The sequence below is a fragment of the Acidovorax sp. NO-1 genome, from assembly GCF_000238595.1.
Classification (GTDB): Bacteria; Pseudomonadota; Gammaproteobacteria; order Burkholderiales; family Burkholderiaceae_C; genus Acidovorax.
The window spans coordinates 1-55,337 of record NZ_AGTS01000046.1 but is presented as its reverse complement, the minus strand read 5'-3'; the positions used below and the strand labels follow the sequence as shown (position 1 = coordinate 55,337).

Sequence of the window (55,337 nt, the reverse complement as noted above, 5' to 3'; positions counted from 1 at the left end):
CTGGTGCTGCAGCCGCCGGGAGCCCCCGATGCGCCCCAGGGGGCTGTAGAGCTGACCCGAGAGGCGTTGTCTGCACGCATCCGCAACTTGCCAAGGGCGTCCCTCACCCACCAGGCCCCCAAGCGCATGTCGCTGGCCGGGGCTCAGCACAAGATGGTGGTGGTTTTTGACCCGGGCACCGGCCAGCTGATGGAGCCCCTGAAAGGCAGCCCATCCACCCACATCCTCAAGCCCAACTCCACCGCCGATGGATTCCCCCATTCCGTGGTGAATGAGCTTTTTACGATGCACCTGGCAGGTGCCTTGGGGCTCAAGGTGCCGAAGGTATCGCGCCTGTATGTCCCGGAGCCGGTTTACATCATTGAGCGCTTCGACCGTAAGACGACATCAGGCGGGGAGATACAGCGTGTTCACGCGCTTGATGGCTGTCAGTCCCTCAACGAAATGGCTTACGCCAAGTACCGTAGCGCTACCTTCGACAAGCTGCTGCAGCTGATTGAACTGTGCCGCAACAGGGCCGCTGCGCGCCTGGACGTGTTTCGCTGGATCATGTTCAACACGCTCGTTGGCAACTCCGACTGCCACCTCAAAAACATCTCGTTCTTGATCGACGACGAGGGCACGCGCGTTGCGCCCTTCTACGACCTGCTGTGCACTGCCGTGTACCACACCAAATCCATGGCCAATGAGCAGGCTGTGTGGCCTGACGAAAAGCTGGCCATGCCCATCGTGGGGGCCCATTTCTTCAGCGGCGTGACCCGCCCCAGGCTGATCGAAACAGGCGTCGCCCTGAAGCTCGGCAAGAAAACCGCTGAGCGGGAGATCAATACCATGGCGGGCAAGCTCGCCCAGGCCGCTGACAGCGTCATCCAGGCCATGGAGGCCGAACACGACAACTCGCCGCAAATGGGGCAAGCCCCGGCGGCCACGCGAGGCGCTGAAGCGCACCTGCTGAGGGCCATTCGGCATGTGGTCATCAAGGACATGCTCGCCTTGGTGCGCTGATCGGCAGGCAGTCGCTCTGCACAGCGAACTCCATCTGCTACGGAAAATTTAGGCAGAACTGATGCTTACGCCCGCACGGCAGGCCCGATAGCATAGCGCCAAGTTTTCAGATCATTTGCCCAATGTGTCGATGTGAGATTCGACGATGGCTTGAACACGATGAAGCTGCCGACGCAGCGTTTTGAGGCCGCGCACTTCACCCGCGATAGTGCCAACCAACAGCCAGGAAAATCTCAAAGATGGATTGGGTCCCGATAGTCTTCATTGTGTTCAAGGCGGCCGTGTTCGGCACCGGCATGTTCTTCGCCATCAAGTGGCACTACGACCAGGGGAAGAAGGCGAAAGAAGAAGCCAGCAGATCGCCAGTGCTGGCTGAACGCACACCGGGCGCATCGGAGTAGGTGGCTGGATTTCCTGCGACAGCCTGCGGACCATCAGACTTCTACCTACCTGTATCGCGCTATGGTGGCCTGCTATCAAAGCGGCGACAGCACAGCGGCCTGGAGCGGTTGGCGGATTAGCTGGCGGGCAGCTTGCTGTTGACCACCTTGGCCCTCGCGCTGCGAGCCTTCGCCGTTACGCCGTTACGCCGTTGGACACCTTGCATTGTTCCACCCAAGCCACCAGCGGGGCCAGCATGTCGAACTGGTCGGTGGCGGGGCCGCCGGAACAGCGGTTCATGCCGGGCACCAGGAACAGGCGCGCAAACGCACCGACGTTGATGGTGTGGTGGGCCAGCTGGCCTGCTTGCCGGGCTGTGGGTGCACAGGGTGCAATGATTGCTATTGAATAGATAGCTGATCGCGCTGATACATCAAGCGCTAGCGGCCTATTTGGTTCGGAATTCAAGTGCCTGTGCAATCGCGTGGCGCAGGATGCTGGTGCGCAGGTCGAATTCGGGCAGCACCCACTGTGCAAAGGCCTGGGCTGGCGCGCTCCAGCGGTCGCGCGCAGTGTTGGGCGCGGTGCGGTGGGCGGCGCCGATCTGGCCCCAGGCCCATTCCAGGAGCACCAGTGCCACGGCGCGCAGGTAGTCGTCGGCCACCCAGTAGGGCAGTTCGGGGTCGGACTGGGCGGCGATCGCCAGGGTCTGTGTGATCTCGACCAGCGCATGGCGGCGCGCGCTGGCAGCGGCGCTGGGGGCTGCGCCGGGCAGTGCAGCCAGCAGCGCCGCCAGGCCCTGGCCCCCATCGGCCAGCGCCTTGCGCACCAGCAGGTCGATGGCCTGGATCTCGTTCGTGCCCTCGTAGATCATGGCCACGCGCGCATCGCGCACGATCTGTTCGATGCCCCATTCGCGCACGTAGCCGTGGCCGCCAAACACCTGCAGGCAGGCGCTGGCGCCGTGAAAACCCTGGTCGGTGAGCGCGGCCTTGAGCACGGGCGTGACAAGCGCGCACCAGCGTTGCGCGGCAGCGCGCTCGGCAGCGTCGGGGTGGTGCTTGGCCACGTCCAGTTGCAGGGCCGTGTGGTAAGCCAGCACGCGCCCGCCGTCGATCCAGGCGCGCTGCGTGTGCAGGATGCGGCGGATGGCGGGGTGGTCTTGAATGAGGCTGGTGTCCTTGGCGCCGGGGGCGCGCATCTGGCGGCGCTCTGCGGCGTAGGCACTGGCTTTTTGCCACGCGGCCTCCAGCAGGCCGATGCCTTGCAAGCCCACGTGCAGGCGTGCGGCGTTCATCATCACGAACATGGCGGCCAGGCCCTTGTTCGCCTCACCCACCAGCCAGCCGGTGGCGTCGTCAAAGCGCATCACGCAGGTGGGGCTGCCGTGCAGGCCCATCTTTTCTTCGATGCGCTCGCAAACGACAGCATTGCGGGTGCCATCCTGAAGAATCTTGGGCACCAGGAACAGCGACAGGCCCTTGGGCCCCGCCGGTGCATCGGGCAGGCGCGCCAGCACCAGGTGGACGATGTTGTCCGTCAGGTCGTGCTCACCGCCGGAGATAAAAATCTTGCTGCCGTTCACCCGCGCGCTGCCGTCGGGCTGGGGCACGCCGCGTGTGCGCACCAGCCCCAGGTCGCTGCCCGCGTGGGCTTCGGTCAGGCACATGGTGGCCAGCCACTCGCCGGTGGCGACCTTCTCCAGGTACTGCGCCTTCAGCGCATCGCTGGCGTGGTGCTTGATGCATTCGTACGCGCCGTGTAGCAGGCCGGGCGCCATGGTCCAGCCGTGGTTGGCCCCGGCCAGCCATTCGTACAGCACGCATTCCAGCACCGTGGGCAGGCCCTGGCCGCCGTCCTCCAGCGCGCAGGCCAGCGCGGGCCAGCCGCCTTGCCAGAAGGCCTGGTAGGCCTCGCGAAAACCCGGCGGCGTGTGCACCTGCCCTGCGTCAAACCGGCAGCCCACCTCGTCGCCCGTGCGCTGCAGCGGGGCCACGGCGGTGTCCACAAACCTGGCGGCTTCGGCCAGCACCTGGGCGGCCAGGTCGGCATCGGTGTCGGCAAACGGCGCCAGCGCCTGCCACTGCGCGGGGGCCTGCAGCACGTTGTTCAGCAAGAACTGGATGTCGGCGAGGGACTGGCGTGCGGGCATGAATTACTCTTGTTTTGATAGCTGCTGACGCTTTCTGGATAAGCGCTGGAGGCTGTTTTTGCTTGAGTTCTTGAACTGAGTCGGCGGGCCGCTCGCCTTCGGCCCGAACGGGTGATGGGGTTCGCGTTAAAAGCGCTGCCACGCCTGTGTCCGTGGATACCGGCGCGCCCCAAGGCGAGGGCCGCCGCGCAAGGGCCGCCCTGCCGCGCTGGCGGCGTCCCCCTCCCACGCGCCAGCGTGAGAGAGGGGGTGAAGGCGCGTAGCGCCTCAGGGGGGTGACCCTCAGCTTTCCGAGGTGAACCCGATCTGCTTGACCAGCGGGCCCCAGCGCTCGAACTCGGCCTTCTGGTCGGCCAGCATTTCCTGCGGGGTGCTGCCGTGGGCCACAAGCCCGACAACGCCGATCGAGTCGATCACGGCCTTGTCCTTGAGGGCGGCCGTGATGGCTGCGTTGGCGCTGGCCAGTGTGGCGGCCGGGGTCTTGGCCGGGGCGTAGAAGCCAAACCATTCCTCGGAGGTCACATCGGGGAAGCCCAGTTCGGTGAAGGTGGGCACGTCGGGCAGGTAGGGCGAACGCTTTTTTCCCGACGTGGCCAGCACGCGCACGCGGCCGGTCTTCATGTACTGCAGGTAATCACCACTGGGGTTCATGGCGGCAGCGATCTGGCCGCCCACCAGGTCGGTGATGCTGGGCACAGTGCCGCGGTAGGGCACGTGCTTGAGTTCCACATTGGCGCGGATGCCCAGTAGCGCGCCCAGCAGGTGGGGCATGGTGCCCGCGCCGGGCGTGCCGTACATGGCCTTGTCGGGGTTGGCCTTGGCCCACTTCAGGAAGTCCGCCAGCGTTTTCACTTCAGCGGGCACGGCAGGCCCCACCGCCAGGCCGTGGTGCATGATCGCGCCGATGGAAACTGGCGTGACTTCCTCCGGCTTGTAGCTGAGCTTGGGGTAGATGTGGGGGTACACCGCCATGGCCGACACGGGGGCCAGCGTCAGCACCGAGCCATCGGCCGGGGAGTTCTTCAGCGTTTCCACCGCAATGCGGCCGCCGGCGCCGGGCTTGTTCTCCACAAAGCCGGGGTTCTTGCTGTAGGCCGTTCCGCCCAGCTTTTCGGCCACGCGGCGCGCCACGCTGTCGCCTGCGCTGCCGGCGGGAAAGCCATACATGATCTTGACCTGGTCCAGTGCCTGAGCAAATGTGGTCAGGGGATAGAACGCCCCGAGGGCCGCGGCCGAGCCGAGGGTTTGTACAAAGTGGCGTCGGGTGGTTGTCATGTTGTCTCCTGGTGTAGTGCTTGGTGAGTTTTCGATATTCAACGCAGTGTTTGGCTCACACCATCGCGTCCTTCATTTCGCTGCGCGCTGACCGTTGACACTGGCGCGCCTCCCGCCAGTGCCACCGTGGAACTGGCTTTGCCAGGCCACCGGTGGCGTCCCCCTCCCGAAGGAGAGGGGGAAGGCGCGTAGCGACTCAGGGGGTGCTTCATCTCGGCGCCATGCGCAGGGCGCCGTCCAGGCGGATGACTTCGCCGTTCAAGTGCCCGTTGGTGACGATGTGGCAGGCCAGCTCGGCAAACTCTTCGGGCTTGCCCAGGCGCGGCGGAAAAGGGATGCTGGCCGCCAGCGACTGCTGCACGGCTTCGGGCAGCTCTTTCATCAGCGGTGTGGCAAACAGGCCGGGTGCCACGGTGCACACGCGGATGGCGTGCTGCGCCAGGTCGCGCGCCATGGGCAGCGTCATGCCGGCCAGGCCCGCTTTGGATGCGCTGTAGGCCTGCTGGCCCACCTGGCCGTCAAACGCGGCGACGGAGGCAGTGAACATCATCACGCCGCGCTCGCCGTTGTCCAGCACGGGCAGCTTGGCGCACGCAGCGGCAAACAAACGGCTCACGTTGTAGCTGCCGATGAGGTTGATGTTGACCACGCGCACAAAGTCTTCCAGCGGCGCAGCGCTGCCGTCGCGCTGCACCACGCGCTTGGCGCTGCCGATGCCGGCCACGTTCATCAGGATGCGCGCGGGGCCGTGGGCGGCTGCGGCTTTCTCCAGCGCAGCGGTGACGCTGGCCGCATCGGTGATGTCGCAGGCGCAGGCCACGGCGCAGCCGTTGCCAAACTCTTTGCCAATCTCGGCGGCGACCTTTTCGGCCAGCTCGGCATTGCGGTCGAGCACGGCCACCTTGGCGCCCCGGCGGGCCAGTTCGCGTGCGGTGGCCTCGCCGAGGCCCGATGCGCCACCCGTCACGAGGGCGGCTTGTCCTTGAATCTGCATGGTGGAATCCTGGTGGTGGCGCTCAGGCGCCGGGTTTGAGGATGTGGGGGGCGGTGTCGTCGTGCAGGGCCTGCACCAGTGCATCGCGGTGCTTGAGCACGGCGCGCTGGTTGACGGAGCCCTTGTCGGTGATCTCGCCCTTGTCGATGGAGGGCGGCTCGGCCATCAGCAGCGCACGTGCCACACGACTGGCGCTGCCGGTGGACTCGCGGGCCAATCCGTCCAGCACGGCCTCGATGCGCTGGCGCACGGCGGGGTGGGCCACCACGTCGGCCAAGGGCGCGTCGGGGCCGAGGCCTGCAGCCTCCGCCACGGCGCGGCAGGCGGGGGAGGGGAACAGCAGGGCGCCCACTTCCTTCATGTTCAGGCCGGTCAGCACCACGTCCTGGATGTAGGGCGCGCCCGCCACGATGATCTTGGCGCGCATCGGGCCCACGCTCACGAAGGTGCCGGTGGAGAGCTTGAAGTCCTCGGCAATGCGGCCGTCAAACGCCAGGCCCCGGTGGATGTTGTTCTCGTCGATCCACTTCACGGCGTCGCCGGTGCACAGGTAGCCTTCGTCGTCAAACGCATCGCGCGTGGCGGCGTCGGAGCGCCAGTAGCCGGGCGTGACGTTGGGGCCGCGGTAGCGCACCTCGGTCTTGCCATCCACCTCCACCAGCTTGAGCACCATGCCGGGCACGGGCGCGCCGATGTGGCCGGAGCGCACGTCGGGGCTGTTGCAGAACATGGCCGAGGGGGCGGATTCCGTCATGCCCAGGCCCGTGCACATCACGATGCGCTCGCCAATGGCGGCCTCTTGCGTGGCGTGCAGGCTGTCCCACACGGGCTGGGCCAGGCCGGCGCCCGAGTAGAAGAACAGGCGCACGCGCGACAGCAGGTTGCTGCGCAGCGCGGCGTCGGTCTTCATGGCCTCGGCAATCATTTCAAAGCCGGTGGGCACGTTGAAGTACACGGTGGGCGCGATCTCGCGCAGGTTGCGCAGCGTTTCGCCGATCAATGCCGCCGTGGGCTTGCCGTCGTCGATGTACAGCGTGCCGCCATGCATCAGCGTGAGGCCGAAGTTGTGGTTGCTGCCGAAGGTGTGGTTCCACGGCAGCCAGTCCACCAGCACGGGCGGGGCCTCGGCCAGCACCGGCAGCGACAGCGTGATCTGCTGCAGGTTGGCACACCACATGCGCTGGGTGTTGATGACCGGCTTGGGCATCTTGGTGGAGCCGCTGGTGAACAGGAACTTCACGATGGTGCCGGGGCCGGTGGCGTGCATGGCTGCGTCCACCGCCGGGGTGGGGGCGGTGGCCTTGAGGCTGCTGAACGTGCCGGTGGTGCGGCCCGCGATGGCGCCCTGGGCCAGGATCACTTCCACATCGGCGGCCACCGTGGCGGCGATGGCGCGGCCGTAGCGCGCGCCGTCGGCCGCAAACACCAGGCCGGGCGTGAGCGTGTCGATGACGTGGCGCAGCTTGTCGTAGTCCTGGCTCACGGTGGCGTAGGCGGGCGACACGGGGCAGTAAGGTACCCCGGCGTACACGCAGCCCAGCGCCAGCAGCGCGTGTTCGACAGTGTTCTCGCTCAGCACCACCACCGGGCGCTCTGCGCTCAGGCCGCGGTCCAGCAGCGCCTGGCCAATGCTGCGCGCGGCGTCGAGCGCCTGGGCGTAGGTCACGTGCTGCCAGTCACCGGTCTCGCCGCCACCGAGCTGCTCGCGCCGCGCCAGAAAGCTGCGGTCCGGCGTGGCCTCGGCCCAGTGCACCAGGTAGTCGGTCACACGCCGTGCGTAGGCGCCCAGGGGCAGGTCGGCCTGCAGGTAGCGCACGCCCGCTGCGCCGTCGCGCAGGCTGACGCGGGTGACGCCGAAGGTCACCGGGCGGTAGCGGGGCAGGGTGGACGAAGGGGGCGTGTGGGGCAGTGCGCTCATGGGGAATCCGGGGTGGTTGGGGCAGAGGGCTGCAGGCGGTTCGTATGGACCCGCGTCGAATCCCTACAGGCCGTTCGGGCTGAGCTTGTCGAAGCTTGGTACCGCGCTAGGGCAGGCTCAGCGTGAACGGGTTGGGGTTGCAAACGCACGGCGTCAGTCCTGCTTGCGGACCTTGGCGGCGCGGCCTTCGAGGAAATCGGCCAGGCGCGCCTTGGCCTCGGGCGCACTCTGCGCAATGGCGGCCATCATGGCTTCGGTGAAGAAGCCCTGGTCGGCGGGCTGCTCGGCAATGCGGGGCAGGGCGTGCATCAGTGCGTAGTTGGTCAGTGGCGCGTTCTGCGCCACGCGCACGGCCAGCTCCAGGGCCTTCTCGAACGCCTTGCCTTCGGGCACCAGGTATTGCGCAAAGCCGACCTTTTCACCGTCTTGTGCGTTGTAGACGCGGCCGGTGAGCATCATGTCCGTCATGCGCGCGGCGCCAATCAGCTTGGGGATGCGCACCGCACCACCACCGCCCACAAAGATGCCACGCGAGCCCTCGGGCAGCGCGTAGAAGGTGGATTCGTCGGCCACGCGGATGTGACAGGCACTGGCCAGCTCCAGCCCGCCGCCCACCACGGCGCCGTGCAGCGCGGCAATCACCGGCACGGGGCCGTACTGCACACGCTCCAGCGCGGCATGCCACATGCGCGAGTGGTGCAGGCCCTGGCCGGCGTCGCGTTCTTTCAGCTCCGACAGGTCGAGCCCTGCGCAGAAATGGGGGCCGTCGCCATCGATGACAGCGGCGCGCACGGTGCTGGGCATTTTCTCGAACAGGTCGCGCAGCGCGAGGATCAGGCCGTCGTTCAGCGCGTTGCGCTTGGCCGCACGGGTCAGGCGGATCACGGCCACTTCCTGCTGGTCGCCGGTGAGTTCGAAATGGATGTCTGGATGGGTCATAGAGGCTTTCGTGTTGGTTGAATTGTGGTTATAGTTCATAACCAATTCAAGCAAGCCAAGCCCGTTTTTCATTGGTGTTTACCCTTGATCTGCGTCACGTCCCGTGGCGCATGCTGGCGGCATGGACCAACAAAACAGGGTGCCAACCCAGGAGACACGCATGGACCACGCAAACCTGATTGCGATCGACATCCACACCCACGCCGAAGTGAGCTGCTGGAACCCGTTCGACAACTACGGCGAGGAATACGACCGCGCCGCCGACAAGTACTTCAAGAACGGCCGCCGCCCCACCATTGCCGAAACGGTGGCGTACTACCGCGAGCAGAAAATTGGCCTGGTGATGTTCACCGTGGACGCGGAGTCCAAGATGGGCCGCCGCCGCATTCCCAACGAAGAGATCGCCGAAGCGGCCAAGGCCAACAGCGACATGATGACGGCCTTCGCCAGCATCGACCCCCACAAGGGCAAGATGGGCGCGCGCGAGGCCCGCCGCCTGATCGAGGAGTTCGGCATCAAGGGCTTCAAGTTCCACCCCACGGTGCAGGCCTACCACCCCTACGACAAGATGGCGTGGCCCATCTACGAGGTGATTGCCGAATACGGCATGCCCGCCATCTTCCACACCGGGCACAGCGGCATCGGCAGCGGCATGCGCTGCGGCGGTGGCCTGCGGTTGGAATACTCCAATCCCATGCACCTGGACGATGTGGCGATTGACTTCCCCGACATGCAGATCGTGATGGCGCACCCGAGCTTCCCGTGGCAGGACGAGGCTTTGAGCGTGGCCACGCACAAGCCCAATGTGTGGATCGACCTGTCGGGCTGGAGCCCCAAATATTTCCCCAAGCAGCTGGTGCAGTACGCCAACACTCTGCTGAAGGACCGCGTGCTGTTCGGTAGCGATTACCCGCTGATCACGCCCGAGCGCTGGATGAAGGACTTCCAGGAAGCGGGCTTCAAGCCCGAGGTGATGCCGGGCATCCTGAAGGGCAACGCGGTGCGGTTGCTGGGGCTGGACAAGCCTCTGGGAGCCGCCGTGGCCGCGACCGCGCCGGCTTCCATGCCGCAAACCCCTGCCTGATCAGTCGTAGATCTTCTGCAGCAGGCGAATCAGCGTCTTGCGCTCGGTGGCGGTGAGGCGTCCGCTGGCGTCCTGCTCCAGCTGGGCCGCGGTCGCTTCGGCTTGCGCCGTCAGGTCGGTGCCTTCGGAGGTGAGGTGCACGCCCATGGCACGGCCGTCGCTCGGGTGCGGGCGGCGCTCGATCAGGCCCCGCCGCTCCAGCGCGGCGATCAGCCCCACCATGTTGGGCGGCAGCACATTGAGCGTGGCGCACAGCTGGCGCGAGGTGATGCCCGGGTTGTGCGCCACCAGCGACAGCACCGAGAAATCCACCACCTTGAGGTCGTACACCGCCATGCGATCCATGAACACTTCGATGATGGCGAGCGCCGCGCGGCGCGTGTTGTAGCCCACCAGCGTGCGCAAGAAGGTGGTGTCCACCCGGTCCACCGACTCGGCGGTGGCAGGCATCAGGGTTTCAGCAGGGGCCGTGGACGGCACGGTTTTCGGGCGGGAGCGAACGCTGGGCATGGGGCAATTGTGACGGGATGGGCTCAACGGCACGGTGCAGGGCAGGCCGACAAAGGGCGTGGCGCCAGGGGTTGGATAAAAAATTTGAAAGAAATCGGCCTCCAGCGCTTTACCAGTATGCGCTAGTAGCTATCAATTTGATATTGGTGGTTGCCCTCGAATCACACGGGGCTGCGCAGCACCCGGCGGTATTGCACGGCCTCGGCCACATGGCTCACCTGCGTGGTGGTGGCGCCCGCCAGGTCGGCAATGGTGCGTGCCACCTTCAGCGCGCGGTGCGTGCTGCGTGCCGACCAGCCCAGGCGCGCGGCGGCGGTGTTGAGGAACTTGGCGGCCGCGTCATCCAGCAGCAGGTGGGTGTCGATGGCCTGCCCCTGCAGCGCCTGGTTGGTGGTGCCCTGGCGTGCCAGCGCCACCGCCCGTGCGCGTGCCACGCGCTCGCGGATGGCCCCGGTGGCCTCGCCGGCGGGGGCCTGCACCAGCTGGTCGGCGGGCACGGCAGGCACCTCCACATGCAGGTCAATGCGGTCCAGCAGCGGCCCGCTGAGCTTGGACTGGTAGCGGTGGATCTGATCGGGCGTGCAGCGGCAGGCGCGCTGGGTGGAGCCCAGGTAGCCACACGGGCACGGGTTCATCGCCGCAATCATCTGGAACCGGGCTGGGAAGTCCGCACGCTGCGCCGCCCGGGAGATGGTGATGTGGCCGGTCTCCAGCGGCTCGCGCAGCGCTTCCAGCGCAGCGCGCGGGAATTCGGGCATTTCGTCGAGAAACAGGACACCGTTGTGCGCCAGCGATATTTCGCCCGGCCGCGGGGGCGAGCCGCCCCCCACCAGCGCCACCGCACTCGCCGTGTGGTGCGGTGCTGCCGTGGGCCGCTGCCCCCATCGGTCGGTATGAAAGCGCCCGGCCAGGCTGGCAATGGCGGCGCTCTCCAGCGCCTCGTCCACGGTCATGGCGGGCAGCAGGCCGGCAAATCGCAGCGCCAGCATCGACTTGCCCGAGCCTGGCGGCCCGGCCATCAGCACGCTGTGGCCGCCCGCGGCTGCGATCTCCAGCGCGCGTTTGGCGCTGGACTGCCCCTTTACGTCGGCCATGTCCGGCCCTGCGGTGCTGGTGGCCATGGGGGTGGCCTGCAGGCGTGTCCAGCCGTCGTTGGCCACATCGGCATCGCCCGCCGCCACGCTGCCCGGCGGCAGGAAGGCGCGCACCACGTCCAGCAGGTGCCGCGCCCGCACCACCTGCGCTGCGGGCACCAGTGCGGCCTCTTCGGCGCTGCCCGGGGGCAGCACCAGCTGCGCGGTGATCTGCTGCGTCTGCAGCGCCAGGCTGGTGGCCAGTGCGCCGCGCACGGGGCGCAGCTCGCCCGACAGCGACAGCTCGCCCGCAAACTCGTAGCCCGCCAGCCGCGCCCCGTCCACCTGCCCGCTGGCGGCCAGGATGCCCAGCGCTATGGGCAGGTCAAACCGGCCGGAATCCTTGGGCAAATCTGCGGGGGCGAGGTTGACGGTAATGCGCTTGTTGTGCGGGAACTCCAGCCCTGCGTTCTGCAGCGCAGAGCGCACGCGCTCGCGCGCCTCTTTCACCTCCACCTCGGCCAGGCCGACGAGCGTGAAGCTCGGCAGACCATTGGCCAGATGCACTTCCACGGTGACGGAAGGCGCCTGCAGCCCCAGAAGGGCGCGGCTTTGCACCAAAGCAAGACTCATGAAGCGGTTTCTCCCCAGATGGGTGCGTTTTATGGTTTTTTGACACCGCGTGCCGGCCAGGCGCACCAGCAAGGTGCGGCAGAACCGGGCGCGCACCGCCACTGTAGCGGGGTTCGCTGTAACGCAACGCAACGGGGAGCGGGCCATGCACCGGCGCGTGGCACGGTCCGTGCTTAAAGGGCTTGTCCCTACTTTGTCCCACCCGGAGGAAACATGACCCGCGCCATCATCAAGACCCTCGGCGTTGCCCTTGTGGCAACCCTGCCCCTGCTGGCCCACGCCCAGCTCAGCGGCAACGTCAGCCTGACCACCAACTACAAGTTCCGGGGCCAGGACCAAGATGCCTCCAGGTCCAAGGCCGTCAAGCCCGCGCTGCAGGGCGGTTTTGACTACGCCTTCGGCGACACCGGTTGGTATGTCGGCAACTGGAACTCCAGCGTCGACTGGCTTGCCAACAACTCGCTCGAGGCCGACCTGTACGGCGGCTACAAGTTCAAGGCCGGCGATGTGGACCTGGACGTGGGTGCGCTCACCTACATCTACCCCGGCAACAGCTCCGGCAACACCACCGAGCTGTACGGCGGCGTGAGCTTCGGCCCTTTCAGCGCCAAGTACTCGCACACCGTTTCCAAGGACTATTTCGGCTGGGCCGGCGCCAAGGCGGGCTCGGGCCTGAAGGGCCGCAACACCGGCTACCTGGGCTTCACGTTTGCGCACGAAGTGGCGCCCAGCATCACGGTCAAGGCCACGGTGGGCTTCACGCGCTTTTCCAGCGACATCAAGGACCAGGGCGTACCCAACTACATGGACTACAGCGTGGGCGGCGCGTATGACTTCGGTGACGGCCTCTCGCTCGGCGCGGCCGTGGTGGGCGCCAACAAGAAGGCCTACTTTGGCGATGTCAACAAGTCGCGCGTGATCGTCACGCTGACCAAAACCCTGTAAGCAAACCCCATGGGCGCGCTGCGCCCGTTCCGGAGGAATCGAAAATGAAAATGGTGACAGCCATCATCAAGCCCTTCAAGCTGGACGAGGTGCGTGAAGCGCTTTCGGACATCGGCGTGCAAGGCATCACAGTGACCGAGGTGAAGGGCTTTGGCCGCCAGAAGGGCCACACCGAGCTGTATCGCGGTGCCGAGTACGTGGTGGACTTTCTTCCCAAGGTGAAGATCGAGGCGGCCATTGCCGACGACCTGGTGGACCGCGTGATCGAAGCGATCGAAAGCGCCGCCCGCACCGGCAAGATTGGCGACGGCAAGATCTTCGTGACCCACCTGGAGCAGGTGGTGCGCATCCGCACTGGCGAAACCGGCAAGGAAGCCCTGTAAAGGCCCGGCCGCAAACCATCCAAGAAGAGAAACGCCATGAAAAAACTGTTTGCTTCCTTCATTCTCGGGCTCAGTCTGCTGTCCTTCGGCTCTGCAGCCCTGGCCCAGGCGCCCGCTGCGCCCGACGCTGCTGTGGCAGCCCCGGCCGCCGCCGAGGCCCCTGCTGCCGCACCCGCACCAGCCCCGGTTGCTGCCCAAGCGGCTCCGGCCGAGGCACCTGCTGCCGCTGAAGCGCCTGCGCCCAAGATCGACTCCGGCGACACCGCCTGGATGCTGACCTCCACGCTGCTTGTGATCCTCATGACCATCCCCGGCCTCGCGCTGTTCTACGGCGGCCTGGGCCGCAGCAAGAACATGCTGTCGGTGCTGATGCAGGTGTTCGTGGTCTTCTCGCTGGTGTCGCTGCTGTGGGCCATCTATGGCTACAGCCTGGCGTTCTCGGGCGAAGGCAAGTTCCTGGGCGGGCTGGACAAGATCTTCCTCAAGGGCGTGAACCAGGAGACCTTTGGTGCGCTGGCCACCATTCCCGAGTACGTGTTCATCGCATTCCAGGGCACGTTTGCCGCCATCACCGTGGCACTGATCGTGGGCTCGTTTGCCGAGCGCATCAAGTTCGCCGCCGTGCTCATCTTCTCGGTGCTGTGGTTCACCTTCAGCTACGTGCCCATGGCCCACATCGTGTGGGGTGGCGGCCTGCTGGCAGCCGATGGCGCGCTGGACTTTGCCGGCGGCACCGTGGTGCACATCAACGCCGGTATCGCCGGCCTGGTGGGCGCGTACATGGTGGGCAAGCGCATCGGTTACGGCAAGGAAGCCCTCACGCCCCACAGCCTGACGCTGACGATGGTGGGTGCCTCGCTGCTGTGGGTGGGCTGGTTCGGCTTCAACGCAGGCTCTGCCGGCGCTGCCAACGCCAACGCCGGTCTGGCGTTCATCAACACCGTGCTGGCCACTGCAGCCGCCACGCTGTCCTGGATCGCCGGCGAAGCGCTGCACAAGGGCAAGGGCTCCATGCTGGGCGCGGCCTCTGGTGCGGTGGCGGGCCTGGTGGCCGTGACGCCAGCGGCCGGGTTCGTGGGCCCCATGGGTTCCATCGTGATCGGCCTGATCTCCGGTGTGGTCTGCCTGTGGGGTGTGAGTGGCCTCAAGCGCCTGCTGAACGTGGACGACGCGTTTGACGTGTTCGGCGTGCACGGCGTGGGCGGCATCGTGGGTGCCATCCTGACCGGTGTGTTTGCCGCGCAAAGCCTGGGCGGCACCGGCGGCCTGGCCCCCGACACCTTCGCCATGGGCGCCCAGGTGTGGATCCAGGTCAAGAGCGTGTTGTTCACCATCGTGTGGTCTGGCGTGGTGGCCTTCATCGCCTACAAGATCGCTGATCTGCTGGTGGGCCTGCGTGTCTCGGAAGAAGCCGAACGCGAAGGTCTGGACATCACCTCGCACGGCGAGACAGCGTACAACCGCTGATCCTCGGCCCTGCGCCCAACGCGCTGCGGTGTCTGGTGGCACCGCAGCGTTGCAAGAAGAACCAGCGAGTTGCTCCCCCTGGGGATTGAACGGGCCCGCCGCTACACACGGCGGGCTTCTTTTGGTCTGTGGGGGGGCTCAGCCATTTGCACGCGCGCTGTTCAAAAAATTCACACCCCCGCCCCGCCACCCTGAACACGGCTGCCGCTACGATGCAAGGCATGGACTTTGCCCTTGCCCAGATCACCGACCGCGTGCGCGCCGCTGCCGCCGACCAGACACCGCTGCGCCTTCGGGGGGGTGGAACCAAGGATTTCTGGGGCCATGCGCTCCAGGGCGACGTACTCGATACCCGCGTGCTGCGCGGCATCCTGAGCTACGAGCCGAGCGAGCTGGTGGTCACCGTGCGCGCGGGCACGCCGCTGGCCGAGCTGGAAGCCGCGCTGGCCGAGCAGGGCCAGTGCCTGCCCTTCGAGCCCCCCATTTCGCAAGGACCCCCGCTGAGGGAGCCACGGTGGGCGGCATGGTGGCCGCAGGCCTGTCGGGCCCCGCGCGTGCCAGCGTGGGGGCGGTGCGTGACTATCTGCTGGGCGTCACGCTGCTCAACGGCCGGGCCGAGCTACTGACTTTTGGCGGCCAGGTCATGAAAAACGTGGCCGGGTACGACGTGTCGCGCCTCATGGCAGGGGCCTGGGGCACTCTGGGCTTGCTGACCGAAGTGAGCCTCAAGGTGCTGCCCGTGCCGCCCGGCGAGGCCACCTTGCGCTTTGACGACTGCAACCAGGCCGACGCGCTGCGCAAGCTGCACGCCTGGGGTGGCCAGCCCCTGCCGCTCAATGCCAGCTGCTGGGTGAACGATGGCACGGCGGGCGCGGGCACGCTGTATGTGCGTCTGCGTGGCGCCGTGGCGGCGGTGGAGGCCGCATGCCGCAGCATGGGCGGCACGCGGCTGGACAACGCCACCGTGGCCCCCGACTGGGCAGCCTGCCGCGAGCAGACCTTGCCCTGGTTTGCCGCCCGTGCCCAGCACCCGGACCATGCCCTGTGGCGCCTGTCGGTGCCCGCCACGGCGCCGGTGCTGACCCTGCCTGCCGGTGCGCAGCCCCTGGTGGAGTGGCATGGCGCCCTGCGCTGGGTGCAGGCGCCTGAATCCGCAGGTGACGCACTGCGCGCCGCTGCCGATGCAGTGGGTGGCAGTACTTCTGTTTTTGTAGCTGCTGGCGCAAGTGGGACAAGCGCTGGAGGCCAATTTGATCTCAAATCCCCGGCGCTGGAGCAGATCCACGCCCGGCTCAAGCGCAGCTTCGATCCGGCGGGCATCTTCAACCCCGGCCGCATGGCGCCGGGCTGGTGACAGCGGCTGCCGCGAACCGCCGGGCCCTTTTCACGCATCTCATGCGACGCTTGCGCCACCTCACCGGACACCGCCGCACGGTCGCCAGCAACCGGGTGCTTGGCCTGCTGCTGGCCTTCAACGCCGGAGCGGTCAATGCCGGGGGCTTTCTGGTGGTGCACCTGTACACCTCGCACATGACGGGCTTCGTCTCCATGCTGGCCGACAACCTGGTGCTGGGCAACATGGCTTTGGTGCTGGGCGCCGTGGGGGCGCTGCTGGCGTTTGTGAGCGGCGCTGCCACCACCGCCGTGATGGTGAACTGGGCGCGCCAGCGCAAGCTGCACAGCAGCTACGCACTGCCGCTGCTGGTGGTGGCAGTGCTGATGCTGGTGTTTGGCCTGGTGGGCGCCATCACGCTCAACTGGCGCACGCCGTTTGCCGTGCCCACCACCGTGTTGCTGCTGTCCTTCATCATGGGCCTGCAGAACGCCACCGTGACCAAGATGTCCTCGTCCCAGATCCGCACCACCCACATGACCGGCGTGGTGACCGACCTGGGCATCGAGCTGGGCAAGATGCTGTACTGGAACCGCACCGGCACCGCCCCCGAATCGCAGGTGCGCGCCAACCAGGCGCGGCTGCGGCTGTTTGCGGGGCTGCTGGCCATGTTTCTGGTGGGCGGCATTGCGGGCGCGGCGGGGTTCAAGCATGTCGGCTTCGTGTTTGTGGTGCCGCTGGCGCTGGTGCTGCTGGCCCTGTCGCTGCCGCCGCTGTGGGCCGACCGTGCGCGCTTGCGCCATCCGCTGCGCAAGCTGCCGGCATCGGGCCTGCCGCTGGACCCGCCGCCCGACCCACCGGCCATGCGCTGAACCTGCTTTGCTCCCCCCATTTGGTACCCGTCCAGGCCGCACCCCATGCAAACCCAACTCTCCCCCGAATACGCCGCCCGCGCCGATGGCCTGGAGGCCGAAGCCATCCTGCGCAAATGCGTGCACTGCGGCTTTTGCACCGCCACCTGCCCCACCTACCAGCTGCTGGGCGACGAGCTGGACGGCCCGCGCGGCCGCATCTACCTCATCAAGCAGGTGCTCGAAGGCGACGAGCCCACCCGCAAGACCCAGATGCACCTGGACCGGTGCCTGACCTGCCGCAACTGCGAAACCACCTGCCCCAGCGGCGTGCAGTACGGCCACCTGGTGGACATCGGCCGCAAGATCGTTGATGAAAAAGTGCCCCGCCCCGTGGGCGAAAAAGCCCTGCGCTGGGCGCTGAAGGAAGGCCTGCCCTCGCCGCTGTTCGCCCCCGCCATGAAGGCCGGGCAAATGGTGCGCGGCCTGCTGCCCGCCTCTTTGAAAGCCAAGGTGCCCGCCGCCCAGGACGCCGGCGCCTGGCCCACACGCGAACATGCGCGCAAGGTGCTCATGCTGGCGGGCTGCGTGCAGCCCGCGATGATGCCCAACATCAACACCGCCACGGCCAGAGTGCTCGACGCGGTGGGCATCCAGACCGTGATCGCGCCCAAGGCCGGGTGCTGCGGCGCCGTCAAGTTCCACCTCAACGACCAGGCAGGCGGCATGGCGGAGATGCGCGCCAACATCGATGCGTGGTGGCCCCTGGTGGAGCAGGGCGGGGTGGAGGCCATCGTCATGAACGCCTCGGGCTGCGGCGTCACCGTCAAGGAATACGGCTACATCCTGAGGGACGATGCGGCATACGCGGCCAAGGCCGAGCGCATCAGCGCCCTCACGCGCGACCTGTCGGAGCTGCTGCCCGCCATGCTGCCCGAGCTGGCCCGCACGCTGCGCGGCCGCGTGCCGCCGTCCGACGTGCTGTACGCCTACCACCCGCCCTGCACCCTGCAGCACGGCCAGAAGCTGCGCGGCGGGGTGGAGTCGCATCTGGCGCAACTCGGCTTCAGGCTGCGCGTGGCCCGCAACGAGGCGCACCTGTGCTGCGGTTCCGCCGGCACGTATTCGGTGCTGAACCCCGAGCTGTCGTACCAGCTGCGCGACCGCAAACTGGGCCATTTGAACGAGGCCTTTGGCGAACAGCCCCCGGACACCATCCTGTCGGCCAACATCGGCTGCATCACCCACCTGCAAAGCGGCACGGCCACGCCCGTGCGCCACTGGGTGGAGGTGCTGGACGAGGCGCTGGTTTCCTCCCGCCAGGGCTGACGGGCCAGCGCACTCACCGCCTGGCAGCCCAGGCGCGCAGTTCGGCTTCGGGCAGGGGACGGCTGAAGAGGTAGCCCTGGAACAGGTCGCACCCCGAGCGCCTGAGGCGGTCGCGCTGGGCATCTGTTTCCACCCCTTCGGCGAGAACGCGCAGGTCCAGCTGGTGGGCCATGGCCACGATGGCGTCGATCAGCACGGCCGGGCGCTTGCCCTCGCCACTTTGTTCGGGCGCGTCGATGTCCATGATGAAAGACCGGTCGATCTTGAGCACGTCGATGGGCAGGCGCTTGAGGTATGCCAGGCTGGAGTACCCCGTGCCAAAGTCGTCCAGCGCAAAGCGCATGCCATGGCGTCGCAACCGGGCCATTTTCTCCAGGGTCGCTTCCAGGTCGTCCACCAGCACGCTCTCGGTGAGTTCCAGCTCGAGCGAGGCCGCGCTGATGCCCAGGAGCGAGACCAGGTTCTCGACGCGGCCGGTGAAATCGGGCTCGCGGAACTGGCGAGCGCTCACGTTCACGGCCATCGTGAGGTCTCTGGCCCAGCTGCTGCAGGCCGGGTCGGTTTGCCAGCGGTGCAGGGCGCCGAAAGCTTCCTCCAGCACCCAATGGCCCAGCGGCACGATCAGGCCACTGGCTTCGGCGTCCGGGATGAACTGCGTCGGTGACACCAGACCCCGCTGCGGGTCTTGCCAGCGCACCAGCGCCTCCACGCCGACCAGTTGACCCAGCGCGTTGAGCTGCGGCTGGTAGTGCAGCACCAGAGGCACCGGGGCGGACTGGAGTGCGCGGCGCAGGTCGTTGCGCAATGCGAGGCGCTCGCTGGCGGCTTCTTGCAGTGCGTGCGCAAAAAACTGTACGCGGCTGTCACCTGCATTTTTGGCGCGGTGCATGGCCGTCTCCGCTTCGCGCAGCAGCTCGGGGGCATCACGGCTGTCATTCGGGATCATCACCACCCCCGCTCCGGCCGACAGGTGCAGCGTATGGCCTTGCACTTGCACGGGCTCGGCAATCGCAGCCAGCACTCGTTCGATGCAGCGTGCGGCCTCGGCCGACGCATCCTTCAGATCGCCCGGCAGGTCGCACAGCAGCAGGGCAAAGGTGTCGCCATCCACGCGGGCCAGCGTCTGGCCTTGCCGCTGCAGCGCGCTCATGCGCTGCGCCAGCGTGCGCAGCACGGTGTCACCCGCAGCCATCCCCAGCGAATCGTTCACCGATTGAAAAGCATCGATGTTGATGGCCGCCAAAGCAGCGCGGCGCGATTGCGCACCCGCGGTGGCAAGTGCCTGCTCCACTTGCTCCAGCAGAAAGCGGCGGTTGCTCAGCCCGGTCAGTGCATCGAAATGGGCCAGCCGCCGGATTTCCGCCTCGGCCGCCAGCCGGGTGCGGATGTCGCGCACAGCCACCGCGCGCACCTGCCGTGTGCCCAGCTGCTGCATGCGGACACTGCATTCGCAGGGGATGATCTGCCCGTTGGAGTCGATGAGGCCCACCTCCCAGATGCCCTCGGCGCCATGCGCCATGCGTTGCTGGATGACTTCAACATACGAGGGCGCCACCCACGACAGAACGGCCGTGCCAATCAGGCCGCCAGGGGCCACGCCCATCAGCCGCTCGGCGGCAGAGTTGGCATCGGTGACCCGTCCGCTCTCGTGCAGGATGATCGCCTCGAAGGCAGCGTCAGACAGCTGGCGAAAGCGTGCCTCGCTTTCGGCCAGTGCCGTGTTGCGCGCCTGGATTTCGGCCGCCATGCGTTCCATGGCGTGCCCCAGCTCACCGAATTCACCCTGGCCGCACCACTGGGGCAGATCGGTATAGTCGCCAGCGCCGATGCGCTGCATGCCGGCGCGCAATGCCGCCACCGGCCGCAAGATGCCCTGCCGTGCCAGTTCCAGAAGACCCAGTGCGGCCAGCAAAACGGCCGCAGCGAGCGCCAGGCCTTGCCGCTGGATCTGACCCCAGGTCTGGGCGGCCACCGGGCGCAGGTCGTAGTCAATCCACAGCAGTCCCTGTCGCGTGGCACGCATTTCACCGGGCTGCAATGCCAGGGTGACGGGCGCCAGTGCGGTCAGCCGCAACTGGGCGCGATCCAGGCTCAAGACCTCCCGCTGGGCCTCGCGCACCTGGCGGGCCGAGTCTTCGGTGAAACCCGGCACCAGGCCGGCGGCCGGCTGGCCTTTCCAGGCAAATCGGGTGGCTGCCACCACCTTGCCATCGGGGCCCAGGAGCGCCGCGTACGCGATCACCGGGTTCAGCCCCAGATGTGACACCACGCCTTCGGTGCCGCTGCCATCGCCGCGGCGCAGCACGGTTTCCAGCGCGCTTTTGGGTTTCCAGCAGTTCCGCATGCGCCGTGCTGTTGGCAAAGTGCTCCAGCTCGCGGGTGTAGTGGTGCCGCTGTGCCACCACGAACATTGCAAACACGACCGCGCTGGCCAGAACCAGTGACAGCGGCAGCCACAACCGCAACCTGAAAACGCGCACAGGGCGCACAGGGCGCAAGGTGCTCTGGGGCGCGCTCATCGGGTGTTGCCGCGCACAAAGCGGTCGTCAATGAGCGACGCCGCATCCACAGCGCGGTGCAGCAGGCCCTGTTCACGCATGTTGGCAGCCAGGCGCTGCGCTGAGTTGGCCAGCCGGGCATTGGGCCCGCTCAGCAAGGTGCGGTTGGCGGCTGCGTCGGGCAGCTCGATGCCACCCAGTGCCGCATCCATCTCGGCAGGCGTCAGGCCCAGGCGCGGTGTCATGCGCTGCAGCGCGTCTTCCCGGGCAGTGGCCAGGTGCCCCAGTGCACGCTGGTGGGCTTGCAGCAGCTGTGCAATGTGTTGCGAACAGCAGTCCAGAGCCTCCTTGCGCGCCACCAGCACGTCCACGATTTCTCCGGGGATCTCGCGGCTGTCGAACAGGACCTTGGCACCGCTTCCGCGCAGCACCTGCAGCACCGGGTCAAACGTCACCAGCGCATCCACCCGCCCATCGCGCCAGGCCGAGAGGTGTTCATCCATTGGCAGGGGCACGACGGTGATGTCCGCGGATGCAAGCCCCGCCATGCGCAGGGCCGCCTGCAGCATGTAGGCTCCGACAGCGGTCTGCTCCACACCCACCTTGCTGCCGCGCAGGTCGCTCAGGTCGGCCAGGCCAGGGCGCACCACCAGTGCGTCGGCACCGCTGGATACATCCATCACCCACACCACTTTCAGCGCAATTCCCTCCTGGGCCAGCGTCAGGGCTTCGTCCAGTGTCAAACCGGCCATGCCCAACTGCCCCGTGCGCAGCGCATCCATGCTCTGGGTGGTGGACCCCAGCTCCACCAGCCGCACCGGCAGACCGTCGTGCAGGCCCAGGTCGCGCGCCAGGTACAGCGGCTCGTAACCCGTCCAGGTGTTGGTGCCCACTGCGAGTGGCGGGTCGTAGCGCGGGCCGCAGGCCGTCAACCATGCCGCACTACCTGCCAGGGCCAGGATGGCGCAGAACCTGCGCCACCCGATGCAGCGCGCCAGGGGGTCTGCGGGAAGGTGCACAGAGGGTGGCATGGCCAGAATGGTAAGCGAGTGTGACGAAGTGTGTGCACCCCGCATGCGATCAGCCGGGAGGGGGCTTGCCCGGCCCCGAACGGAAATCTGGGATGATCCGGGATTGTCCTTCCCGCCCTGCAGCAGCGCCTGCCGCTTGATTGCCCAGACCATGTCCGTCGATTCTTCGCCTGCCTCCCCCGCTTCTGATTCCTCTCCCGCATCTTCGGATGCTATTGCTGCTGCCGGTGCTCCCCGTGATCCCCGTGCACGCCGAGGCGGTCGGCGAAAGCCGGCGCACGAGGTGGGCAACGGCGCCAAGGCGGGCCCTGCGGCCGGTGCCGCCCCGTCGCAGTCCAAGGCGCCGCACCCTGTTCTGGAGCAACTTGCCGGCTTTTACCCGCACCTGTTCGGCGCGGTGTTCCGCCCGCTCAAGCGGGGCATCTTTCAAGACCTGCTGGCCGCCCACCCGGACGTCTTCGAGCGTGATGCGCTGAAGGTTGCGCTGGGCCTGCACACCCGCTCCACCCGCTACCTGCAAAGCGTGGCCGCGGGTGACAAGCGCCACGACCTGCAAGGCGAGCCAGTGGAAGACATGGCGCCCGAACACGTGCACCACGCGCTGCTGGAGGTCTATCGCCGCCGCAAAGCCCGCAGCACGGAAGACCTGCTGCCCAAGCTGCGCAACCGCATGATCGCGGCGTTTGAAGCCTCGGGCCTCACGCGCGAGGCGTACACCGAGCTTGTGCACGGCCGCGACGACGCCGCCAACGCCCTCCTGGAGGAGGCTTTTGCCGAATGGTCTGCCCGCAACGCCAAGGACGAAGCCCTGCTGCGCGCCTTTGAAGCCAGCGGCCAGACGCTGGAAGCCTTTGCCGACATGTACGGCATGGTGGCCCGCACCGTGGGCCAGCAGCTCGAGCGCGCACGCCGGCGCCAGGCTGCGCAAGCGCAGGCAGCGGCTGCTGCAACCACCGAACCCGCCCAGTAGCCCAGCACCCGCTGCCCTGCGGGACGGTGTGGGCCACAGGCGACACCGCGCAAGCCGTGCCAGGCTGCTGACACCAGGTTGTCAGCAGCACGGCGCGAGCATCCCTCTCCCGGTCCCCCAAACAGAGAGAGAAAGCGAAACGCCCATGCACACGTCCACCGCCACTGCCTTCCCCCGGCCGAACTTGCTGCCGAGTCCGCGTCCGGCCCCCACACTGTTCACATCGACGCCTTCCAGGTCACCGGCCTGTCTGTGCGCACCCGCAACAGTGACGAGAACGACCCCGCCACCGCCCGCATCGGCGCCCTATGGGACCGGTTTTTCAGCCACAGCTGGGAGCGCCACCTGCCCGCCGCCGGCCATGACGGGCGCCTCTTCGGCGTCTACAGCGCGTACGAGTCCGACGCCCACGGCGCTTTCGACGTCACCGTGGGCGTGGCCACCGACCCCGGCGCAGGCGCGGCGGGCGATGTGGGCGGCGAAAAGATCCGCATAACGCCCGTGTTGGCCGGCACCTACCTGGTGTTCACCAGCGCGGGCCCCATGCCGCAGATGGTGATCGACACCTGGGGCGCCATCTGGGCCTACTTTGCGCGCAATCCCCAGGTGCAGCGGCGGTTTGGCACTGATTTCGAGGCCTACAGCGGCCCCGACCAGGTGGCCATTCACATCGGCATCGTGGGCGATGCGAGCTGTTGCATGCAGCAAAGCGCTGCCACCACGGAGCCCCCTGTGCATAGCAGGCAACTCATGCAAAAATGATAGCTGCCAGCGCTTGATGGACAAGCGCTGGCGCCAAAAAACACCAAAAGTCTCACCTCCCCACCATGCGCCGCGCTGACCGCCTGTTTCAGATCGTGCAGCTCATCCGCGGGCGGCGCCTGTCCACAGCCGCCTTCCTGGCCGAGCGGCTGGAGGTGTCGGCCCGCACCATCTACCGCGACGTGGCCGACCTGCAGCACCAGGGCGTGCCCATCGAAGGCGAGGCCGGCGTGGGCTACCGCCTGGGCGCCGGCTTCGACCTGCCGCCCCTCATGTTCAGCCAGGGCGAGGCCAACGCGCTGGTCGCCGCCGCCCGCCTGGCCCAGGCCTGGCTGGACACCGGCCTGGCGCGCGAGGTGGAAGGCGCCCTGGGCAAGATCCTGTCCGTGCTGCCCCCCGCCGCCCGCGTGGCCGCCGAGGCGCAGGCGCTCTACGCCCCCGCCGTGGGTCTGGGCCCCCGCGCGCTCACCACCCTGCAAGCCCTGCGCGAGGCCGTGCACACGCGCAACATGGTGCACATTGATTACGCTGACGTGCAGGGCCGCCCCACCCAGCGCCGCCTGCGGCCTCTGGGCTGCTTTTACTGGGGCAAGGTCTGGACCCTGTCGGCCTGGTGCGAACTGCGCGGGGACTTCCGGGGCTTTCGCATCGACCGCATCGTGGACCTGGTGGTGCTGGAAGAACACTTCCAGCCCGAGCCCGGCAAGACCCTGGCCGACCTGCTGCGCAAGGTGGAGGCGGAGATGGTCGGGCGAGGTACGCTCCCTCAGGAGGCGTCGCGCTGCCGATGACATGCTGTGTGTTCACCTTATCAGAGAGACTTCGTCGTCAGACTGGCCCATCTGATAGAGCTACCGGGCCGCGATGCGCACGTTGAGAACGCGGGTCGGGTGCTCGATCATGGTGTCAGCGCCGCCTCAATGTCCCCCGCCAGTTTCTTGGGCGCATCCTGCGGTGCGTAGCGTCGGATGACGCGGCCATCCTTGCCGACGAGGAACTTCGTGAAGTTCCACTTGATGGCCTTGCTGCCCAGCAAACCAGGGGCTTCGGCGGAGAGCCATTTGTACAGCGGCGAGGCGTCGGCCCCGTTGACGTCGATCTTGGCCATCATGGGAAAGCTCACGCCATAGTTCAGCTGGCAGAAGCTGGCGATCTCGTCGTTGCTGCCGGGGTCCTGGCTGCCGAACTGGTTGCAGGGGAAGCCCAGCACCACCAGCCCCTTGTCGGCGTACTGCTTGTGCAGCTCTTCCAGCCCACCGAATTGTGGCGTGAAGCCGCAGGCGCTGGCAGTGTTCACGATGAGCAGCACCTTGTCCTTGTACTGCGACAGGGGCACGGTTTGCCCGTTCATCTGCTGGGCTTCAAAGTCGTAGATGCTGGTGGGCATGATGAAAAACTCCTGGTTGGGATGACGCGCCATCGTAGCGGCTGCGCTCCCAGTTAGTGCGCGGCACCACCGGGTCGGCGAAACTGCAGTGCGGCGAGCAGCGATGCCAGCAGGATCATCCCGCCGCCCAGCACGGTGCGCGTGCTCAGGGTGGATGCACCCAGCAGGGCCGATGACACGCTGGCGAACATCACCTCCGACAGCATGACGAGCGCCGTGGTGCCCGCGGCCAGGCGTGCGGCGCCAAACTGCAACGCCCAGTTGCCCAGCATCAGCAAACCGGCCAGCAGCAGGCCGGTGACCACCCAGGTGCTGTTGGGCGCCGGAAACGGCTCCACCACTCCCAACTGCAGCCCGACGCCGGCCGCCACCAGTGCCATGAGCGTGCAGCCGCCGAACATGGTGACCATGCGGGCCGGCCCCGGCACGGCGTGCAGGCGGCGCAGCGTAACATTGGTGAGTGCAAACATGAATCCGCCCAGCAGGGCCAGGCCGTCGGCCAGGCTCAGGTTCTGCAGCAGGCGCGCGGCGGGCGCGGCCTCGGGCAGCAGCACCAGCACCACGCCCGCAAAGGCCAGCGCCAGGCGCAGCAGTGCCGCCGGCGTGGGTCGCTCGCCCAGAATGCGCCAGGCCAGCAGCACGGCCCAGGCGGGCATCAGATAGAACAGCAGGATCACGCGCACCACGTCGCCAATGGTCACTGCCCAGTTGAAGGCCACGTTGTTCAGCCCCGAAGCCAGCGCCAGCAGCCACAGCTGCGGGTGCGCGCGCATCTGCTGCAAGATGCCCGGCCGCCAGGCCAGCAACGCCACCAGCACCACGGCATACATGCAGGCCGTGGCCCACAGCGGATGCAGCCCCGCCTGGTACATGCGCTGAAACGGCCACCACGCCAGGCCCCAGACGAAAGCATTGAACAGCAGGGCGGCAAAGGGCAGAGGAGAATGCATTGAGAGTGAAAACAGGCTCTAGCGCTTGATGGATGAGCGCCAATAGCTATCAATTGTGTAGCAAATAGTTCCATGCAGCACAGCCATTAAAACTGGCACGCTCCCCTACCAGTGCACACGTGGAACTGGCTCTGCCAGGCCACGGGGTGCGTCCACCTCCCGCGCAGCGAGAGAGGGGGAAGGCGCGCAGCGCCTCAGGGGGAGCCTTCCGTGATTCCGGGCCACCGGGTGCGTCCCCCTCCGGGGGAAGCGGCGGAGCCGCACAGGGGGGCCTCGCAATCAGAAGTCAGTGGTGCGTATCGTGCCGCGCAATGTGCAGCAGGTGGTTCACTTCGTCGCGGTAGTGGATGCAGTTGCGCTGGTGCCAGCGACGGATGATCCACATGATGCCCGCCACCACGAGCCCGAAGGTGATGATCGCGCCAAACACCGACAGGCCCAGCTTGAGCGACAGGCTGTAGAACGCGCCCAGGCCCAGGATGCAGGCCTGCTCATTGAAGTTCTGCACCGCAATCGAGCGGCCCGCGCCCATCAGGTTGTGGCCCCTGTGCTGCAGCAGCGCGTTCATCGGCACCACCAGGTAACCCCCCAGGCCACCGAGCAGGATGAGGAAGGGAATGGCCACCCAGATGTTGCTGATGAACACCATCAGGATCAGCAACAGCCCCATGCCGATGCCCAGCGGAATCACCTTGGTGGCCATGTCCAGCCGCATGCGCATGGATGCCACCACCGCCCCCACGGCCGTACCGATGGCCACCACACCGGTGAGGGCCGATGCCTGCGTGGTGTTGTAGCCCAGCGCTGCAGAGGCCCAGGCCAGCACGATGAACTTGAGGTTGCCACCGGCGCCCCAGAACAGCGTGGTGGTGGCCAGCGAAATCTGGCCCAGCTTGTCGCGCCACAGGCGGCCATTGCAGGCCCAGAAATCTGGCAGCAGGCTCAGCGCGTTGGACAGCACGGAGCGCGACGCATCAGCGCGCAGCGGGCGCATTTCCACACCGGTGTGGGGGATGCGGGTGTTGAACCAGGCGGCCACGGCGTAGACCACGATCAGCGCGGCGATGGCGGCCTCTGCCGCGGTGTCCACACCGGTGTCGAGCCCCGGGACATCAATGCTCAGCAGCAGCGCCGACAGCTGCAGGCCCACCAGCTGCCCGCCCAGCAGCACCCCCAGAATGATCGAGGCAATGGTGAGCCCCTCGATCCAGCCGTTGGCCTTGACCAGCTGCGATGCCGGTAACAGTTCGGTGAGGATGCCGTACTTGGCGGGCGAGTAGGCTGCAGCGCCCAGCCCCACCACGGCATACGCAATGAGCGGGTGCGAGCCGAACAGCATCATCAGGCAGCCCACCACCTTGATGGCGTTGCTGACAAACATGACCTTGCCCTTGGGCAGCGCATCGGCAAATGCGCCCACGAAGGGCGCCAGCACCACATAGAACAGGGCAAACATGGGCACCAGGGCGGCGCGCTGCCACTCGGGGGCGCCTTCTGTGCGCAGAAGCTCCACGGCGGCCACGAAAAGTGCGTTGTCGGCCAGCGAGCTGAAAAACTGCGCCGACATGATGGTGTAAAAACCGCGCTTCATCGAATGGCTGGAGGCTGCATCAGTTCGGCTGATGCGCTGTTAAATATGGATACGCTCGCTAGTGACGGACGGTTATATCACGCGGATAAACGGCCGCAGTGCCAGAATCCTGCGCGTATTCCCCGGTAAACCGCCCGTTTGCACCTGGTTCTTTTCCATGCCCCGTCCTGTCCACGCCACCATCCACACCACCGCACTGCACCACAACCTGATGCGCGCGCGCCGGTCCGCGCCGGACGCCAGGGTCTGGGCCGTCGTCAAGGCCAACGCCTACGGCCATGGCATCGAGCGGGTGTACGAAGGCCTGCGAGGTGCCGACGGCTTTGCGCTGCTGGACCTGGCCGAGGCCGAACGCGTGCGCCAACTGGGCTGGCGCGGGCCGATCCTGCTGCTGGAAGGCGTGTTCGAGCCCCGCGATCTGGAGCTGTGTTCCCGCCTGGGGCTGTGGCACGCCGTGCACTGCGACGAGCAGATCGACATGCTGGCGTCGCACAAGACCCAGGTGCCGCACCGGGTTTTCCTCAAGATGAACTCGGGCATGAACCGCCTGGGTTTCACGCCCCAGCGCTACCGCGCGGCGTGGGCGCGGCTCAATGCGCTGCCGCAGGTGGACGAGATCTCGTTCATGACCCACTTCAGCGACGCGGACGGCCCCCGGGGCGTGGCCCACCAGATCGAGGTGTTCAATGGGGTGACGCAGGACCTGCCCGGTGAGCGCAGCGTGTCCAACAGCGCCGCCACGCTGCGCCACCATGCCGATGCGCGCCTGCGCTCCGACTGGGTGCGCGCCGGGATCGTGCTGTACGGCAGCGCCCCGGATTTCCCCGAAAACGATGCGGACCACTGGGCCCTGCAGTCCACGATGACGCTGGCCACCCGCCTGCTGGCCGTGCAGCAGCTGCAGGCGGGCGACACGGTCGGCTATGGCTCGCGCTTTACGGCCGAAGGGCCGATGACCATCGGGGTCGCAGCCTGCGGCTATGCCGACGGCTACCCGCGCCATTGCGACACCGGCACCCCGGTGCTGGTCAACGGGGTGCGCACCCGGCTGGTGGGCCGCGTGAGCATGGACATGGTCACCGTGGACCTGACGCCACTGCAGCAGGCGGGTGTGGACGTGGGCTTTGGCAGCGAGGTCACGCTCTGGGGGCGGGCCAGCAATGGTGTGGTGCTGCCCGTCGACGAGGTGGCGCAGGCGGCGGGCACGGTGGGGTACGAGCTGATGTGCGCGCTGGCGCCGCGCGTGCCTGTGGCGGTGGATGCGCCTGCCTGAAACGCCTGGAAGTTCACGGTCTGGCAACCCCGGGGGATCGCGCAGGGAGCCCTGCGCCGTGCCCGTGGTGTGAAATGTGCGCATTCACAGTCCTTCACGCTTTTTTGCCAGCGCTCCCTCCATGGCCACGACCCCTGACAAACGCAATCGAAACAGCAACAGTACCCACAGCACCGCAAAGAACAGCCGCAACCGCGAGGCGCAACGCAGCTCCAGCTGGCGATCGGTGCGCATGCCGCACCACGGCACCGTGGCGCGCACCCTGCAGCAGCGCTATAGCCTGCGCTGGCACGGGCTGCTCATTGGCAGCTTCACGCTGCTGATCATGTGGTCCACCTCCCATGTGCAGATGCTGCTGGGGGTGGAGTCGCTGGCGCTGCGGTACCTGGCCACGCTTTCGGTGGGATACCTGGGGTATCTGCTGGTGCTGCGGGCCTGGGCGGCGAGGCTGGTGCGTGAGGGCCGAAACGCGGGCAAGTCCGGTGACAGCCAGGGCGACGTGAGCCTCGACCTGCCGGACCTGCCCTGGCCGCGCGGCGGGTCGCCGGGGGGTGGCGGCCAGATGCCGCTGCCGCGCACCGGCGGTGGCGACTTTGGTGGGGGCGGCGCGACGGGCGATTTTGGCGGCGGGTGGGTGCAGGGGCTTTCCGGCAGTGGTTCGGGCAGCGAGACCGGCGTGCTCGGGGATGTGGCGGGCAGCGCCGCGGAGGCCATTGGCAGCGCCGACGATGGAGCCATCGTGGTCGTGCCGGTGGTGGCCATCTTTCTCATCGGTGCGGCACTCATCTTTGGCGCGGGCTCGCTGGCCATGCTTTTCTTTGGCTGGGATGTGCTGCTCACCGTGGCCGTGGAGCTGGCTTTTTCGGTGGCCACGGCGCGCGCTGCGGTGGGTGTGGAGCGCGAGGGTTGGCTGATGGCCGCGGTGCGGCTCACCTGGAAACCGCTGCTGGGTGCGCTGATCTGTGCCGTGGTGCTGGGGGCCACGCTCGACCATTTCCTGCCGGGTGTGCAGTCGCTGCCGCAGGCGGTGCGCTTTCTGTCAGCCCCGTAGGGCGGCGGCCGAGGCGTGCCGCACGGCCTCGGTCATGTGGTGCAGCGCCTGCACGTTCAGGCGCCAATACTGCCAGTACAGCGGCACATCCACGGGTTTTCCGGGAATCAATTCCGCAAGGGTGGCGCGCTGCAGGTCGTTGTCCGCAAGGGGGTCGGGGACCATGCCCCAGCCCAGGCCCGCACGCGCCGCCATCACAAAGGCATGCGCCTCGGGCAACCAGTGCACGGGTGGTGCGATCTTGCGGCGCGTGATGCGCCCCACAAACCGTGCCTGCAGGGCGTCCTTGCGGTTGAAGACCAGCATGGGCGCCTGCGCGAGCGCGGCGGCATTCACGCCCTGGGCGAAGTGGCGTTGCATGAACGCAGGGCTTGCCAGCGCCCGGTAGCGCAGCGTGCCCAGCGGCAGCACCTTGCAGCCCTGTACGGCCTGCGGGTCGGCCGTGACGGCGGCCATCACGCGGCCTTCGCGCAGCAGGTTGGCCGAGTGGTCCTGGTCTTCCACATGGATGTCGAAGGTGATGCTCTGGCCTTCGGCCGCCTGGGCCATGGCGTGGGGGAACCAGGTGGCCAGCGAGTCGGCGTTCACCCCGATGGCCAGGCGCGTGCAGGTGTGCTGCCCGCCGCCGAGCGTGGCCAGCGCGTCGGCCTCGCTCAGCGCAATTTCGCGGGCGTGCCGGTACAGCGCCTGCCCCGCCTCGGTGGCCGTGCAGGGCGTGGCGCGCCGCACCAGCACCTGGCCCACACGCTCTTCCAGCAGCTTCACGCGCTGCGACACCGCCGAGCGCGTGACGTGCAGCACGGCGGCGGCGCGCTCAAAGCTGCCCTCGTCGATCACCGTGGCAAAGGCGTTGAGCTGGGCGGAGTCAAGAAGCATGTGGCGTTAGAAATACTGACGGATCGTTAAAAAGTATAGCTGGCGCCACCCACCGTGCCGTGCCCACAATGCGTGCCCATGAGCACCACTGCGTTTTTACATGGGTTCACCTCCACCGCCATTCTGATCATGGCCATCGGCGCACAGAACGCGTTTGTGCTGCGCCAGGGCCTGCGGCGCGAGCATGTGCTGCCCGTGGTGCTGGTGTGCGCGCTGTCTGATGCGGTGCTGCTGCAGGTGGGCGTGTGGGGCATGGGCGGGGTGCTGCTGGCGCGGCCCGAGTGGGCGCAGCTCATGCGCTGGGCGGGCGCGCTGTTTCTGCTGGCGTATGCCGTGCAGACGGCGGCGCGCGTGCTGCGCCCCGGCCAGCTCCTGGTGACTGCTGGCGGTCCCGGGGCCAGCCTGCGCACCACGCTCGCCACCGTGATGGCGCTGACCTGGCTCAACCCGCATGTCTACCTCGACACCGTGGTGCTGCTGGGCACCATGGCCACGCCCTATCCCGCCCTGGGCCGCGCGACGTTTGCAGCGGGCGGCGCATTGGCCAGCGCGTTGTGGTTTACAGGGCTGGGGCTGGGCGCGCGCTGGCTGGCACCGCTGTTTGCCACCCCGCGTGCCTGGCGTGTGCTTGACGCGGTGACGGCCACCACCATGCTGGTGCTGGCAGGGGTGATGGCTCTAAGCTAAGAAGAATAAGTTCGTTTTCTAAAAGCGCCGCTTGGGGGATAGTCTGACCATTCAGCATTAATTGGCGTTTTTGCCTATCCTCCCGTCCATGCGCTTCAAACACCTTCTCCTGGCCGCCGCCGTTGTTGCGGCCCTGCCCCTGGCCGTACAGTCCGCCACCTTCCGCTGGTCCCGCTCGGTGGACATTTCCACCTGGGACATCCACACCCAGAACGTGGGTGTGAACAACACCATGCACGGCGCGGTGTACGACACGCTGGTGGAATACAACAGCAAGACCTTCAAGCCCGAGCCCTCGCTCGCCACCGAGTGGAAGCTGATCAAGCCCACGCAGCTGCGCCTGACCTTGCGCAAGGGCGTGAAGTTCAGCGACGGCAGCGAGTTCACGGCCGACGACGCCAAGTTCTCGCTGGAGCGGGCCAAGGCCAAAAGCTCCAACTTCGCTGTCTATACCCAGGGCATTGACCGTGTGGAAAAGGTCGATGCCTACACCATCGACATCCACTCCGACCTGCCCAACCCGGTGCTGGTGAACCAGCTGACCGAGCTGCGCATCATGAGCAAGGCCTGGGCCGAAAAGAACAAATCGGTCGAGCCCAAGGACATCAAGACCAAGGACGAAACGTACGCCCACCGCAATGCGCTGGGCACCGGCCCCTACCAGCTCAAGCAGTGGACGCCTGACCAGCGCGTGGTGCTGGAGCCCAACCCGAACTGGTGGGGCAAGGGCAAGTACCCCACCAACCTGACCGAGATCGTCTACACCCCCATCAAGGCCGACGCCACGCGCACGGCCGCCCTGCTGTCGGGTGAGGTGGACTTCGTGATCGACCCCAGCCTGCAGGACCTGGCGCGCATCAAGCAGACGCCCAACCTGAAGGTGCTGGAAGGACCCGAGTACCGCACCATCTTTTTGGGCATGGACCAGTTCCGCGAGGAGCTGCCCGGCTCGGACGTGAAGGGCAAGAACCCGCTCAAGGACCAGCGCGTGCGCAAGGCGCTGTACCAGGCCATCGACATCCAGTCCATCCAGCGCGTGGTGATGCGCGGGCTGGCCCAGCCCACCGGTGCGCTGATCGCCAACCAGGTCAACGGCTGGACCAAGAAGGCCGACGTGCGCTACCCGTTTGACGCCAAGGCCGCCCAAAAGCTGCTGGCCGACGCGGGCTACCCCAACGGCTTCGAGGTGGACTTTGCCTGCAGCGCCGGCCGCTACATCAACGACGAGCAGCTGTGCCAGGCCATCACTTCGCAATGGGCCAAGGTGGGCGTGAAGGCCAAGCTGCGCTCGCTGCCGTTTGCCACCTACTTCCCGATGATCCAGCGCAACGAAGCCAGCATCTACCTGCTGGGCTGGGGTGTGCCTACGTTTGACGCGTTCTACAGCCTGCAGTCGCTGGTGCGCACGACGGGCGCGGGTGGGGATGGCAACTTCAACCTGGGCCGGTTCTCCGACCCGCAGATGGATGCGCTGATCGAGCGTGTGAAGAAGGAAACGGACACCGCCACGCGCAACGGCCTGATCGAGCAGGCGCTGATCAAGGAGCATGAACTGGTGTCGCACATCCCGCTGTACAACCAGGTGATTCCGTGGGCGGGCACCAAGAAGGTGGACATCATCCACCGCGCCGACAACCGCATCGACTGGCGGTATCTGAAGGTGAACTGATCCCGGTTGCCAACAAAAAGCCCCGGTGCTTTCAGTCAGAAGCGCCGGGGCTTTTTTGCGTCCGCAGGTGGCGTATCAGGCCAGTGCGCGATGCACGGCGGGGCGCTGCAGCATGCGCTGCGTGTGTGCAAACGCCTTCGGGAACTGGGCGATGTCCACGCCGTCGCTGTGCAGCCAGGTGCCGATGGTGAACAGGTAGCCGTCGGCCACGGTGTACTGTCCGCCCATCACCCAGGGGCCCTGGTCCGCCTGCGGCAGGTAGTGGCTTTCGATGAGGTGGAAGCACTCCGTCATGTTCTGCGGCACCTTGCGCTGCATGGCCGCCTGGGCCTCTGGCTCGTCGGCCCAGCGGCTGGCGCGGGGGCGGTGGGCATGGGCGATGTGCACGGTGGACGCAAGGTAGCTGTGGAACTCCTGCATCCGCGCAAAGCCATGGGCGTCGGCGGGTGCCAGGCGCGCCTCGGGAAAGCTCTGCGCCACATAGGCCAGCAGCGCCGGGGTTTCGGTCAGCGTGCCGTGCGGCGTGACCAGCGCGGGTACGCGGCCCTTGGGGTTTACCGCCAGGTATTCGGGCGTGCGTTGCTGGCCAGCGCCGAAGTCCACGCGCACCAGGTCGTAGGGGGCGCCCGCTTCTTCCAGAGCGATGCGCACGGCCTGAGCGCAGGTGCCAGGGGTGTAGTAAAGCGTGAGGTTGGACATTGGATAAATGCTACAAAAATACTAGCTGTTAGCGCATGATGGATAAGCGCTGGCGGCCAATTTGATTCAAACTTCAGTACAGGCGGCGTGTGCGGGCCATCAGCCGCACCAGGCCCAGCAGCGTATCTGTATGCGGAGTGGGTGTGTGGGTGATCTGCCCCAGCTCGCGCACGGCGCCCACCAGGGCGTCGATCTCCAGGGGCTTGTTCGCTTCCACGTCCTGCAGCATCGAGGTCTTGAACGCGCCCAGCTTGCGCGTGACGGCATGGCGGTCCTCGGGCTGCTGGTCGATCGGTAGGCCCAGCTTTTCGCCGATGGCCTTGGCTTCCAGCATCACCGCGCTCACAAAGCCGCGCACCAGGTCGTCGTCCAGGATGCGGTCGGTGGTGGCACCGGTGAGGGCGCTGATGGGGTTCATGGTCAGGTTGCCCCACAGCTTGAACCAGATGTCCTTCTGGATGCAGTCGCTCACCTCCACATCGATGCCGCCGCGCTGCAGCGTGTCTGCGAGGGCCTGCAGGCGCGGGCTGCGGCTGCCGTCCGGCTCGCCCACGATGAGGCGGTTGCCGAAGTGTTGCTTCACGAACCCTGGTGCCTCCAGCGAGCAGCTGGTGTGCACCACGCTGCCCACCACGTGGTGCGCCGGGATGGCCTGGGCAATCACGCCTCCTGCGTCCACCGATTCGAGGGCATGGCCCTGCGCCGCGCCGCCAAAGCCGTCGAGAAACCACCAGGGCACACCGTTCATGGCGGTGAGCACGATGGTGTTCGGCCCAATGAGCGGCGCCAAGGCGCGGGCCACGTCGGGCAGCCCCGGGGCCTTGACGGCGATGACCACCAGGTCTTGCACGCCGAGTGCTGCCGGGTCGCTGTGGGCGGTGACGGGCACCTGCGCCAGCGTGCCATCGGCGCGCCGCATGCGCAGCCCTTCGGCCTGCAGGGCGCGCAGTGTGTCGCCACGCGCCACCATGCTGACCGGGTTGTCCGCCTGCGCCAAGGCCACGCCCAGCCAGCCGCCGATGGCGCCAGCGCCGTAGATACATGCTTTCATGCTTATCTGTCCTTAAGGGTCTGGGTCTGATCGCAGGGCTGTTCAATACCCTGCGGGCCGCGCCGGGGCGGCGTTCTCGGCGCTGCGGTAGCGCGCCAGCAAGTCTTGCGCAGCGCTCACCAACAGCATGGTGTCCACACCCACGGCCACAAACAGCGCGCCTGCGGCCAGCCACTGGCGCGCCTGCGACTCGGTGGTGGCCAGAATGCCCGGCGCCTTGCCCGCACGCAGGATGCGCGCGATGCCGTCGTGGATGGCGGCCTGCACGTCAGGGTGCCCCGGGTTGCCGGGGTGGCCCATGGAGGCCGAGAGGTCCGCCGGGCCGATGAACACGCCGTCGACCCCGGGCGTCGCAGCAATCGCATCCAGGTTGGCCATGGCCTCCACCGTCTCGGCCTGCACCAGCAGGCAGATCTGCTGGTTGGCCTCGTGCACATACTGCGGGTACGCCTGCCAGCGCGACGAGCGGGCCAGCGCGCTGCCCATGCCGCGCACGCCTTCGGGTGCATAGCGCGTGGCGCGCACCAGCTGCCGGGCCTGCTCGGCGGTGTCCACCATGGGTACCAGCAGGGTCTGGGCGCCGATGTCCAGGTACTGCTTGATGAGGGCCGTGTCGCCCACCGGCACGCGCGCCACGGGGTGGGGCGCCTTCGCGCGGGGCGGCAGGGCGCTGGCGGCGCTGGCGATGGCCTGCAGCTGGTGCAGGATGGAGCGCAGGTCGTTGGGCGCATGTTCGCCATCAACCAGCAGCCAGTCGTAGCCGGTGCCCGCAAGCATTTCTGCGCTGTAGGCGTTGGCCAGCCCGAGCCACAGGCCGATCTGTGCCTGGCCCTGGGCCAGGGCCTGTTTGAAGGGGTTGTGAGGTGTCTGCAATCTGAGCTCCGTACGACATTGCCAAGCCCGCCATCGTACGGGCTGTTGCCAGCCCGCGTGGGCCTGGCCGCTATAGTCAGCTCCCCGGTTCCAGGGGCATCCAACCACATCTGACATGGCCAAAGACAAAACCACGTTCACCTGCACCGAATGCGGCGGCACCAGCCCGCGCTGGCTGGGCAAATGCCCGTCCTGCGGGGCCTGGAACACGCTGATCGAGCAGGTGGCCGAGGCCGGGCCGGGCAAGAACCGCCTGAGCACGCCGCAGGGCTACGCAGGCCTGGCCAACGCACAGCCCGTCCTTCCGCTGGCGGCCATCGAGGCCCAGGACGTGGCGCGCACCCCCAGCGGCATCGACGAGCTGGACCGGGTGCTGGGCGGCGGCATCGTGGAAGGCGGCGTGGTGCTCATTGGCGGTGACCCGGGCATTGGCAAATCGACCCTGCTGCTGCAGGCCATGGACGCGCTGCAGCGCGCAGGCCTGCCAACCTTGTACGTGACGGGTGAGGAGAGCGGCGCCCAGGTGGCGCTGCGCTCGCGGCGCCTGGGCATCGACGGCAGCCAGGTGCAGCTTCTGGCCGAAATCCAGCTCGAAAAGATTCTGGCCACGGTCGAGGCCACGCAGCCTGCCGTGGTGGTCATTGACTCCATCCAGACCACCTATTCCGACCAGCTCACCAGCGCGCCGGGCTCGGTGGCCCAGGTGCGCGAATGCGCGGCGCACCTTACGCGCATGGCCAAGGGCACGGGCATCGCGGTGATCCTGGTGGGCCATGTGACCAAGGAGGGCGCGCTGGCCGGCCCACGCGTGCTGGAGCACATGGTGGACACCGTGCTGTACTTCGAGGGCGACACGCACAGCCAGTTCCGCCTGGTGCGCGCCATCAAGAACCGCTTCGGCGCGGTGAATGAGATCGGCGTGTTCGCCATGACCGAAAAAGGCCTCAAGGGCGTGAGCAACCCGAGCGCCATCTTCCTGAGCCAGCACAGCGAGCCCGTGCCCGGCAGCTGCGTGATGGTGACGCTGGAGGGCACACGCCCGCTGCTGGTGGAGATCCAGGCGCTGGTGGACAGTGGCGGCCCCAGCCCCCGGCGCCTGTCGGTGGGCCTGGACAAGGACCGCCTGGCCATGCTGCTGGCGGTGCTGCACCGCCACGCGGGCGTGGCCTGCATGGACCAGGACGTGTTTGTGAACGCGGTGGGCGGCGTGCGCATCAGCGAGCCGGCGGCCGACCTGGCGGTGATGTTGTCCATCACCTCCAGCCTGCGCGGCAAGGCGCTGCCGCGCGGCTTTCTGGCGTTTGGCGAGGTGGGGCTGGCCGGTGAGGTGCGGCCCGCTCCCCGCGGCCAGGAGCGCCTGAAGGAAGCCGCCAAGCTCGGTTTCAGTGTGGCCGTGGTGCCCAAGGCCAATGCGCCCAAGAAACCCATTGAGGGGCTGACCATCCACGCGGTGGAGCGGGTGGAAGAAGCCATGAACGTGGTGCGGGGCTTGTAAGCAATGCCCACAGCCACACACGGTTGAGGCCGTAAGACAATCCCAGCCTATGAATTTGCGCAATATCCTGGTGCCCCTGGGGGCGGTGGCCCTGATCGGGTTTGGTTTTTATGCCTACGGCTGGGCCGGTGTGGCGGCCGTGGTGGGCGGGCTGGTCATGTGGGCTCTGCTCCATTTCACGCGGCTTATGAACGTGATGAAGAAGGCGGCCAGACGGCCCATCGGGTACGTGGGCAGTGCGGTCATGCTCAACGCCCGGCTGGCCAAGGGCGTGAACCTCATGCATGTGGTGGCCATGACGCAGGCACTGGGTGAGCAGTTGTCCACCGAAGGCGCCGACCCCGAGACCTATCGCTGGACCGACGGCACCCGTTCGCACGTGACCTGCGAATTTCTCCATGGCAAGCTGGTGGCGTGGACCTTGTTCCGCCCCGAGGACCACGCCGACGCTGGCGGCGAGGGCGGACCGCCCGCGGCCCCGTAAAATCCCGCTTTTGCGACCCACAGCAACCAAAGGACACCCATGAGCCCCGTAGTTCCCTCGATGGCCGACCGTGACGGCAAGATCTGGATGGACGGCCAGATGGTCGATTGGCGCGACGCCAAGATCCATGTGCTGACCCACACCCTGCACTACGGCTGCGGCGCCTTCGAAGGCGTGCGCGCCTACAACACCGCCAACGGCACGGCGATCTTCCGCCTGGAAGAGCACACCGATCGCCTCTTCAACAGCGCCAAGATCCTGCGCATGAAGATTCCTTTCACCAAGGAAGAGGTGAACGAAGCCCAGAAGGCTGTGGTGCGTGAAAACAAGCTCGAATCCTGCTATCTGCGTCCATTGACCTGGATCGGCTCGCAAAAGCTGGGTGTTTCGCCCAAGGGCAACCAGATCCACCTCATGGTGGCCGCCTGGGCCTGGGGTGCCTACCTGGGCGAAGAAGGCATGAAGCGCGGCATCCGCGTCAAGACCAGCAGCTACACCCGCCACCACGTCAACATCACCATGACGCAGGCCAAGGCGGTGAGCAACTACACCAATTCCATCCTCGCCAACATGGAAGCGCTGGACGACGGCTACGACGAAGCACTGCTGCTCGACAGCTCGGGTTTTGTGTCCGAAGGTGCGGGCGAAAACATCTTTGTCATCAAGAACGGCGTGATCTACACGCCCGACCTGTCGGCCGGTGCCCTGAACGGCATCACGCGCAACACCGTGTTCCATATCGCCAAGGACCTGGGCCTGGAGATCGTGCAAAAGCGCATCACGCGCGACGAGGTGTACATCGCCGATGAGGCCTTCTTCACCGGTACAGCCGCTGAAGTGACCCCCATTCGCGAACTCGACCGCATCGAACTCGGCAGCGGTTCGCGCGGCCCGATCACCGAAAAGATCCAGAGCGCCTTCTTCGATATCGTCGGTGGCCGCAACCCGAAATACGCCCACTGGCTGAGCAAGGTCTGAAGAACATGTCGCAAGCTACCGTTGAACTCCTGGCCAAAGACCTGAACCCCCAGGGCGGCGTTTTCTGCCCCAGCCCCAAGGCCGACATGAAGCTGTGGAGCGGCCACCCCAAGGTGTATCTGGACGTGGCCCGTACGGGTGAAGCCAAGTGCCCGTACTGCGGCACGGTGTACCGCCTGAAGGCCGGCGAAACGGCGAGGGCCGGTCACTGACCGGTGCGCGCCTCCGCGCATGCGCGTTGCCAGATGCTGCCCGAAACCGGTTCCCCGTGCTGAGCGATCATCTGCGCGAAATGACGCCGCTCCCCGCCGCGCAGCTTGATGAGCGGCGCGGGCTGCGCCGCGTCGGGTACCAGGCACAGCCTGGGGTAGAGCAGGTACCACTTCCACCACAGGGCCTGCTGGTAGAAAAAGGCGGTGTCCTCGGCGCGCAGCAGTACGAGCCGGAACGCGTTGGCGCGTCCCAGCACCTGTTGCGCCGCCACGTGGATCAGCAGGTACGCCGGGTCCGCAATGCCCTGCAGCACCGCTGCGCCACCATCCTCCTGCTGGCGCAGCCGGGCCAGGTAGCTGGCGGGACCGGCCTCGATCAGGGCGTGGTGGAACTCGCGCTGCCATGCGCCCACGAACGGATCGCCCGGCGGCGCACCGAAAGCCCAGCTTTCAACGACGGGGCAGGCAGGGTTGTGCGTAAAGCCACCAAGGTAAAACCCAACGAATCCGGCACCCTGCTGCAGGCGCAGTGCGTCCAGCCAGTCAGGGGCGCGTGTCAGCACGATGGTCGCATCAAGCCAGTAGCCACCGAAACGGTGCACCAGGTACAGCCGCAGCCAGTCGGACTGTTTGGTCGGGTGCAGCGCCGTGAAAGCGTCTGGCAGGTGGTCGCGGGGCACATAGTCGTGCAGGTTGCCCGGGTGGACCAGCCGCAGGGCGTAGCCGGGGCAATGCTGCTGCCAGCTCTGAAGGCATTGGCGCACGAACGCGTCGGGCTCGGGCTGGTTCCAATATGTCCACAAGATCAAAGGGATGGGCTCATCCGCAGTGGCCGCAGCGACACTGCTGCCCTGGTAGATACTGGGCGCCGGCATGGCATAGCTGGCACGCTGGCGCGGCCGGGCGCAGCGCAGTGCCCATCGGAAAAGGCTGGCAGGGATTCGCTTCATGGTGGGGCGAATTGTCCGTCAGGGCCGGGTGCTGCATCACGGCCGTCGGTTGGGCGACCAGGCTGAAGCGCCGTGAAGGTACTGCACTTTGTCACCGGTGGTTTTTCCGGCGCTACGCAGGTGGCGGTGGATTTGTGCGAAGCCGCACAGCGCACCCCGGGCATGGAGGTGCTGCTGGTGCTGCGGCGCAAGCGCAGCACCCGCATGGATCGGGTGGAGGCGCTGCGGGCACGGGGCCTTGAGGTGAGGGTGGTCTCCAACTGGCTGCACGCGCTCACGGTGTGGGAGTTGCGCCGCATCATCCGTGCCTGGAGGCCCGACGTGGTCTTTGCCCACGGATTCAGCGACCATATCTGGGGGCGGCAGGCAGCGGTGGCCGAAGGCGTGCCGCGCATCTTCCACGTGGAGCACAACGCGCGCGAGCGGTACACGCGGCGGCGCCTGCGCCAGGCGCTGGCACTCGCACCGCACACGCAGGCCAGCATTGGCGTGTCCGAGGGGGTGCGCACCAGCCTGATTGAGCGTGGGTTTGCGCCCGCTCAGTGCCTGGCCATCCCCAATGGCATTGCGCTCGAACGCTTTCCCGAAAGTTTGTTGCCGCCGCGCTGGCAAGACCGGGAGCCGGCCATCCTGATGGCCTCACGTTTTGCGCGGCAGAAAGACCATGCGACGCTCATCCATGCCCTGGCGCTGCTGCGTGACAGGGGCCTGACGCCTGCGCTGTACCTTGCGGGAGCGGGCAGCGAACGCCTGTTGCGCCAGGCGCGGGCGCTGGCGGAGCGTCTGGGTCTCAACGCCCAGGTGCGATTTCTGGGCAACGTGAGCAACCTGCCCGAGCGCCTGGCCGCCACGCAGGTTTTTGTGCTTTCCAGCCGGTGGGAGGGCATGCCTTTGGCGCTGGTGGAGGCCATGGCCGCAGGCTGCGCCTGCGTCGCCACCGACGTGGTCGGGGTGCGCGAAGTGATCGACCAGGGCCGCACGGGTCTGCTGGTGCCGCCCGGTGACGCTACAGCCCTTGCCGATGCCCTGCAACAGGTGCTGCTGGACCCTGCCATGGCCGCCCGCCTCGGGGCCGCGGCGCGCGCGCAGGCGCTGAAAGCCCACGGGCACGAGCTGATGTGGCAGCGCTACCGGGCGCTCCTGATGAACGGGGGCTCGGCATGAAGGCAATGGCACTGTCTGCGCGCACCACCACCGTGGCCGCCTTCTTGCTGCCGGCCCTGGCACTGTGGGTGCCCTCGGGCTATTCCTATGCAGCGCTGCTGCTGTTGCTGGGAGCCGTGTGTTTTGCGCCCGCATGGCTGAGGCACAAGCCGGGCGCACCGACGCTGGGGTTGGCGCTGCTGCTGCTGGGCATGGGCTGCATGGCGTATCTGATGTCGCTTGACACGGGGGTGTCCCGCTGGGACAAGGCCCTCAAATGGTTCCTCGGGGCGCTGTGCCTGCTGTACATCACGGCCAGCCCGCCACCGCCGCGGGCCTTTCTGGCGGGGCTGCCCATCGGCTGCATCGGCATGGGGGTGCTGGCGTTCTGGCAGGTATGGGGTCTCGGCTTGGAACGTGCGACCGGCTACACCAACGCCATCCAGTGGGGCAACCTGGCGTTGCTGCTGGCGTGCCTGGCCGCGGTGCCCCTGGCGGTTTTCTGGCGCCAGCACCGCTGGCCGTGGCGGGTGGTTATGGGGCTGGCGGTGGTCCTGGGGTTTGCAGCCTCGCTGCTGTCGCAGTCGCGCGGGGGCTGGCTGGCGGTAGGGGCCGTCTTCCCGCTGTGGCTGTGGGTGGTGTGGAGCCTGCGCCCGCACAGGTTCGGGCGCGTGCTCGCGGCGCTCGCACTTGTGCTGGCGGCGCTGGTGCTGGTGCTGGGCTTCACGCCGCGCTTCAAGGAGCGTGTGGGTCTTGCGGCCACCGAGATCAGCGGGTACGTACACGAGGGGCAGGAAAACACCTCGCTGGGCTTGCGGCTCGCGCAGTACCAGCTGGTGGCCCAGATGATTCCGCAAAAACCCTGGCTGGGCTGGGGCGCGCACGGTTTTGTCGAAGAGATGCAGCGCCGCGTGGACGCGGGCGAGTATGTCCCGGAGATGATGTATTACCGGGAAGTCCACAACGTCTTCCTGGATGGCTGGGTCAAGGTGGGGCTCGGGGGTGTCCTGCTGCCGCTGGCCCTGCATGCCTGGGTGCTGGGCATGTTCTGGCCGACCCGCAGGCGCATGGCCCGCCATGCCGAGGACACCCCCGCCTGGCGCGCCGCGTTGGCGCTGCGCACCATGGGCACCGTCGTGCCCGCGAGTTATCTCGTATTTGGCATGTCGCAGCCCTTCTTCAACCACAACAGCGGCATCATGTGCTTCGTGTTCTATGTGGCCGTGCTGTGGGCCGCGCTGCAGGGCGTCGAGCGGGAACACTGACGTGCTGCCGTGGCTGAGCGTCCTCGTGCCTGTGTACAACGTGCAGCCTTGGCTGCACGAGTGTCTGGCGTCCGTCATCGACCAGCTGGGCGACGACGCAGGCGTGCAGATACTGGTGCTGGACGACTGTTCCACCGACGGCAGCTGGGCGCTGATGCAGGAACTGGCCGGGCGTTGGCCGGGGCGCCTGCAAATGCTCAGGCACGAGCGCAACGCCGGCCTGAGCGCAGCGCGCAATACGATGATCGATGCCGCGCAGGGCGAGTACCTGTGGTTCCTCGACTCCGACGACAAGCTGCTGCCCGGCAGCATCGCCCGCCTGCGCACCATCGTGCAGGCGCACGCGCCGGATGTGGTGCTCTGCGATTTTTCGGTGTGGCGCGAGCGTGTACGCCTCAAGCACCGGTTGCGCGGCGAGCACCACCGGCGCAGCTTCCGGGGCCCGGCGTCCCGGCTGGAGCATGACCGCTGCGCCTTGCTGGCGGGCATGCTGTCCACGGGCGAACTGCACGCGTGGTCCAAGATCTCGCGGCGCATGCTCTGGGGCGATGGGCTGCGCTTTCCCGTGGGCCGGCATTTCGAGGACATGGCCACCATGCCCCTGATGGCCCTGCGTGCCCGCAGTTTTTATTACGAGCCCCGACCCTGGGTGGCCTACCGCCAGCGCGCGGGCAGCATCCTGGCCAGCATGAGCGTGCCCAAGGCGCTGGACCAGTCTGCGGCGCTGCTGCCTTTTGCGCAGGCGCTGCAGGCTTCGCCCTGTGCCAGCCACCAGAACCTGCGTCTGGCCCTGGCGCAGCAGGCGGCGCGCAGCCTGGTGGGGGCGATGCGTGCCGCGTGCCGCGCGGGCGCGGTCGAGGTGGCTGATGAGCTGCGCCGCAACTTTGTAGAGGTTTCGCCACTGGCACCGGCAGAACTGTCACGCGCCTACCTGCTGCGCGGCTGGTGGCTGCGGCGCCAGCGGTTCCTGCGCTGGTTCAACGCCCGGCCCTGAATACCTGCCGCAGTGTTGTTTGGATTCGATCAGGCTTGCGATGGTGACCTGCCCAGCGCTGCACACCACTCCTGCTCCAGCGCCGCAACCAGCTCACCCGCAGGCAATGCGCGTGCCGCGGCCACTCCCTGGCCTGCCCACAGCGAGAGGTAGTCATCGCGCCCCTGCGCGGCTGCAGTGCGGCGCAAGGTGCCGGTCAGCGCGTTCTGCACGGGATAGGCGGGAATTGCGGCCTCGTCGCGCGCCAGCCGTTCCATCATCGTGTTCACGATGCCGCGCGCGGGGCGGCCTGAGAAGACGCGTGTCACGCGCGTATCTGTGCCCTGTGCGCGCGCCAGTGCATCCCGGTACGCCTGGCCAATGCCCGATTCCGTGCAGGCCAGAAAGGCCGTACCCATCTGCACGGCGTCCGCACCGAGGGCCTGCGCCGCCGCAATGCCGCGCCCGTCCATGATGCCGCCCGCCGCGATCACGGCCACCCCCCGGGGGTGCAGCGCGTCCACGCACTGCGGGACGAGCGCCATCGTGCCCACCATGGCCGCAGCAAAGTCGGCGTGCGAGGGGCCGCTCTGCCCTGCCGGTTCGCCTGCCACCGGCCCTCGGGGGTCGGGGCGTCCCATGGGCAAAAAAGTGCCACGGTGGCCTCCGGCCTCCATGCCCGAAGCGCATACCGCGTCCGCGCCCACATCAGCCCAGGCGATTGCCTCGGCCACCGTCGTGGCCGTGCCGATGACGGTGCACCCCGCACCATGCAGCCGCTCGACCTGCGCGCCATTGAGGATGCCGAAGGTAAAACTTGCCACTGCCGGGCGCGCCTCCACCAATGCATCGAACTGGCTTGCGAAATCCTCGCACCATTGGGCGGGCGCTGCGGGCTGAAGACCGAACTCGGCGTACAGCGGCGCCAGACGTGCAAGCGCACGCTCCACCGTGGCGGGGTCGGGCGTGGGCGTGTCCTGCACAAAGAGATTGAGCCCGAAGGGCCGGTCCGTGCGCCGCCGCACCTCGGCCGCAGCCTCGGCCATGGCGCTGGGGGACCGCATCCCGCAGCCCAGCATGCCCAGCCCTCCGGCAGCAGACACAGCCGCCGCCAGTGCCGGGGTGTCGGAACCCGTCATGGGGCCCTGGAGGATGGGCAGACGAAGCGAGAGTGCTCGCCAAAGAGGTTGGAAGGTCATGGGAGGCTTGTGCGTGAAAGAAAAGAGAGGGGAGGTCAGGCCGCCAGCACCTGCTGCAAGGCATCCAGCGCCGCAGAGCGGTACCCCTGGCGCCACACGAGCAGGGTGCTGATAGTGGTCAGCGGTTGCTGGCGCAGCATCGCCGCCTGCGGCGAGAGCTCGAGCACCGAACGGGGCACCACACCCGCACAGCCCCCGCCCGCCACGCAGGCCAGGATGGCATGGTAGGAGTTCAGCTCCAGCAACTGCGGCTGCGTTGCGCGGGAAGCGAACCAGTCCTGTGCGATGCGGCGGTAGGTGCAACCAGGCTCGAACACCGCGAGCGAGGCCGCCTGTACATCCTGGGGGTGTTTGACCGGCGGGTGCCCGGCCGGAAGCACCAGCAGCAGTTCTTCGACGAACACTGGCCGTGTTTCCAGCGCAGGGTCAGGCGCCTGGCCGGGCGGCCAGGCCACCAGCACGGCGTCCAGCGTATGGGCGCGCAGGCGCTCCAGCAGCTCGCGTGTGGGCGCGGTGGAGAGTTCCAGTCCCACGTCCGGCCACCGGCTGTGCAGCCGGGCCAGCGGCGCAGGAAGGCGGCTGGCGGCGGTACTCTCCATGGAGCCCAGGCGCAGGCGACCCGTTGGTTGCCCCGGACGCAACGCCTGGCGCGCTTCCTCGGCCAGCGCAAGCAAGCGGTCGGCATAGCCCAGCAGCACCTGGCCCTCCGGGGTCAGCGCCATGCGTTTGCCCTCGCGCAGGAACAGCTCGGTACCCAGCTCGGATTCGAGCTGGCGCACGCGGGTGGTGACGTTGGATTGCGCTCGCCGCAGCTGTTCGGCAGCACGCGTGACGCTGCCCTCAGCTGCCACGGTGCGAAAGATGTCAAGTGCCGCAAGGTCCAGCGGCGTTGAAGCGTTTTCCATCTCAAAACAATATGTATTTCAAAAATTCAATCTCTTGATAAGATGATATGCAACACGGTCCCGAGTGGCAATCCTTTCCTGATCTTGCGCAGTGCAACCGGTTTCTTTTCCTCATCAGCCCGCAGACGGGACCTCTCCGCTGCGCGTGGCGCTGGCCGGCATGGCGGCGCTGGCCGTGGCGATGGGCATCGGGCGCTTTGCCTTCACCCCGCTGCTGCCCATGATGCTGCACGACGGGGTGGTGGACATCGCCACCGGCAGCTGGCTGGCCACGGCCAACTACGCGGGCTACCTGGCGGGTGCGCTGCTGTACATGGCCCTGCCCTGGCTGGGCCGGCGGTGGGGGGCCAGTGCGGTGCCCGGCAATGCGGCGCTCGTGCGCGGCGGGCTCGTGGCCACGGTGCTACTCACCGGGCTGCTGGCCCTCCCGTGGCCGGCATCGTGGGCGCTGCTGCGCCTGCTGGCGGGGGTGGTCAGCGCGCTGGTGTTTCTTGGCACCGCCAACTGGTGCATGGGGCGGCTGGCGCACCTGGGGCGTCCGGCCCTGGGAGGGCTGATCTTTTGCGGACCGGGCCTGGGCATTGTGTTCACCGGCCTGCCCACCGGCGCCATGGTCGCTGCAGGCTGGAGCGCTGCGGCGGGCTGGCTGGCGTTTGCCGTGCTGGCGGCCGTGCTGTGTGGTGGCGCGTGGACGGTCATCCGGGGATCTGAAGCTCCGAAGCCTGAGCCTGAGGTGGCAAAAGATGCCCCACCGCAACCCGCCGCGCGCCCCGTGCCAGAGCGCGCCCTCCTGGCCACGGCCTACAGCCTTGCGGGCCTGGGGTACATCATCACCGCGACGTTCCTGCCCGTCATCGCGCGTGCAGCGCTGCCTGCGGGGTCGCTCTGGCCCGATCTTTTCTGGCCCATGTTTGGCGCAGGGGTAGCGCTCGGCGCGTTCCTGTCGACACGGATCGCGCCCACGCGGGACCGGCGCATGCTGCTGGCCGGGGCCTTTTTGCTGCAGGCCGTGGCCATCGGCCTGGGGCTGGTGTGGCCGGGGCGCACGGGGTTTGCGCTCGGCAGCCTGCTGCTCGGGCTGCCGTTCACGGCCATCACGTTCTTTGCGCTTCAAGAGGCGCGGCACCAGTGGCCGCAGGCGGGAGCCGGTTTTACCGGGCTGATGACCGCCCTGTATGGCATCGGGCAGATCGCGGGGCCGCCCATGGCGGCGGCCTTGCTGGCACGGGCCGGGTCACAGGCCCAGGGGTTTGACCATGCGCTGGGCGTGGCAGGTTCTGTGCTCGTCCTGGGCGCGGCAATCTATGGCTTCATGGCGTGGCGCTGGCGGCGGTGACGGGCAGGCGCAACACAAAGCAGGCCCCAGGGGCGCCATCCGGCCGGTCCTCGCAGTGCACCGTGCCGTTGTGCCGCCCGGCAATCGAGCGCACCAGCGCCAGCCCCAGACCCACGCCCCCGGCGCGCTCGCTGGCGCCGGGCAGGCGGTAGAAGGGTTCGAAGATCCGTTCCCGGTGGGTCACAGGCACGCCCGGCCCCCGGTCGCACACGCGTACCTCGGCGTGGCCCTGGCGGCGCTCGATGGCCAACGTGATCTCGCCAGTGCTGTAGCGCCGTGCGTTTTCCAGCAGGTTGCGGATGGCACGGCGCAGCAGCTTGGAGACGCCCCGCACATCCACCGAATCCGAGCCGACGTCCAGGTCGGCATCCACCCGCGCGCACTCTTCGGCAGCCAGGCCGATCAGGTCCACCAGTTCCACGGTGCCCACATCGGCCTCGCGCGCATCCAGGCGGCTGGCCAGCAGGATCTCGTCCACCAGCTGGTCCAGTTCGGCAATGTTGCGCAGGATCTCCGCGCGGAAGGCGGGTGAGGGCTGCTGGCCGCCCATCAGCTCCATCCCCATGCGGATGCGGGTGAGGGGTGAGCGCAGTTCGTGCGATGCGTTGGCCAGCAGGGATTTGTGCGACTGCACGAGGGTTTCGATGCGCGCTGCCGCCGCATTGAACTGGCGCGACAGATCGGCCACCTCGTCCAGCCCCTGCTCGGGTACGCGCACCGACAGGTCGCCTTCGCCAAACTTCTGCACGCTGCGCTGGAGCGCTTCAAGCCGCAGCGTGAGGCGCCGGATGATGGGGTACACGCCCAGCGCCACGGCCACGCCCACAATGCCCAGCAGCCACAGGAAACCAAACGGCGGGCGCGTCCAGAACGCGGCGTCACTCCGGTTGGCGCCGCCGCCGGGGCGGCCCATCCTGTCGCCGCGCTCGCCCCGGGGCGGGCGCGGTGCCAGCTGCAGCACAAAAGTCTCGCCGGTGGCTGTTTCAATGTGGAACTCGGACCCTTCGCCAGGGTCACCAGGCTGGCGCGTGCCGAGGCCCTGCACCAGCACATTGCCCGCCGGGTCGCGCAGCACCATCTCGCGCGAGGGCGGCACAAACGGCTGCGCGTTCTGCGCCTTCTGCTCTTCAGCAAAACGCCAGGCCCAGCCCACGGCCAGCGTCAGCACCGCCATGCCGCCCACCACGGCCAGCCAGATGCGCAGGTAAAGGCGACGGGAAAAGGGGTTCGTCAGGGACATGAAAACACGAAGGGCGTGAGCAAGGGGCCGCTATCCACCGTGCGCGCGGCCAGATACTGGCGCTGCCTGAGCCGGTGGCCGCCGCGCAAGGGCCGCCCCACCGCGCTGGCGGCGTCCTCCTTCCCGCAGCGCGTAGCGGTGCGAGAGAAGGGGGAAGCGGCGCAGCCGCTCAGGGGGATGAACACCATCAATCCTGCTGCTTGGCAAACACATAGCCCACGCCGCGCACCGTGAGGATGCGGCGCGGGTTCTTGGCATCCTGCTCGATCGCCGCGCGGATGCGGCCCATGTGCACGTCGATGCTGCGGTCAAACGCCTCCAGCTCTCGGCCGCGCACGGCCTCCATGATCTGGTCGCGCGTGAGCACGCGGCCCGCGCGCTCGGCCAGGGCCACCAACAGGTCGAACTGGTAGGAGGTGAGGTCGGCGGGCTGGCCGCCCACGGTGACGGTGCGCGCGTCGCGGTCGATCTCCAGCGAGCCGAAGCGCAGCACCTGGGTGGCGGCCGCCGCGCCGGCGCCGTCGGTGCGCCGGCGCAGGATCGCGCGGATACGGGCCAGCAACTCGCGCGGCTCGAATGGTTTGGGCAGGTAATCGTCGGCACCCAGCTCCAGGCCGATGATGCGGTCCATGGGGTCGCCCTTGGCGGTGAGCATGAGCACCGGAACCTGCGCCGCGCCGCCCTGCAGCGACCGGATGCGACGGCACACTTCCAGGCCATCCATGTCGGGCAGCATCAGGTCCAGAATGACCAGATCGGGCAGTGGCCCGGCGTCGGGCCCTTGCAGCTGCGCCAGGCCACTTTTGCCGTCGGCGCGGTGCGTGACCTGCAGGCCCGACTGGCCCAGGTACTCGCCCACCATCTCGGCCAGGCGGGCATCGTCTTCGATCATCAACAGTTGCGAGCTCATGGGATCAGTGTAGTGCGGGGTTCCTGAGGGACAAGCCCATGGTCCCGCGCAGGCGTCTCCCCGTGTTGAAGCGGCCGTAAAGTTGCGGTAAACCGGCCGGAGACCACCCAGGATGGTCGGAAGCCATTTGCTTCTAAGTTGATAGCTGATTGCGCTTGTGTATCAAGCGCCAGAGGCATTTTTGGCCCTTGAAGCCAGCCACACCAGCAGCAGCACCGGCACGCCCAGCATGGCGGTGGCGGTGAAGAAGTGCGCGTAGCCAAACGCGTTCACATAGTCGCCCGAGAAGCCCGCCACAAACTTCGGCAGCAGCAGCATCATCGAGCTGAACAGCGCGTACTGCGTGGCCGAGTAGCTCACGTTGGTCAGGCTCGACAGGTAGGCGATGAACGCCGCCGACGCAATGCCGCTGGCCAGGTTGTCGGCCGACACCACGGCGATCAGCGCCGTCACGTCGTGCCCGTGTCCGGCCAGCCAGGCAAACAGCAGATTGGTGCAGGCACTGAGCACGGCGCCCATCATCAGGATGCGCATCACACCAAAGCGCATGGACAACACGCCGCCCACAAAGGCGCCGGCCAGCGTCATGATCACGCCGTACACCTTGGTCACGGCGGCCACCTCGTCCTTGGTAAAGCCCATGTCCACGTAGAACGGGTTGGCCATGATGCCCATCACCACGTCGCTGATGCGGTACACGGCAATCAGCGCCAGGATGAGCGCCGCGTGCCAGCCGTAGCGGCGCAGAAAGTCGGCAAACGGCTCCACCATGGCGCTTTGCATCCACTCTGCCGCGTTGCGGGCGGGGGGCAGTTGCACCGGCGCGGGCTCGCGCGAGAACAGCACCGTGACCACGCCCACTGCCATCGATGCGGCCATCACCAGATAGGCCACCTGCCAGGCGCCGTTCTGGTAGGCGGCGGCGCCTTGTGCCGCACCCTGTACAACCCCCTGCGCGATGGCCTGGCCCACCGCGGGGGCCACCTCCGAGCGCGCGGCAATCCAGAGTACGCCCGCGCCAGCCCAGATCATGGCCAGGCGGTACCCCGTCTGGTAGGACGCCGCCAGCGCCGCCTGGTGGTTGGCGTCGGCCGACTCGATGCGGAAGGCGTCAAGCGCAATGTCCTGCGTGGCCGAGCCAAACGCCACCGCCAGCGCACACCACACGATGGGCCCCAGCGTGTGGCGCGGGTCGGCCAGCGCCATGCCGATGAGCCCGCCCACGATCAGCGCCTGCGACAGCAGCAGCCAGCTGCGCCGCCGCCCCAGCGCGTGGGTGAGCAGCGGAATTGGCAGCCGGTCCACCAGCGGCGCCCACACCCACTTGAAGCCATACGCCAGGCCCACCCAGCTCAGATACCCGATGGTGCTGCGGTCCACGCCCGCCTCGCGCAGCCGAAACGAGAGCGTGCCCAGCACCAAGAGCAGCGGCAGCCCGGCAGAGAACCCCAGCGTCAGCATGCGCAGGCTGGCGGGCTCCAGGTACACGCGCAGGGTCTGCAGCCAGGGCGTGCGGGGCGATTGTTCAGGGGTGAGATTGGGGGTGGATGAAGTGGAGGTGTCTGACATGGGCGCGCCGAGGTTTTGTCTATCATCGCCGACACACCCTTGCAGCAAGCCTGTCGGTCTCCATCTGGGAGCCAGCGCTGGCATTATTTCCTCAGGCGTTCATCCTCAATACGGTGGTTCTCTGTATGTGCACCTTCTGCCCCGCCCCTTCTGTTGCGCCATCTTCCCCCTGGTCTGCACGCCGCGCGTTTTTGCTGGCGGCGGGCGCCGCTGCGGCCACGCCAGCGCTGGCGCAGGTCGAGGTGGGCTCGGCGTCCAGCCTGCGCAAGCTGGTGCCCGCTGAAACGCTGGAGAACTCCGCCGCCCAGCAATACCAGCAGATGCTGGGCCAGGCCAAGGCCAAACGCGCCCTGGCGCCCGACAACCACCCCCAGCTGCAGCGCCTGCACGCGATTGCCAAGCGGCTGATCCCGTACACCACGCCGTGGAACGAGCGGGCCAGACAGTGGCGCTGGGAGGTCAACCTCATTGGCAGCTCGCAGATCAACGCCTTCTGCATGCCCGGCGGCAAGATTGCGTTCTACACCGGCATCCTCGACCAGCTCAAGCTCACCGACGACGAGACCGCCATGATCATGGGCCACGAAATGGCCCACGCGCTGCGCGAACACGCGCGCGAGCGCATCGCCAAGACGCAGGGCACCAACCTGGCGCTGCGCCTGGGCTCGCAGCTGCTGGGCCTGGGTGACCTGGGCCAGGCGGCGGCGGGGTTGGGCGGGCAGCTGCTCACGCTGCAGTTCAGCCGGTCGGACGAGAGCGATGCCGATCTGGTGGGCCTGGAGCTGGCTGCGCGCGGCGGGTTCAACCCGCAGGCGTCCGTGAGCCTGTGGGAAAAGATGGGCAACGCCACCGGCAGCAAGCAGGGTGGGCTGGCCTTCCTGTCCACCCACCCGTCGGGGCCGGCGCGCATCAAGGAGCTGCAGGCGAATGTGCCCAAGGTGCAGGGGCTGTACGAGGCGGCGCGGCGCAACGGCTGACCCTGCTGCACCCGGCGTCACTCTGTTTTTGATAGCTGCCGGCGCTTGATGGATAAGCGCCAGAGGCCAAAAACACCCAAATTTTCAGGTTCCACCCACGTACGGGTTGCTCTGGCGCTCCCGGCCAAACGTGCTCTCCGGCCCGTGCCCGGGGATGAACACCGTCTGGTCCCCCATGGGCCACAGGCGCCCGGTGATGCTGTCGATCAAGTCCTGGTGGTTGCCCTGCGGGAAATCCGTGCGGCCGATGCTGCCCGCAAACAGCACATCGCCCACAAAGGCCCGGTCAATCTGCGGCGCGTGGAACACCACGTGGCCGGGCGTGTGCCCGGGGCAGTGGCGCACGTGCAGCGTCTCGTTGCCGATCTGCACCGTGTCGCCGTCGTGCAGCCAGCGTGTGGGCGTGAAGTGCTGCGCGGGCGGAAACCCGAACATCGCGCTTTGCTGCGGCAGCCCGTCAATCCAGAACTGGTCGCCCGGGTGCGGGCCGACGATGGGCAGCGCCAGGCGCTGGGCCAGCTCGCCCGTGCCGCCGGCGTGGTCGATGTGCGCGTGGGTAAGCCAGATCTGGTCGAGCGTGAGTGAAAGCCGCTGGATTTCAGCCAGCAGCACGTCCAGGTCGCCGCCGGGGTCGATCACGGCGGCTTTGTGCGTGGCGTCACACCAGACGAGGGAGCAGTTTTGCTGGAACGCGGTGACGGGGATGGTGAGGTACCGGAGCATGGGGTGGGCGGGATGGGTGATGCCAGAAAAGCAAAATTAAGCCATACTCGTTGCACCGTTTCATCTGGTTGCAAATGCAGCCCGCTGCATGAAACCTGCCGCCACTGCGCAAAGGACGCTTTCCCCTGAAGGCGCCATCCGTCAAACCAGCACCGGGCGCTTGCCTTCACACCGGCCTTCACCATGAACACTCCGATTGAAACCCTTCCGTCCGCCCCCCAGGAGGCAGCGCGCACGGCGGCACTGCTGGCAGCGCTGGAACATGTGCAGGCGGTGATCGAGTTTGACCTGGAGGGCCGGGTGCTGCGGGCCAACCAGCTCTTTCTGGACCTGATGGGCTACACCGCCCGCGAGGTGGTAGGCCAGCACCACCGCATGTTCTGCCCGCCCGAGGTGACGGCCAGCGATGCGTACCGCGCGCTCTGGGAGGGGCTGCGCGCCGGGCAAGTGCGCGAGGATGTGTTTTTGCGGGTGACCAAGGCAGGCCGGCCGGTCTGGCTGCAGGCCTCTTACAACCCCGTGCGGGATGCCGAAGGCCACGCGGTGGGCGTGGTCAAGCTGGCCACCGACATCACCGCGCAGCGGGCGCAGCAGGCCGACTTTGAAGGCAAGATTGCCGCGATCCACCGCGTGCAGGCCGTGATCGAGTTCGACCTGACGGGCCGGATTCTGGATGCCAACACCAACTTTCTGGACACCTTTGCCTATGTGCGGGACGAGGTCGTGGGCCAGCACCACCGCATGTTCTGCCAGCCGGAGTTCGCGGCGTCGAGCGAGTACGCCGACCTCTGGTCGCGCCTGGGCCGTGGTGAGTTCTTTTCCGGGCGCTACCGCCGCCTGTCCAAGGCGGGCCAGGAGATCTGGCTGCAGGCCTCGTACAACCCCATCCTGGACGTCACTGGCAAGCCGTACAAGGTGGTCAAGTTTGCGGTGGACATCACGCACGACATGACGTCGGCCGCCGAGACCAAGGGCAAGATCGACGCCATCAGCCTGTCGCAAGCGGTGATCGAGTTCGATATGCAAGGTAACGTGCTGGTGGCGAATCCGAACTTCCTGCGCACTATGGGCTACACCCTGGCAGAAATTCGCGGCCAGCACCACAGCATGTTCTGCGAGCCCGGCCTGGTCCAAAGCCAGGCCTACCGCGACTTCTGGGCCGACCTGGGCGAGGGCAAGTTCCAGAGCGCGCGCTATCGCCGCATCGGCAAGCACGGGGCCGAGGTCTGGATCCAGGCCACGTACAACCCCATCCTCGATGTCGATGGCCGGCCCTACAAGGTGGTGAAATACGCGGTGGACATCACGGCCCAGGTGCAGCGCGAGCGTGCGGTAGCGCAGAAGGTGCAGGACATCACCGCCGTGCTGCATGCCATGAGCGATGCGATCAAGCGGCTGGCGCGCAGTGCGGGCCGCTCCACCGAGCTGGCCGAGCAGACACAGCGTGAGGCGGGCGACGGCAGCGGGCTGGTGCGCCGTTCGCGGGACGCGATCCTCGCCATTGAGCGTTCATCTTCGGACATCCATGAGATCGTGGACACGATCAGCGAGATTTCCAGCCAGACCCATCTGCTGGCGTTCAACGCGGCCATCGAGGCTGCGCGCGCGGGCGAGCAAGGGGTGGGCTTTTCGGTGGTGGCAGACGAAGTGCGCAAGCTGGCCGAGAAATCGTCGCTGGCCGCGCGCGAGATTGCCAAGCTGATCCACCAGACCGTCAGCCGCGTGGCCGAAGGCAGCCGCCTGTCCGAGGAGGTGGATGCGGCGTTCTCGCGCATCCTGGGCGCGGTCGAAGCCACCACGCGCTCGATCAGCGAGATCCGCATTGCGACCGAGGAGCAGGAGCATTCGACACAGGATGTGGCCCGGTTGCTGGAAGATTTGCAGGGCCGTGGCAGCCCGCGCCAGGCGGATTGAGCCTTGCTTGCGATGCAGGACGTGAACCCGCCCCCGGCCACTGCCAGCCCTGCTGTGATTCCGCATGTGCATGTGCGTGTGGGCGGTTGCGATATTGCCATTCCCGTTGAACAGGTTCGCCAGGCCGTACCGCTGCCGCCGCAGGGCCTGACGGTGCTGCCGCGCCGCAGTGGCGCGTTGCTGGGTGTTGCCGATGTGGCGGGTGCGGCCGTGCCCATTGTGGCGCTGGAGCGCTGGTTGCCGCTGTCGGCGGCGGATGATGAGGACAACGTCGCTTCAAGGCTGCTGGTGCTGCAGCATGCAGACGCCCTGGTGGGCGTGCGCGTGGACGCCGTGCTGGGCGTGAAGCCTGTGGCTGCGGAAGGCGTGCGCAGGGTGCACCACACGCCGGACGACAGCGAACTGTTCGAGTCGGTGGTACCCGCGTCTGCGGCGGCCCCCACGCTGTGCATTCTGGAAGTGGCACGGCTGATGCGGCTGGCTCAGGCCTGGTGTGCGGCGGCGGAGCTGGCCCCCGCAAGGTCTGCGGGCGCAGCGGCGTTGGCGGTGCAAAAGCCGGGCGCCGGAGCGCAGCGGTTCGCGGTGTTCCTGATCGGGCGGGAGCGTTGGGCCGTGCCGGTGGCCGCCGTGCAGCAGGTGGTGCCGCTGCCTGCGACGGATCTTGCGCTGGGGCGCAACGACCGCACCTGGGCCATCGGCCAGTGGCGTGGGCGCAAGCTGCCGCTGGTGGACATCAGCGAAGGCCGTCAGGCCAGCAACCGGCAGGCGGCACCGTGGATGGTGCTGGTGGGCCAGGGGCCGCTCGTGCTCGGGCTCACGGTGTCGGAGTGCGAGCAGTTTGTCGATCTGGCGCCGGACGCGGTGGCCCGCACGCCCGAGGATGCCTTGCTGGCCGGTGTGGTGCTGAGCCCCGATCTGGGCCGCTTGCAGATTCTGGATGTGGACAAGCTCTTTCGCCTGACCCCCGGTGCCTCCATCAGCCGCATTGCCCCGGATGGCTCGGGGCCGCGCAGTGGTGCGCCCACGGATGCGGCGGAGCCTTTGCCCTACCTGGTGTTCGACGCCGATCAGCGGTATGCCTCGCCGGTCGAGGGCATTGTGGGCGTGGTGGAGCTGCCACCCCAGGCCCGCGATGACCTTCGCCACGGGCGGCGCGCCGTTCTGGCGTGGCGTGACCAGACGGTGCGCGTAGTTGTCGCATCCCGGACGATTGCATAGACTCTAAACGCTATCCTCTCTTCATGGCCAGAGCGGTCCTGCAAGAGTTGATAGAGTCCTTGCAATCTACCCAGGGAGTAAAGCCATGTTGATTGCCCTGCACAAGAACGCCCGCACCACGCCCGCCGTGCGTGCCGAGATCGCAGCCAGCAACGAGCCAGCCAACGTCCTGGCCCTGCGCTTCGGGATCACTGAGCAGACGGTTT

Annotated in this window: 50 protein-coding genes and 2 pseudogenes (1 of these 52 running past the window's edge); 28 read left to right on the top strand and 24 right to left on the bottom strand. The window is 67.4% G+C overall.

Annotated features, from left to right (window positions below):
* Together KYG_RS04685 and KYG_RS24815 are read left to right on the top strand one after the other, a co-directional pair.
* Positions 1 to 1,005: the 3' portion of a HipA domain-containing protein gene (locus KYG_RS04685; RefSeq protein WP_008903689.1), read on the top strand. Its footprint begins 312 nt before the window's first position; only the last 1,005 of its 1,317 coding nucleotides appear in the window; its start codon lies off the left edge, out of view; it ends in the stop codon at positions 1,003 to 1,005.
* Between the two features lie 239 nt (positions 1,006 to 1,244).
* Positions 1,245 to 1,406: a hypothetical protein gene (locus tag KYG_RS24815; RefSeq protein ID WP_008903688.1), complete on the top strand. Its 162-nt coding sequence runs from the start codon at positions 1,245 to 1,247 to the stop codon at positions 1,404 to 1,406.
* 175 nt (positions 1,407 to 1,581) lie between these two features.
* On the opposite strand, the gene KYG_RS25455 is transcribed toward KYG_RS24815, so the two are convergent.
* The 6 genes from KYG_RS25455 to KYG_RS04660 form a co-directional block, all read right to left on the bottom strand.
* Positions 1,582 to 1,686: a tannase/feruloyl esterase family alpha/beta hydrolase gene (locus tag KYG_RS25455; RefSeq protein ID WP_008903687.1), complete on the bottom strand. Its 105-nt coding sequence runs from the start codon at positions 1,684 to 1,686 to the stop codon at positions 1,582 to 1,584.
* A 148-nt stretch (positions 1,687 to 1,834) separates the two neighbouring features.
* Entirely contained in the window at positions 1,835 to 3,538 is a 1,704-nt protein-coding gene (locus KYG_RS04680) for an acyl-CoA dehydrogenase family protein (protein WP_008903686.1), read from the bottom strand.
* A gap of 282 nt (positions 3,539 to 3,820) precedes the next feature.
* A complete protein-coding gene (locus KYG_RS04675; RefSeq protein ID WP_008903685.1) occupies positions 3,821 to 4,813 on the bottom strand; it encodes a tripartite tricarboxylate transporter substrate-binding protein in 993 nt (330 codons plus the stop codon).
* A gap of 208 nt (positions 4,814 to 5,021) precedes the next feature.
* The gene (locus tag KYG_RS04670) at positions 5,022 to 5,807 is read right to left on the bottom strand and encodes an SDR family NAD(P)-dependent oxidoreductase (RefSeq protein WP_008903684.1); all 786 of its coding nucleotides are present in this window, start codon (positions 5,805 to 5,807) and stop codon (positions 5,022 to 5,024) included.
* Between the two features lie 22 nt (positions 5,808 to 5,829).
* Positions 5,830 to 7,725: a feruloyl-CoA synthase gene (locus KYG_RS04665; RefSeq protein WP_008903683.1), complete on the bottom strand. Its 1,896-nt coding sequence runs from the start codon at positions 7,723 to 7,725 to the stop codon at positions 5,830 to 5,832.
* A gap of 153 nt (positions 7,726 to 7,878) precedes the next feature.
* Positions 7,879 to 8,664, bottom strand: coding sequence for a crotonase/enoyl-CoA hydratase family protein (locus KYG_RS04660; protein WP_008903682.1), 786 nt, complete (start codon positions 8,662 to 8,664; stop codon positions 7,879 to 7,881).
* Positions 8,665 to 8,824: 160 nt separating this feature from the next.
* Here KYG_RS04660 and KYG_RS04655 point away from each other — a divergent pair, with 160 nt between their 5' ends.
* Complete coding sequence (locus tag KYG_RS04655; protein ID WP_008903681.1) at positions 8,825 to 9,748, top strand: 4-hydroxyphenyl-beta-ketoacyl-CoA hydrolase; 924 nt, start codon at positions 8,825 to 8,827, stop codon at positions 9,746 to 9,748.
* Here KYG_RS04655 and KYG_RS04650 read toward each other — a convergent pair whose 3' ends face one another.
* Complete coding sequence (locus tag KYG_RS04650; protein ID WP_034693164.1) at positions 9,749 to 10,258, bottom strand: MarR family winged helix-turn-helix transcriptional regulator; 510 nt, start codon at positions 10,256 to 10,258, stop codon at positions 9,749 to 9,751.
* Positions 10,259 to 10,419: 161 nt separating this feature from the next.
* Positions 10,420 to 11,964, bottom strand: a complete 1,545-nt coding sequence (locus tag KYG_RS04645) for a YifB family Mg chelatase-like AAA ATPase (protein WP_034693193.1) — start codon at positions 11,962 to 11,964, stop codon at positions 10,420 to 10,422.
* Positions 11,965 to 12,177: 213 nt separating this feature from the next.
* On the opposite strand from KYG_RS04645, the gene KYG_RS04640 reads away from it, so the two are divergent.
* The 6 genes and pseudogenes from KYG_RS04640 (at position 12,178) to glcF (ending at position 18,272) form a co-directional block, all read left to right on the top strand.
* On the top strand, positions 12,178 to 12,909 hold the full coding sequence (locus tag KYG_RS04640; RefSeq protein WP_008903678.1) for a TorF family putative porin: 732 nt from the start codon (positions 12,178 to 12,180) through the stop codon (positions 12,907 to 12,909).
* Between the two features lie 44 nt (positions 12,910 to 12,953).
* On the top strand, positions 12,954 to 13,292 hold the full coding sequence (gene glnK / locus KYG_RS04635) for a P-II family nitrogen regulator (RefSeq protein WP_008903677.1): 339 nt from the start codon (positions 12,954 to 12,956) through the stop codon (positions 13,290 to 13,292).
* A 36-nt stretch (positions 13,293 to 13,328) separates the two neighbouring features.
* Positions 13,329 to 14,759 carry an ammonium transporter gene (gene amt, locus KYG_RS04630; protein WP_008903676.1) on the top strand — a complete coding sequence of 477 codons (1,431 nt, stop codon included), beginning with the start codon at positions 13,329 to 13,331 and terminating at the stop codon, positions 14,757 to 14,759.
* Positions 14,760 to 14,980: 221 nt separating this feature from the next.
* A pseudogene (gene glcE, locus KYG_RS04625) lies at positions 14,981 to 16,113 on the top strand (glycolate oxidase subunit GlcE).
* A gap of 41 nt (positions 16,114 to 16,154) precedes the next feature.
* Positions 16,155 to 16,964: a YoaK family protein gene (locus tag KYG_RS04620; protein WP_034693159.1), complete on the top strand. Its 810-nt coding sequence runs from the start codon at positions 16,155 to 16,157 to the stop codon at positions 16,962 to 16,964.
* A gap of 45 nt (positions 16,965 to 17,009) precedes the next feature.
* Positions 17,010 to 18,272 (top strand): glycolate oxidase subunit GlcF, encoded by a 1,263-nt coding sequence (gene glcF, locus KYG_RS04615; protein ID WP_008903672.1) that lies wholly within the window; start codon positions 17,010 to 17,012, stop codon positions 18,270 to 18,272.
* Positions 18,273 to 18,285: 13 nt separating this feature from the next.
* Here the strand turns inward: glcF and KYG_RS04610 are convergent, their stop codons facing one another.
* Positions 18,286 to 20,616 carry a bifunctional diguanylate cyclase/phosphodiesterase gene (locus tag KYG_RS04610; protein WP_008903671.1) on the bottom strand — a complete coding sequence of 777 codons (2,331 nt, stop codon included), beginning with the start codon at positions 20,614 to 20,616 and terminating at the stop codon, positions 18,286 to 18,288.
* A gap of 171 nt (positions 20,617 to 20,787) precedes the next feature.
* Positions 20,788 to 21,801, bottom strand: a complete 1,014-nt coding sequence (locus KYG_RS04605; RefSeq protein WP_160165338.1) for an ABC transporter substrate-binding protein — start codon at positions 21,799 to 21,801, stop codon at positions 20,788 to 20,790.
* Positions 21,802 to 21,952: 151 nt separating this feature from the next.
* On the opposite strand from KYG_RS04605, the gene KYG_RS04600 reads away from it, so the two are divergent.
* The 3 genes from KYG_RS04600 (at position 21,953) to KYG_RS04590 (ending at position 24,324) form a co-directional block, all read left to right on the top strand.
* Complete coding sequence (locus KYG_RS04600; protein ID WP_085942501.1) at positions 21,953 to 22,771, top strand: ProQ/FINO family protein; 819 nt, start codon at positions 21,953 to 21,955, stop codon at positions 22,769 to 22,771.
* 222 nt (positions 22,772 to 22,993) lie between these two features.
* Positions 22,994 to 23,533, top strand: a complete 540-nt coding sequence (locus tag KYG_RS04595; RefSeq protein WP_085942505.1) for a GyrI-like domain-containing protein — start codon at positions 22,994 to 22,996, stop codon at positions 23,531 to 23,533.
* Positions 23,534 to 23,598: 65 nt separating this feature from the next.
* Positions 23,599 to 24,324, top strand: coding sequence for a YafY family protein (locus tag KYG_RS04590; RefSeq protein WP_008903666.1), 726 nt, complete (start codon positions 23,599 to 23,601; stop codon positions 24,322 to 24,324).
* Positions 24,325 to 24,431: 107 nt separating this feature from the next.
* Here the strand turns inward: KYG_RS04590 and KYG_RS04585 are convergent, their stop codons facing one another.
* The 3 genes from KYG_RS04585 to lplT all read right to left on the bottom strand — a co-directional run bounded on the left by KYG_RS04585 (position 24,432) and on the right by lplT (position 27,461).
* Complete coding sequence (locus tag KYG_RS04585) at positions 24,432 to 24,920, bottom strand: glutathione peroxidase (RefSeq protein WP_008903665.1); 489 nt, start codon at positions 24,918 to 24,920, stop codon at positions 24,432 to 24,434.
* A 53-nt stretch (positions 24,921 to 24,973) separates the two neighbouring features.
* Entirely contained in the window at positions 24,974 to 25,870 is an 897-nt protein-coding gene (locus KYG_RS04580; protein ID WP_008903664.1) for a DMT family transporter, read from the bottom strand.
* 286 nt (positions 25,871 to 26,156) lie between these two features.
* Positions 26,157 to 27,461, bottom strand: coding sequence for a lysophospholipid transporter LplT (gene lplT, locus KYG_RS04575; protein ID WP_008903663.1), 1,305 nt, complete (start codon positions 27,459 to 27,461; stop codon positions 26,157 to 26,159).
* A gap of 157 nt (positions 27,462 to 27,618) precedes the next feature.
* On the opposite strand from lplT, the gene alr reads away from it, so the two are divergent.
* Together alr and KYG_RS04565 are read left to right on the top strand one after the other, a co-directional pair.
* Positions 27,619 to 28,734, top strand: a complete 1,116-nt coding sequence (gene alr / locus KYG_RS04570; protein ID WP_008903662.1) for an alanine racemase — start codon at positions 27,619 to 27,621, stop codon at positions 28,732 to 28,734.
* 232 nt (positions 28,735 to 28,966) lie between these two features.
* Positions 28,967 to 29,785: a hypothetical protein gene (locus KYG_RS04565; protein WP_008903660.1), complete on the top strand. Its 819-nt coding sequence runs from the start codon at positions 28,967 to 28,969 to the stop codon at positions 29,783 to 29,785.
* Here KYG_RS04565 and KYG_RS04560 read toward each other — a convergent pair.
* Positions 29,774 to 30,661, bottom strand: coding sequence for a LysR family transcriptional regulator ArgP (locus KYG_RS04560; RefSeq protein WP_008903659.1), 888 nt, complete (start codon positions 30,659 to 30,661; stop codon positions 29,774 to 29,776). The genes KYG_RS04565 and KYG_RS04560 overlap by 12 nt on opposite strands.
* A gap of 78 nt (positions 30,662 to 30,739) precedes the next feature.
* Between KYG_RS04560 and KYG_RS04555 the strand changes: the two genes are divergently transcribed.
* Positions 30,740 to 31,348 carry a LysE/ArgO family amino acid transporter gene (locus tag KYG_RS04555; protein WP_008903658.1) on the top strand — a complete coding sequence of 203 codons (609 nt, stop codon included), beginning with the start codon at positions 30,740 to 30,742 and terminating at the stop codon, positions 31,346 to 31,348.
* A gap of 88 nt (positions 31,349 to 31,436) precedes the next feature.
* Positions 31,437 to 33,017: an ABC transporter substrate-binding protein gene (locus KYG_RS04550; protein ID WP_008903657.1), complete on the top strand. Its 1,581-nt coding sequence runs from the start codon at positions 31,437 to 31,439 to the stop codon at positions 33,015 to 33,017.
* A gap of 75 nt (positions 33,018 to 33,092) precedes the next feature.
* Here the strand turns inward: KYG_RS04550 and KYG_RS04545 are convergent, their stop codons facing one another.
* From KYG_RS04545 to hpaI, 3 genes are all read right to left on the bottom strand, one after another.
* Positions 33,093 to 33,716, bottom strand: coding sequence for a glutathione S-transferase family protein (locus KYG_RS04545; protein WP_008903656.1), 624 nt, complete (start codon positions 33,714 to 33,716; stop codon positions 33,093 to 33,095).
* Between the two features lie 73 nt (positions 33,717 to 33,789).
* Positions 33,790 to 34,767, bottom strand: a complete 978-nt coding sequence (locus KYG_RS04540; RefSeq protein ID WP_008903655.1) for a 2-dehydropantoate 2-reductase — start codon at positions 34,765 to 34,767, stop codon at positions 33,790 to 33,792.
* A gap of 42 nt (positions 34,768 to 34,809) precedes the next feature.
* On the bottom strand, positions 34,810 to 35,640 hold the full coding sequence (gene hpaI / locus KYG_RS04535) for a 4-hydroxy-2-oxoheptanedioate aldolase (RefSeq protein WP_008903654.1): 831 nt from the start codon (positions 35,638 to 35,640) through the stop codon (positions 34,810 to 34,812).
* Positions 35,641 to 35,755: 115 nt separating this feature from the next.
* On the opposite strand from hpaI, the gene radA reads away from it, so the two are divergent.
* The 4 genes from radA to KYG_RS04515 are packed head-to-tail and all read left to right on the top strand — an operon-like array spanning position 35,756 to position 38,809.
* Positions 35,756 to 37,135 (top strand): DNA repair protein RadA, encoded by a 1,380-nt coding sequence (radA, locus tag KYG_RS04530; RefSeq protein ID WP_008903653.1) that lies wholly within the window; start codon positions 35,756 to 35,758, stop codon positions 37,133 to 37,135.
* 49 nt (positions 37,136 to 37,184) lie between these two features.
* Positions 37,185 to 37,619, top strand: a complete 435-nt coding sequence (locus tag KYG_RS04525; protein ID WP_008903652.1) for a hypothetical protein — start codon at positions 37,185 to 37,187, stop codon at positions 37,617 to 37,619.
* Positions 37,620 to 37,658: 39 nt separating this feature from the next.
* Positions 37,659 to 38,597, top strand: a complete 939-nt coding sequence (locus KYG_RS04520; protein WP_008903651.1) for a branched-chain amino acid transaminase — start codon at positions 37,659 to 37,661, stop codon at positions 38,595 to 38,597.
* A gap of 5 nt (positions 38,598 to 38,602) precedes the next feature.
* Complete coding sequence (locus tag KYG_RS04515) at positions 38,603 to 38,809, top strand: zinc-finger domain-containing protein (protein WP_008903650.1); 207 nt, start codon at positions 38,603 to 38,605, stop codon at positions 38,807 to 38,809.
* On the opposite strand, the gene KYG_RS04510 is transcribed toward KYG_RS04515, so the two are convergent.
* A complete protein-coding gene (locus KYG_RS04510) occupies positions 38,803 to 39,759 on the bottom strand; it encodes a capsular polysaccharide synthesis protein (RefSeq protein WP_008903649.1) in 957 nt (318 codons plus the stop codon). The genes KYG_RS04515 and KYG_RS04510 overlap by 7 nt on opposite strands.
* Positions 39,760 to 39,831: 72 nt before the next feature.
* Between KYG_RS04510 and KYG_RS04505 the strand changes: the two genes are divergently transcribed.
* Genes KYG_RS04505 through KYG_RS04495 form a run of 3 tightly spaced genes read left to right on the top strand, consistent with a single transcriptional unit; the run spans position 39,832 to position 43,161 of the window.
* Complete coding sequence (locus tag KYG_RS04505) at positions 39,832 to 40,923, top strand: glycosyltransferase (protein WP_008903648.1); 1,092 nt, start codon at positions 39,832 to 39,834, stop codon at positions 40,921 to 40,923.
* Positions 40,920 to 42,167: an O-antigen ligase gene (locus KYG_RS04500; protein ID WP_034693151.1), complete on the top strand. Its 1,248-nt coding sequence runs from the start codon at positions 40,920 to 40,922 to the stop codon at positions 42,165 to 42,167. Before KYG_RS04505 ends, KYG_RS04500 begins: the two co-directional genes overlap by 4 nt.
* Positions 42,168 to 42,171: 4 nt before the next feature.
* The gene (locus KYG_RS04495; protein ID WP_034693181.1) at positions 42,172 to 43,161 is read left to right on the top strand and encodes a glycosyltransferase family 2 protein; all 990 of its coding nucleotides are present in this window, start codon (positions 42,172 to 42,174) and stop codon (positions 43,159 to 43,161) included.
* Positions 43,162 to 43,190: 29 nt separating this feature from the next.
* Here KYG_RS04495 and KYG_RS04490 read toward each other — a convergent pair whose 3' ends face one another.
* Positions 43,191 to 44,339, bottom strand: a complete 1,149-nt coding sequence (locus KYG_RS04490; protein WP_085942500.1) for a nitronate monooxygenase family protein — start codon at positions 44,337 to 44,339, stop codon at positions 43,191 to 43,193.
* Between the two features lie 35 nt (positions 44,340 to 44,374).
* On the bottom strand, positions 44,375 to 45,244 hold the full coding sequence (locus tag KYG_RS04485) for a LysR substrate-binding domain-containing protein (protein WP_008903644.1): 870 nt from the start codon (positions 45,242 to 45,244) through the stop codon (positions 44,375 to 44,377).
* A gap of 160 nt (positions 45,245 to 45,404) precedes the next feature.
* Between KYG_RS04485 and KYG_RS04480 the strand changes: the two genes are divergently transcribed.
* Complete coding sequence (locus KYG_RS04480; RefSeq protein WP_050813796.1) at positions 45,405 to 46,580, top strand: YbfB/YjiJ family MFS transporter; 1,176 nt, start codon at positions 45,405 to 45,407, stop codon at positions 46,578 to 46,580.
* On the opposite strand, the gene KYG_RS04475 is transcribed toward KYG_RS04480, so the two are convergent.
* From KYG_RS04475 to KYG_RS04460, 3 genes are all read right to left on the bottom strand, one after another.
* On the bottom strand, positions 46,555 to 47,820 hold the full coding sequence (locus KYG_RS04475; protein ID WP_008903642.1) for a sensor histidine kinase KdpD: 1,266 nt from the start codon (positions 47,818 to 47,820) through the stop codon (positions 46,555 to 46,557). The two genes, KYG_RS04480 and KYG_RS04475, sit on opposite strands and share 26 nt — an antisense overlap.
* Before the next feature lie 187 nt (positions 47,821 to 48,007).
* The gene (locus tag KYG_RS04465; protein ID WP_008903640.1) at positions 48,008 to 48,730 is read right to left on the bottom strand and encodes a response regulator transcription factor; all 723 of its coding nucleotides are present in this window, start codon (positions 48,728 to 48,730) and stop codon (positions 48,008 to 48,010) included.
* A gap of 162 nt (positions 48,731 to 48,892) precedes the next feature.
* Entirely contained in the window at positions 48,893 to 50,299 is a 1,407-nt protein-coding gene (locus tag KYG_RS04460) for an MFS transporter (protein WP_008903639.1), read from the bottom strand.
* Positions 50,300 to 50,424: 125 nt separating this feature from the next.
* Between KYG_RS04460 and KYG_RS04455 the strand changes: the two genes are divergently transcribed.
* On the top strand, positions 50,425 to 51,276 hold the full coding sequence (locus KYG_RS04455; protein WP_050813795.1) for a M48 family metallopeptidase: 852 nt from the start codon (positions 50,425 to 50,427) through the stop codon (positions 51,274 to 51,276).
* 84 nt (positions 51,277 to 51,360) lie between these two features.
* Here the strand turns inward: KYG_RS04455 and KYG_RS04450 are convergent, their stop codons facing one another.
* A complete protein-coding gene (locus tag KYG_RS04450; RefSeq protein ID WP_008903637.1) occupies positions 51,361 to 51,999 on the bottom strand; it encodes an MBL fold metallo-hydrolase in 639 nt (212 codons plus the stop codon).
* A 183-nt stretch (positions 52,000 to 52,182) separates the two neighbouring features.
* Here KYG_RS04450 and KYG_RS04445 point away from each other — a divergent pair, with 183 nt between their 5' ends.
* The 3 genes and pseudogenes from KYG_RS04445 to KYG_RS24260 form a co-directional block, all read left to right on the top strand.
* Positions 52,183 to 53,913, top strand: a complete 1,731-nt coding sequence (locus KYG_RS04445) for a PAS domain S-box protein (RefSeq protein ID WP_008903636.1) — start codon at positions 52,183 to 52,185, stop codon at positions 53,911 to 53,913.
* 12 nt (positions 53,914 to 53,925) lie between these two features.
* Positions 53,926 to 55,131 (top strand): chemotaxis protein CheW, encoded by a 1,206-nt coding sequence (locus KYG_RS04440; protein ID WP_008903635.1) that lies wholly within the window; start codon positions 53,926 to 53,928, stop codon positions 55,129 to 55,131.
* 85 nt (positions 55,132 to 55,216) lie between these two features.
* A pseudogene (locus tag KYG_RS24260) lies at positions 55,217 to 55,337 on the top strand (IS481 family transposase); the annotation flags it as partial.

What these genes read in the sequence shown, in the direction of transcription:
- alr (WP_008903662.1), top strand. Translation starts at nt 27,619, where the DNA reads ATGCCCCGTCCTGTCCACGCCACCATCCACACCACCGCACTGCACCAC.
- KYG_RS04585 (WP_008903665.1), bottom strand. Translation starts at nt 24,920, where the DNA reads ATGCCCACCAGCATCTACGACTTTGAAGCCCAGCAGATGAACGGGCAA.
- KYG_RS04450 (WP_008903637.1), bottom strand. Translation starts at nt 51,999, where the DNA reads ATGCTCCGGTACCTCACCATCCCCGTCACCGCGTTCCAGCAAAACTGC.
- KYG_RS04460 (WP_008903639.1), bottom strand. Translation starts at nt 50,299, where the DNA reads ATGTCAGACACCTCCACTTCATCCACCCCCAATCTCACCCCTGAACAA.
- KYG_RS04645 (WP_034693193.1), bottom strand. Translation starts at nt 11,964, where the DNA reads ATGAGTCTTGCTTTGGTGCAAAGCCGCGCCCTTCTGGGGCTGCAGGCG.
- KYG_RS04525 (WP_008903652.1), top strand. Translation starts at nt 37,185, where the DNA reads ATGAATTTGCGCAATATCCTGGTGCCCCTGGGGGCGGTGGCCCTGATC.
- KYG_RS04445 (WP_008903636.1), top strand. Translation starts at nt 52,183, where the DNA reads ATGAACACTCCGATTGAAACCCTTCCGTCCGCCCCCCAGGAGGCAGCG.
- KYG_RS04600 (WP_085942501.1), top strand. Translation starts at nt 21,953, where the DNA reads ATGTCCGTCGATTCTTCGCCTGCCTCCCCCGCTTCTGATTCCTCTCCC.
- KYG_RS24815 (WP_008903688.1), top strand. Translation starts at nt 1,245, where the DNA reads ATGGATTGGGTCCCGATAGTCTTCATTGTGTTCAAGGCGGCCGTGTTC.
- KYG_RS04465 (WP_008903640.1), bottom strand. Translation starts at nt 48,730, where the DNA reads ATGAGCTCGCAACTGTTGATGATCGAAGACGATGCCCGCCTGGCCGAG.
- KYG_RS04650 (WP_034693164.1), bottom strand. Translation starts at nt 10,258, where the DNA reads ATGCCCAGCGTTCGCTCCCGCCCGAAAACCGTGCCGTCCACGGCCCCT.
- KYG_RS04560 (WP_008903659.1), bottom strand. Translation starts at nt 30,661, where the DNA reads ATGCTTCTTGACTCCGCCCAGCTCAACGCCTTTGCCACGGTGATCGAC.
- lplT (WP_008903663.1), bottom strand. Translation starts at nt 27,461, where the DNA reads ATGAAGCGCGGTTTTTACACCATCATGTCGGCGCAGTTTTTCAGCTCG.
- KYG_RS04640 (WP_008903678.1), top strand. Translation starts at nt 12,178, where the DNA reads ATGACCCGCGCCATCATCAAGACCCTCGGCGTTGCCCTTGTGGCAACC.
- KYG_RS04555 (WP_008903658.1), top strand. Translation starts at nt 30,740, where the DNA reads ATGAGCACCACTGCGTTTTTACATGGGTTCACCTCCACCGCCATTCTG.
- KYG_RS04510 (WP_008903649.1), bottom strand. Translation starts at nt 39,759, where the DNA reads ATGAAGCGAATCCCTGCCAGCCTTTTCCGATGGGCACTGCGCTGCGCC.
- KYG_RS04620 (WP_034693159.1), top strand. Translation starts at nt 16,155, where the DNA reads ATGCGACGCTTGCGCCACCTCACCGGACACCGCCGCACGGTCGCCAGC.
- KYG_RS04540 (WP_008903655.1), bottom strand. Translation starts at nt 34,767, where the DNA reads ATGAAAGCATGTATCTACGGCGCTGGCGCCATCGGCGGCTGGCTGGGC.
- KYG_RS04665 (WP_008903683.1), bottom strand. Translation starts at nt 7,725, where the DNA reads ATGAGCGCACTGCCCCACACGCCCCCTTCGTCCACCCTGCCCCGCTAC.
- glnK (WP_008903677.1), top strand. Translation starts at nt 12,954, where the DNA reads ATGAAAATGGTGACAGCCATCATCAAGCCCTTCAAGCTGGACGAGGTG.
- KYG_RS04500 (WP_034693151.1), top strand. Translation starts at nt 40,920, where the DNA reads ATGAAGGCAATGGCACTGTCTGCGCGCACCACCACCGTGGCCGCCTTC.
- radA (WP_008903653.1), top strand. Translation starts at nt 35,756, where the DNA reads ATGGCCAAAGACAAAACCACGTTCACCTGCACCGAATGCGGCGGCACC.
- KYG_RS04675 (WP_008903685.1), bottom strand. Translation starts at nt 4,813, where the DNA reads ATGACAACCACCCGACGCCACTTTGTACAAACCCTCGGCTCGGCCGCG.
- KYG_RS25455 (WP_008903687.1), bottom strand. Translation starts at nt 1,686, where the DNA reads ATGAACCGCTGTTCCGGCGGCCCCGCCACCGACCAGTTCGACATGCTG.
- KYG_RS04580 (WP_008903664.1), bottom strand. Translation starts at nt 25,870, where the DNA reads ATGCATTCTCCTCTGCCCTTTGCCGCCCTGCTGTTCAATGCTTTCGTC.
- KYG_RS04550 (WP_008903657.1), top strand. Translation starts at nt 31,437, where the DNA reads ATGCGCTTCAAACACCTTCTCCTGGCCGCCGCCGTTGTTGCGGCCCTG.
- KYG_RS04590 (WP_008903666.1), top strand. Translation starts at nt 23,599, where the DNA reads ATGCGCCGCGCTGACCGCCTGTTTCAGATCGTGCAGCTCATCCGCGGG.
- glcF (WP_008903672.1), top strand. Translation starts at nt 17,010, where the DNA reads ATGCAAACCCAACTCTCCCCCGAATACGCCGCCCGCGCCGATGGCCTG.
- KYG_RS04480 (WP_050813796.1), top strand. Translation starts at nt 45,405, where the DNA reads ATGGCGGCGCTGGCCGTGGCGATGGGCATCGGGCGCTTTGCCTTCACC.
- KYG_RS04670 (WP_008903684.1), bottom strand. Translation starts at nt 5,807, where the DNA reads ATGCAGATTCAAGGACAAGCCGCCCTCGTGACGGGTGGCGCATCGGGC.
- KYG_RS04655 (WP_008903681.1), top strand. Translation starts at nt 8,825, where the DNA reads ATGGACCACGCAAACCTGATTGCGATCGACATCCACACCCACGCCGAA.
- KYG_RS04455 (WP_050813795.1), top strand. Translation starts at nt 50,425, where the DNA reads ATGTGCACCTTCTGCCCCGCCCCTTCTGTTGCGCCATCTTCCCCCTGG.
- KYG_RS04610 (WP_008903671.1), bottom strand. Translation starts at nt 20,616, where the DNA reads ATGCGGAACTGCTGGAAACCCAAAAGCGCGCTGGAAACCGTGCTGCGC.
- KYG_RS04680 (WP_008903686.1), bottom strand. Translation starts at nt 3,538, where the DNA reads ATGCCCGCACGCCAGTCCCTCGCCGACATCCAGTTCTTGCTGAACAAC.
- amt (WP_008903676.1), top strand. Translation starts at nt 13,329, where the DNA reads ATGAAAAAACTGTTTGCTTCCTTCATTCTCGGGCTCAGTCTGCTGTCC.
- KYG_RS04475 (WP_008903642.1), bottom strand. Translation starts at nt 47,820, where the DNA reads ATGTCCCTGACGAACCCCTTTTCCCGTCGCCTTTACCTGCGCATCTGG.
- KYG_RS04520 (WP_008903651.1), top strand. Translation starts at nt 37,659, where the DNA reads ATGAGCCCCGTAGTTCCCTCGATGGCCGACCGTGACGGCAAGATCTGG.
- KYG_RS04490 (WP_085942500.1), bottom strand. Translation starts at nt 44,339, where the DNA reads ATGACCTTCCAACCTCTTTGGCGAGCACTCTCGCTTCGTCTGCCCATC.
- KYG_RS04440 (WP_008903635.1), top strand. Translation starts at nt 53,926, where the DNA reads ATGCAGGACGTGAACCCGCCCCCGGCCACTGCCAGCCCTGCTGTGATT.
- KYG_RS04485 (WP_008903644.1), bottom strand. Translation starts at nt 45,244, where the DNA reads ATGGAAAACGCTTCAACGCCGCTGGACCTTGCGGCACTTGACATCTTT.
- KYG_RS04605 (WP_160165338.1), bottom strand. Translation starts at nt 21,801, where the DNA reads ATGCCACCCTCTGTGCACCTTCCCGCAGACCCCCTGGCGCGCTGCATC.
- KYG_RS04565 (WP_008903660.1), top strand. Translation starts at nt 28,967, where the DNA reads ATGCCGCACCACGGCACCGTGGCGCGCACCCTGCAGCAGCGCTATAGC.
- KYG_RS04515 (WP_008903650.1), top strand. Translation starts at nt 38,603, where the DNA reads ATGTCGCAAGCTACCGTTGAACTCCTGGCCAAAGACCTGAACCCCCAG.
- KYG_RS04545 (WP_008903656.1), bottom strand. Translation starts at nt 33,716, where the DNA reads ATGTCCAACCTCACGCTTTACTACACCCCTGGCACCTGCGCTCAGGCC.
- KYG_RS04660 (WP_008903682.1), bottom strand. Translation starts at nt 8,664, where the DNA reads ATGACCCATCCAGACATCCATTTCGAACTCACCGGCGACCAGCAGGAA.